Source organism: Cetobacterium sp. (genome assembly GCF_048470075.1).
GTDB lineage: Bacteria > Fusobacteriota > Fusobacteriia > Fusobacteriales > Fusobacteriaceae > Cetobacterium_A.
Genome location: NZ_DBGBQB010000359.1, coordinates 1 through 53,038 on the forward strand (window position 1 = coordinate 1; position 53,038 = coordinate 53,038).

The window sequence follows — 53,038 nt, forward strand, 5'->3', positions numbered from 1 at the left end:
AAATGTGATGAATGTAACTCAGAGATAGATAGAGACCTAAACGCCAGTATAAATATTCGTGAGGTTGGTAGAGAGCTACTAGCTTACTAAAACATATATCAGGGTAGGAACTACCCGTAGAGCGTGATTAACATATCTGAAATGAGTCAGATACTTCCCACGAAGCCCCGCCCTCTATTTGGGCGGTGGTAGTTCACAAACACATATTACATCAATACGTATTTAAAATCAAGAATTTTTTATTTTGTTTTTTTAGTTTTTTTAAGAATAATTTATTCTATATGGAATAAAAAAAGTGGAGACTAGTATCTCCACTAAAGATTTATTTTATTTTTTTTATAGTATCTACAACAGTTCCATCTCTATATTCAACAACTGCAACTATATCCTCTTCAAATTCAATATCATTTTCTTGTCCTGTCATGCTTTTAGCAATCTCTCTTAACTCCTCTATTGTTTTTATTGGAAGTTTTGAGTTTTTAAATCTTTCTAAAAGATCTTTTCTTAATGGGTTTATAGCTATTCCTCTCTCTGTTACAAGAATATCTACTGTCTCTCCCGGTGTTGTTAAAGTTGTAACTTTATCCTTTACAACTGATATTCTAGAGTTTACTAATTGTGATACTATTATACATAATTTTGATCCAGCAGCTGTGTCAGAGTGACCACCTGATCCACCCATTATAACTCCATTAGACCCTGTTGTAACATTTACGTTAAAGTTTGTATCTATCTCTGTCGCTCCTAAAATTACAACATCCAATTTATTTACAACTGCTCCTTTGTTGTTTGCATTGGCATACATTGATGCTGACATTGTTATGTGTGCAGGGTTTTCCTTAGCTGACTTTATAGCCTCTAAATCAAAACACTGTACATCAAATAGAGCTTTAAACAATCCCTCTTTATACATATCAACAATGTATCCTGTTATTCCACCTGAAGCAAAACTTCCACATATCTCTTTTTGCTTCATTATATTTTTCAATTGAGCTGCCACAGCCAATGAGATTCCACCTGCTCCAGTTTGGAAGCTCATTCCATTTTTTAAATACCCAGATTCCTCAATAAATTTTGCTGTTAAATCTGCAACCTTTAATCCAATTGGATTTTTAGTTATCTGAGTTGTTCCTGATACAATACCTTTTGGGTCTCCTATTGCATCTACAACTAAAACGTAGTCCACTAAAGTTTGATTTATTTCAATAGTTGTATTTGGATATTCCACTAGATTATCAGTTATTGCCACAACAATATTTGCTAACTCCGCATCTGTATGAGCATATCCTAAAGCTCCACATGCTGATTTCCCATCTACTCCATTTATATTTCCATACTCATCACTTGTAGGAGCTGCCATAAATGCAATATCTATAGTTCTCTCTCCAGATTCAAATATTCTAGCTCTTCCACCATGAGTATGCATAACAGCTGGTTTTTTTAATTTTCCCTGTGATATAGCTTCTGCTACAGGACCAGATATATATGCTGCATATATTTGAGTTACAACTCCATCTTCAATCATTTTTACTAATCCCTTATGACATGGGAAAATAGAACTTGCAGCGATAGTTATATCTTTATAACCTCTTTTTGCTATCTCTTCCATCACCATATTTAAAACGAAATCTCCATTTCTTAGGTGGTGATGAAAAGAAACTACCATACCATCTTTTAAAGGTAATTTATTCATTAATTCATTTAAATCTGTGTGTAGCTTAGAATCTTGAGCTGTTACAGTTTTAAATTTAAAATCTTTTTTTATTACTCCATCTGTATTTGAAAGGTATCCATTGTATTGTTTTACCTCTCCATATCCCTCTATAAATTCAGGAATCTCTCTTCCTAAAATATTTTTCATTAGAACACCTCGCCTTAAATTAATCTAATAATCCAATCATTTCAGCAATCTCTAAAGTTTGAATAGCTCTATTTATAATTGGAAGGTCTACCATTTTTCCATCTAAAGAGAACACTCCTAACCCCTCTTTTTCAGCTTCCTCTTTTGCTGCCATAACTCTTAAAGCATGATTTATCTCCTGCTTTGTTGGAGAATAAACTTCATGAATTGTATCTATCTGTCTTGGATTTATAGCTAACTTTCCTGAGAATCCTAGCATTTTAGCTTTTCTCGAATCTGCCGCTAATCCTTCATAGTCATTTGTATCTGTAAAAGGTGTATCTATTGCATCAACTTTTAATGCCTTACACGCATTTACAACCTTTGTTCTAGCGTAGAATAGCTCGTCTGATTCCTTTGTTCTCTTAACTGCTAAATCTGCTGCTAAATCCTCTCCACCTAATAAAACGGCTTGAATTCTAGCCGAGGATTTAATAGTTTCATAGACAGTTTCTACTCCATAAGCTGTTTCCACTAAGGCATGAACCTTTATTGTCCCTATCTCGAACCCTTCTTCTTTCTCTATTCTCTCCAACTCTTTCTCCAAAATTGCCATATCTTCTGGAGTTGCCTTTGGAAGTAAAATAGCATCTGGCTTTAATCTAGCCATTTTATCTATATCTGTCATAGCAAATGGTGAAGACAGTGGGTTTATTCTTATTACAACCTCTGTATCCCCATAACTCATTGTTTTCATAGCTTCTGTTACCAATATTCTTGCGGCATCCTTCTCTGTTAACGCAACCGCATCCTCTAAATCAAATATTACTGAATCTGCTCCAAATGTATCTGCTGTTTGTAGCATCCCTGGATTATTTCCAGGCATAAATAGCATTGTTCTTCTTAATTTCACACTAACACCTCACCTTAAAAGGAATATTTAACGACCTCTTTTAACAGCTCCCTCAATTCTAGCTCTTATTGTATAATCTAAAGCTCCTTTATCCTGAGCTTTTACCAAAACGGATGTAATTCCCATCTCTTTTAATTTCTCTTCAATAACTTTTTTTATATGATTTCCAAATTGCTTCTCTACAACACTTTCTAACTCAATAACTATTCCATTCTCACTTGGAGTTAACATAATAAATATATCATTAGACTCTAATGTTCCACATTTAGTGGGTTTATTTATTGTCATTCTATTCACCTCTTAGAATTTTCTATAAAATTAAAGGAAAAGGTAGGAGACCCCCACCTTTTCCCAGAATTAAAAGTCTATTACTTTCTTCTGTTTACTAAAGCTTCTACTCTGCTCATTTCGTTGAATACGATCATGTATCCTTCGTCAACACCCATTCCTGGTTTTGCTAAAACTTGAAGAGCTCCACATGCCATAGCTATGTTAGTAGTAACCTCAGCTGATCTGTTAGTCTCGTTACAAGTTCCTCCACAGTAAGAACCAATTCCCACTTTGTTACAGTAAAGAATTGCATCTGCTATGTTATTTACTCCTCCTAAATCTGGAGTTTTTATTTGAACTACGTGTCCAGCCTTAGCATCAGCGAAAGCTGCGATATCTTCATAAGTATTACACCACTCATCAGCAACTAACTCTATTCCCATGTTTCTTCTATCAACTTCAGCTGTTAATGCTGCTAAAGCTTCGATTTGCTTATCTCTATCCTCTACGTCCATAGGACCTTCTATTCTTAACTTAAATGGTTTTGCTGCATCCACTAATGTTTGTAAGTAATCTGCCATTTTTGTTGTATCACAGTCAAATGCTGCTCCGATTGTTCCATATACATCTATGTGTAAAATTGGAGTATAGTCTTCTGAGTCTCTTAAGTGGATAATTCTATCTCTTAACCATCCAACATACTCAAGTAATAACTCTCCATTTTTACCTAATTTTGTTTCTACATGATTTATTAAAGCATGTGGTAAAACATCAGCAGATTTTATAATCATCTTGTCTGCATTCTCGTATCTGTTATCTCCTGATTGAGTAAATATAGGTCTTTTTGTAATTTCTAAACCTGTATTATAGTCTTTTTGGATAACTTCAGCCATAGTTACTTTTCTAGCTTTTGCTACAGCATCTAATAAAGCTTGAGTGATTCCATATCTTATAGCAGTATGTAATCTTTTTCCATCTAATAACATTCCATCGAACTCTTCAGCTAATGATTTGAAGTTATCTAACTCTTTTCCAATTAGTTTTGGAGCGATCTCTTTCTCAATTACTGGAATAAAATCTTTAGCTAGGAATAATGGATCTCTTCCTCCCGCACCAGAATATTGTACTGCTGCACAATCTCCAAATGCTACTTGACCATCTTCTAAAATTAACTGTACAGAGATTGCTTCTCCAGCTTGTCTGATTGAAGTGAACCCTTCTGTTACTGGCTCTCCAACATAAGCGAAACCATCATGCCCTGCTCCTTTTTTTATAGCTCTTTGGTCATCAAAGTAGAAACCTGTTTTTCCTGCTGAACATACTACATCAACTATTCTCATTTTAATTCCTCCTGATTTTTATAAGGGAGATTTCTCTCCCTAACTTTTATAATAAATCAAACTTTAATAATCTTTTTATTTTATAGAAACTATTTTACTTCTGGTCTTCCAATTAATGTTCCTTTTCCAACAGCAAATATATCGTCTACTGTCATTTGGAAGCTTATTGGTCTTCCTTCAAAGTCTGCTCTCTCTTGTAACTTAGCAGTGTGGAAAGCTTTTATATCGTCAGATAATGGTAGGTTTCCAGCGTTTAAGTATCTGATCATTCCATTGTTATCTCTTGCTGGTAACATTTTTCCTGCATTGTATTTAGATGGTGCAAATGGAATATCTAAAACTCCTTGCTCAAATGCCTTAACAGTTCCAACTGCTAAATCTCCATTTCCTAACTCTAATACTTTATCTATAATTTGCTTAACTTCTCTTTTTATCATATCTTTTTCAAATTGAACTTCCTCAGAGTTTGGTAATCTTTGTCCTCTTAGTAAGTTTAATACCATTTTTGTAGCTCTAATTCCCATTGCATTAGCCTCTTTTGTTGGTACTCCAATAGCTTCGTGAGGTGTTTTTACGATAACTTTTGTAGCTCCTGCTAATGCTGCTGCTGAAGCTCCATTTGAAATAACTCCAAACGCTTTAGCCTCATCTTCTGGGAATCCTCCCATCCATTGGTGGAATACAGATGTCAATTGCATATTTTCATAACCGAACTCTTTACAATACTCCTCTGCTTGCTCCATCATTGCTCTTACTGCCGCAACGTCTTGTACTAAGTTTCCACATTGTCCATATCCTAAAGTGATATTTTTAACTCCTTGCTCAGCAGCTAATAAACACTCAATAATTTGAACAGCATTTGAAATTGATGGAGGAACTAATGTTCCTGTTAATGGTCCAAATGGTTCTCTATTTAGAGAAACTCCTTGCTCTTCATACCATCCAACTAATCTATCACAATATTGCCAATCTCTTATTGTTTGCTCTAAGCTTACTGATTTTGCATAAGGGATGTTATAAGATATTCCTCCACCCTCGTTTGATGTATATCCAGCAGCTAACATAATCTCTGCTAATAATCTAGCATCTGGAGTTCCATGTCTCATCTGTAATGGTAAGTTTACTGCTTCTACAACCTCTCTACAACCTTTAACTCCATGGTTTACACCTGGGAATCCATTTAATAGTGATCTTCCAGCTTTTTTAGACTCCTCAATACCTTTTTCACAGTTCTCATATTTATTTTGTCTTGTGTAAGAATCTATTGTAGATGGTAATAAATCTGCTCCTCCCTCTTTATCTAGGAAGTTTAATAACTCAATGTGTTGCTCTATTAAAGCAACTCCTGCTCTTGGTTGAGCTAAAGTTATATTTTTTGCTTTTGCATCCATTAATTTTTTAGCAAAGTTCTTATGCTCAGGTAAAGCTTTATGATAAGCCACAGCTTCCTCTAAATCTACGTCTGCTCCAGTTGGCCACTGCTTTAAAACCTCTTCTCTTACTTTAAAGAACTCTTCATCAGTCCATTTTTTAAATTTTAAATTCATTGATCAGATTCCTCCTCAAAACTTATACTTCAATCAGATATTTTTTCATTATTTTTATCGCTAAGTCAGGCTCTTTTTGAGCTAACAATCCCATAGATGATAGGATATATGTTTTATCTACCATAAACTTTGGGTTTTCTGGTTTTAAATATATCGGTTCTTCTGGTTTAAATTTTCCAGCCTCTAAAATCCCTCTCGGATCTTCACTATGAACGATTACTCCCCCAGTTCCTATTATATATGGTGCATTTAAAAGATCTTTCCCACTTTGGTTAAACATAGTTCCCATAGGAGTGTATATACACTCTAAAACTCCACAGTGTCTCGTCATAGAAAGCTCAGTGGCTACTTTAGCCATCGCTTCATCAAATAAAATCTCCTCTTCTGTTTGAGGAACCATTTTTATATGATTGTGTCTATAATTACAATGACCTTTTACATCCCATTTTTTATCTACATCATTTAAATAATTTCTTATTTTTCTAGTTCCAGCTGCTTCCAATAAAGAGATTGCTGAATATCTCATTCCTAAATCTCCCTCAACAGTTCTCTTAGCAACAGGATCTTCCAATCCTTTTAACAGAACTCCTGGTTTTGTTGGATCCCCTTTTCCAATAGAGTGTATATCAGTAGTAGCTCCACCAATATCAACTATTATTAGGTCTCCTATACCATCCTCTTCATCTGTTCCTTCCGATAGTACCTCTGCTGCCTTTAGTACCGCTGCTGGAGTAGGCATCAATATTCCACTTATAAAACTTTCAGCCTTTTTCATTCCTTTTGCTTCTATTATTTTATTCATAAATACTTTTCTAATTTCTTCACGAGCAGGTTCAACATTAAGCTTATTTATTTTTGGCATAACATTGTCTGCCATATAATAGTCCATTTTTGCTTCAGAAAATATTTTTTCTATTTCATCTGATGCCGCTTTATTTCCTGCTACAACAATTGGTTTTCTAATATCATGCTCAACTATCAATCTAGCATTGTGTATGATACAATCTTTGTTTCCACCATCAGTTCCACCAGCTAAAAGAACTATATCCACAGGAGAGTTTTTTATCTCCTCCATCTCACGAGAGTTTAATTCATATGAGTATGTTTTCATAACTCTTGCCCCTGCACCTAAAGCCGCTTTTTTTGCCGCTTCAGCTGTTAGTTCTGGAACCAATCCGATTGCAACCATTTTCAATCCACCAGCTGCTGATGAACATGCTATTTTATCAACAAATTCAACTTGTGATATTGGAATCTCTTTTTCAATCTCTTTAACAAGTTTTGCGTAAGCTTTGTCAAAACCAATCATTATATCATCTTCTACTGTCGTTATATCTTTAGCAGTTGCCAGAATTCTTTCTCCTACTAAATCTATCGCTGTTAACTTTGTATATGTACTACCAAAGTCAATAGTTAGATAACATTTCATAGAAACCATCTCTTTTCTTTATTTTTTTAGATTTAGCTTATTAGATTCCTAAATCTGCTTTTAAATCCTCAGTTGTAAGTTCAATTGGAGTTCCTGGTCTGTACACTCTATTGAATCCCATAGCCTTGAATCTAGCTTCTACATCAGACCACTCTTGTTTTCCAACAACAATGTTTCCTCCTACATAAAGTAGTATGTCTTTTAATCCAGCTTCTTCACACTTCTCTCTCATACCCTGACAGTCCAATTCTCCATGTCCGTATAAAGATGAAACGATAATTGCATCTGCCTTTGTTTCTACTGCAGCATTAATGAAATCAATTTGCGGCGATAAAACTCCTATATTGATTACTTCAAATCCGTTGCTCTCTAATACATGGTGAATAATTTTATTTCCTACTGCATGACAGTCAGAACCAATTACACCAATTACTACTTTCTTTCCATTTTTCATTGAAAATAACACCTCACTATTTTTTTTCCTATAAAAAACAAACTTTTATAATATATTTTATACACTACGTTTTGAAAAAACACAACAGAAATAATAAATTTATATCATTGATTTTTTAACTATTTATAAAATATATTCTTATCATTCATAACTGAAGATATTTTTTAAACTTTTTTCTACATTAATATATCTATCTATACTGAATCACATGATTTCATTGATTTTTTTTTATAACTATGCTATACTCTATTTGGATAATTTATACTAGAGCTGACAAGAGTGGGGAAATCCCACTCTTTCTTTATAGTTTTTATTTGGAAAGAGGTGAAATTTATGATAAGACTTGATAAAAGAGAGATGGAAGAAACTCTTTTAAAAATAGAAAAGATTGTAGCTCCTGCTATCGAAAAAAGAGGAGTGGACTTAGTTGATCTGGAGTATATGCAAGAGGGTGGATACCTTTATGTGCGTATCTTTATTGAAAAACCTGATGGAGATATCACTCTTGAAGATTGTGGTTCTCTTAGTAATGAGATTGATGAAGCTGTTGATGCTTTAATCCCACACAAATTCTTCTTAGAGGTTTCCTCTCCTGGAGTTGAAAGACCTTTAAAAAAAGAGGCTGACTTTATAAGATTCAACGGTGAAAAAATTAAAGTAAGTTTAAAACATAAACTTAACGACAATAAAAATTTCGAGGGTATTATAGAGGATTTTAAAGAGGATACACTTTATTTAAAAGTTAAAAATGAAACTTTAGAGATACCTTTTAAAGAGATAAAAAAAGCTAATATTGTCTTTGATTTTAGTGATATTTAATTAATATTATTTAGTTATAGTTAGGAGGAAAACCCATTATGAAAAGTAAGGATGGAAAAATCTTTTTAGAAGCTCTTGAGCAGCTTGAAAAAGAAAAAGGAATAAACAAAGAGAGTCTTCTTGAAGCAGTGGAGCAAGCTATGCTAGCAGCATATAAAAAGCACTATGGAGAAGAGGAGAATGTTGAGGTTGAAATCAATAGATCCACTGGTGAAGTAAAGGTTTTTGAAATAAAAACTGTTGTTACTGCTGAAGATTTATACGATGCTGCTTTAGAGGTTTCTGTTGAAGATGCTGCTGAGGCTGGTCACAAGAGAGTTAAAGTTGGAGACGTTATTAAACTTGAAGTTAACTGTGAAGAGTTTAGAAGAAATGCAATCCAAAATGGTAAACAAATCGTTATACAAAAAGTTAGAGAAGCTGAGAGACAAAATATCTTTGACAAGTTCAAAGTAAAAGAGCATGATATCATCACTGGTATTATTAGAAGAATTGATGAAAAGAGAAATATTTTTATCGAGTTTGATGGATGCGAAGCTATTTTAACAACTGCGGAGCAATCACCAGCAGACGTTTACAGAGTTGGTGAAAGAATTAAAGTTTATGTAGCTGAAGTTGAAAAAACAAATAAGTTCCCTAAAATAGTTATTTCTAGAAAAAATGAAGGGCTATTAAAAAAGTTATTTGAATTAGAGATTCCAGAGATTGCTGAAGGAGTTATTGAGATTAAATCAGTTGCTAGAGAAGCTGGTTCTAGAGCTAAAGTTGCTGTTTATTCAGCAGATGAGAATATCGATACTGTTGGAGCATGTATTGGACAAAAAGGTCTAAGAATTAGAAACATTGTAAATGAATTAAATGGAGAAAAAATAGATATCGTTGTTTGGAAAGAGGATGTAGAAGAGTTTGTTTCTGCAGTTCTTAGCCCAGCTAAAGTTATCAGTGTTGAGGTTCTTGAAGAGGGAGCTACCGCTAGGGTTTTAGTTGAGAATTCACAACTTTCTTTAGCTATTGGTAAAAATGGACAAAATGCTAGACTTGCTGCTAAATTAACTGGTATGAGAGTTGACATTAAAACAGTTGATTCTTTTAAAGCTGAAACAGAAAACAATACTGCTGTTTTAGATGAGGAAGAAAATGCTTAGTCATACTCCAGAAAGAACTTGTGTAGTTTGTAGAGAAAAAAAGGATAAAAGCGATCTTTTTAGAATCGCTAAAATAAATGATAACAACTATTCATTTGATGAAAAGCAAAAACTCCAAGCTAGAGCTATCTATGTTTGTAAAACTCATGAATGTATTAAACGTATTTCAAAAAATAAAAAATATAGCCTAAAAATGGAAGATCTACTTTCTATGGTAAATCTTTTAAAGAAACAATCAAAAGATTACTTAAATATTTTAAAGGCAATGAAAAACTCTGAACATCTAACTTTTGGTATCAATATGGTTATGGAAGATATAGAACATATTCATTTTCTAATAATCGCCGAAGATATCAGTGAGAAAAATGACAAAAAATTAATTGCAAAAGCTAAGGAATTCAACATTCCTTATGTTCATTTTGGAGATAAAACACAACTTGGTGAGATATTTAACAAAGATGAGGTCAATGTTATTGCCATAAAAAATAAAAAAGTTGCAAGGGGTTTGATAGATTAGGCTATTTGGAGGTGTCTGGATTTTATGAAAATAAGAGTACACGAATTAGCTAAAAAATATGGTTTTGAGAATAAAGAGTTTTTAGATATTTTAAACAATATTGGAATTGATGTACACTCACATCTAGCTGGATTAACTGCTGAGCAAGAAAAAATTGCCACGGCGTATTTTGCTAAAAAAAATGATAATGTTGTTTCTAACAATGTTTTTATAGAGGAGGAAACAATGAAAAAGAATATGGATTTTAATGATGTAGATGATTTTGTAGAGGAGAATCATACTGCAAAGAAGAGTAAAAATAAAAACAAAAATAAAAGTGGTGATGAGAACTCTAAAGAAGAGGGAAAATCAAAAAAAAGAAAAAAAGGAAGAAGAGCTGATTTCGTAGTAAAGAAAGCTGAGCAAGGACCTGAAATTATCGAAGAGGATGGAATGAAAATCATCAAAATCAGAGGGGAGATCACTCTTGGTGACTTCGCTGATAGACTTGGGGTTGGAAGTTCTGAACTTATTAAAAAGCTTTTCTTAAAGGGTCAGATGTTAACAATCAACAGCCCTATATCTTTTGAACTAGCAGAGGAGTTAGCTATGGACTATGACGCTCTAGTTGAGGAAGAGGAAGAGATTGAATTAGATTTCGGAGATAAGTTTGCTCTTGAAATTATTGATAAACCTGAGGATCTTGTTGAAAGAGCTCCAGTTATAACAATCATGGGACACGTTGACCATGGAAAGACATCTTTACTTGACGCTATAAGAACAACATCTGTAGCTTCTGGAGAGGCTGGAGGAATCACACAAAAGATTGGAGCTTACCAAATTAATAAAGCTGGTAGAAAAATAACTTTCGTTGACACTCCTGGTCACGAGGCATTTACTGATATGAGAGCTAGAGGAGCTCAAGTTACTGATATTGCAATTCTTGTTGTTGCTGCTGATGATGGAGTTATGCCTCAAACAATTGAAGCTTTATCTCACGCTAAGGCTGCAAATGTACCTATTATAGTTGCTATTAACAAAATCGATAAACCTGAAGCTAACCCTATGAGAGTTAAGCAAGAGTTAATGGAGCATGGACTTGTTTCTGTTGAATGGGGAGGGGATACTGAGTTTGTTGAAGTTTCTGCTAAAGCTAAATTAAACTTAGATACTCTTTTAGATACAATTCTAATTACTTCAGAAATTTTAGAATTAAAAGCTAACCCTAAGAAAAGAGCAAAAGGTATTGTTTTAGAATCAAGACTAGACCCTAAAGTTGGTCCTATAGCTGACGTTCTAATTCAAGAGGGAACATTAAAAATAGGAGAGGTTATCGTTGCTGGAGAGTCTATGGGAAAAGTTAGAGCTCTAGTTAATGATTTAGGAGCTAAAGTACAGGTTGCAACTGTTTCTCAACCAATTGAAATTATTGGATTTAATGATGTTCCATCTGCAGGAGATACATTCTATGTTATCCAAAATGAGCAACACGCTAAGAGAATTGTTGAAGAGATGGCTAAAGAAAGAAAGATTGCTGAAGTTAGTAGAAAATCTATCTCTCTTGAGACACTTTCTCAACAGATGGATAATGCAAACGTTAAAGAACTTAATCTTATCCTAAGAGCTGATTCTAGAGGATCTGTTGAAGCTTTAAGAGACTCTCTATTAAAACTTTCTCACGAAGAGGTTATTGTTAACATAATTCAAGCTGCATCTGGAGCTATTACAGAGAGTGACGTTAAACTTGCTGAAGCTTCAAACGCTATCATAATCGGATTTAATGTTAGACCTACAACTAACGCTTTAAAAGAAGCTGACTCTAATGGTGTAGAGATCAGAACTTCTAATATCATCTACCATATCACTGAGGATATTGAGAAAGCATTAACTGGTATGCTTGATCCTGAATTCAAAGAGATGTATTCTGGAAGAATTGAGATTAAAAAAGTGTTTAAAGTATCTAAGGTTGGAAATGTTGCTGGTTGTGTTGTAGTTGACGGTAAGGTTAGAAAAGAGTCAAACATCAGAATATTAAGAAATGGTGTTATTGTTTACGAAGGAAAACTTAATACTCTTAAGAGATATAAGGATGACGCTAAAGAGGTTGTTGCAGGTCAAGAGTGTGGTTTAGGTATAGAAAACTTCAACGATATTAAAGAGGGAGATATCGTAGAAGCATTTGATATTATTGAAGTAAAAAGAACTTTAAAGTAAAAAGTAGGTGATTTATTATGAATAAAAAAAGATTAGCTGCAATAGAAAAAGAGGTTTCAAGAGTTGTTTCTAAATGTCTATTTGAAGAGATTAAGAACCCAAAACTAAAAAAAGCTATGGTTTCTGTTACTAATGTTAGAGTTACTGAAGATTTAAAATTTGCTGACCTATACTTTAGTATTATGCCAATAGCTGGTGGAACAGTTAATAAAAATGAAGTTTTAGAAGGATTGAATGAAATTAAAGGTTTTCTTAGAAAAAGAGTATCTGAAGAACTAGCCTTAAGATATACTCCTGATATTAGAATAAAACTGGATGATACTATAGAACATGCTATTAAAATCTCCCAGTTACTTGATAGCTTAAAAGGATAATTTTATGCACTGGGAATATAAGACAGTATCTGAAAATCTTATTGAAACTAAGGCTAGTCAATGGAATGTTTCTAAATTTTTAGCTACTTTACTTTTAAAAAAGGGCTTTTTAGAAAAAGAGGATGTGGATAACTTTCTTAATCCATCTATAAGCAAGTTTCGGAATCCTTTTGATTTTGAAATGATGGATAAAGTTGTAGATAAAATAGTTTCAGCGAAAAATAACGGTGATAAGTTATTTATCTATGGAGATTATGACGTGGATGGAATAACTGCCGCTATCTTCCTTGTATTAGCTTTTAGAGAGATTGGAATTGATATTGATTACTATATTCCTAATAGAATGGATGAAGGATATGGACTTGATAAAAAAACTGTTGATTTTATCCATAAAAATTCTGGAAAACTAGTAATTACTGTTGATACAGGAGTTAATTCCTATGAAGATGTGGAATATGCTAGAAGTCTTGGAATTGAAGTCATTGTTACTGACCATCATAAAAGTGTTAAAGATGAGGAGGAGGATAATATCCTCTTCATCAACCCTAAGTTAAGTGACAATTATAAATTCAAATTTCTAGCTGGAGCTGGAGTTGCTTTAAAAGTTGCTCAGGGAGTTTACTCATATCTAAATGAAGATTTCTCTAAATTATATCAATTTATGGATGTTATTATGATAGGAACTGTCGCTGACGTAGTTCCTATGTTTGATGAAAATAGAATTATTATAAGTAGAGGATTGGAAACTCTTAAGAACACAAAGATTAAGGGACTGATCTATCTTATGAAATATTTAAAACTTTATAATAAAGATATCAGTACAACAGATATTAGTTATTTTGTTTCTCCTTTAATTAACTCTTTAGGAAGACTTGGAAATTCAAAATTAGGCGCTGACTTTTTTATGAAGACAGATGATTTTGAAATATACAACATCATTGAAGAGATGAAAAAAGCCAATAAGCAAAGAAGAGAACTTGAAAGAATGATATTTGATGAAGCAAACAAAATGATACAACAGAAAATTAATAAAGATAATTTAAAATATATTTTTGTTGCATCTGAAAGATGGCATCCTGGTGTTATAGGGGTAGTCGCTTCTAGATTAAGTGTAAAATATAATCTACCAGTAGCTATGATTTCATTGAAAGATGGAATTGCTAAAGCTTCATGTAGAAGTATTCCTGGTGTAAATATTTTCAATATTTTAAAACTTATTGAAAATAAACTAATACGTTTTGGTGGTCATGATTTAGCTGCAGGCTTTATTGCTGAGGAAAAAAATCTCCCTGAAATTGAACTTCTATTTCAGCAGGAGATTCAAGTTCATGAACACAATATCAATCAACCTAAATTCTTAGAGATCGATTTAGAGTTAGCTATTGATAAGATAAATAAAAATACTATTAGTGATATTAAAAAACTAGGTCCCTTTGGCCTTGAAAATAAACATCCCTATTTTTTAGATAGAGGAGTTAAAATTATAGATACAAAATTTTTTGGCATTGAAAATAGACACTTTAATGGTTTCCTATTAAAAAATGGCAAGTCCTATCCTCTTGTAGCATTTGATTTAAGTTCAAAGTTACATAAAAATAGTAAAGATATGCTCTATGACATTGTTTACTATCCTGAAAAAATTGTTAACAGAGGAGAGGAATATTATCAATTTCGTTTAAAAGATCTTAAGTCTCATAAGATTTAAGACATTAATACATAAATACTTTAAGGAGGAAATGATGAAACACGAATTAAAAAAAATCGAACACTCAGCAGTTGAGATTAAAGTTACTTTAACAGCTGAAGAGTTATCACCAATTAAATCAGAGGTTGTAAAAACTTTAGCTACTAAAGTAGAGGTACCTGGATTTAGAAAAGGACATGCTCCATTAAATAAAGTTGAAGCTGCTTTCGCAGATGCTATAAAAGAAGAGGTTGTTGAATCTGTTCTTAAAGCAAACTTTGAGAAAATCGTTGCTGAAGAAAAAATCGCTCCAGTAAGTTTCATTTACGATCTTGTTGCTGATATGAAAGATACACTTGAATTAACATTTAAAGTTGATGTTTACCCTGAAGTAACTTTAGGAGAGTACAAAGGTTTAGAGGTTGAAAAAGAGTCTTTCCAAATGACAGATGACCTTTTAAACAAAGAGATTGAAAATATGTTAAATGCAAAATCTAAATTAGAGGATGCTCCAGAAGGACACAAAGCTGAGATGGGTAATACTGTTGACCTTGCTTTTGAAGGATTTGTTGATGGTGTTCCATTCGAAGGTGGAAAAGCTGATTCTCACCAATTAAAATTAGGATCAAAAATGTTTATCGATACATTTGAGGATCAATTAGTTGGATACACTGTAGGACAAGAGGGAGAAGTTAACGTAACATTCCCTGCTGAGTACCACGCTGAAGCTTTAGCTGGAAAACCTGCAACATTCAAAGTAAAAATAAACTCTATCAAAACTTTAGCAAAGCCAGAGTTAACTGAAGAGTTCGCTAAAGAAGCTGGATTTGAATCTGTAGAGGATTTAAAAGCTAAGAAAACTGCTGAGATTACTGCTAGAGAGGAAGCTAGAATTCAAAACAACTTTGTTGGAAAATTAATCCAAAAAGTAGTTGCTAATTCAAAAGTTGATGTTCCTAAATCTATGGTAGTTAGAGAAGTAGAGAACAGAATGGCTGAGATGAACCAACAATTAGCTATGCAAGGAATGGACCTTGACCAATACTTAAAAATGACTGGAATGACTAAAGAGCAAGCTTTCAACCAAATTGCTCCAATGGCTCATAACAAAGTTCAAGTTGACCTTGTTTTAGAAGCTATCGCTAAAGCTGAGAACTTAGAGGTTACTGCTGAAGAGTTAAACGCTAAAGTTGAAGAGATTGCTAAAATGTATGGAATGACTAAAGAGCAATTAGAGGCTGAATTAAACAAAAACTCTAATTTAGATGAGTTCAACCATAGCTTAAAAACAGAGAGCTTAGCTCAAAAAGCTGTAGAAGTTATCGTTAACAACGCAAAGTAATAAAAATTTGTATTGAGTAGAGTTTTATCTCTACTCAATACTACTTTAATTAAAAATTAGTGTTAAATACCTAAATATTTTAAGTATTTAACTTTAAATTTTTAAACCGAGTTTTTAAAGGAGGGAAAAAAATGTACAGTCCAACAGTTATTGAAAACACAGGAAAAGGTGAAAGAGCCTATGACATCTATTCAAGACTTCTTAAAGATAGAATTATATTTTTAGGTAGCGAAATTGATGATCAAATAGCTAACGCAATTGTTGCTCAACTCCTATTTTTAGAAGCTGAAGATCCCAATAAAGATATAATTATGTATATAAATAGTCCTGGAGGAGTTATAACTTCTGGTATGGCAATCTATGATACTATGAATTACATTAAACCTGATGTACAGACAGTTTGTATTGGTCAGGCTGCGAGTATGGGGGCTTTATTACTTTCAGCAGGTGCTAAAGGAAAGAGATATTCTCTTGAAAATTCTAGAATTATGATCCATCAACCTCTTGGAGGAGCTAAAGGTCAAGCTACTGATATTGAAATTCAAGCTAAAGAAATCTTAAGAATGAAGGATTTAACTTCTAAAATTTTAAGCAAAAATACAAATAAAACAGTTGAAGATATTATGACTGCAACTGAAAGAGATAACTTTATGAGTGCTGAAGAGGCTAAAGAGTTTGGTTTAATAGACCATGTTTTTATTAGATAAGGAGGGAAAAGATGAACAAAAAAGAACATTGCTCTTTTTGTGGAAGAGGACAAGATGAAGTTTCAAAACTTTTCTCTGGTATCGATGGAGCGTTTATTTGCGACGAGTGTATCGAAACATGTTTTGATATGCTAGGTTATGAAAATGATATATACTACGGAGAAAAGCATTCACCTGAATCTTCAAACCACTCTTTAACTGGAATAGAGCTTCCAACACCTAAAGAGATTAAAGAAAAACTAGATGAATATGTTATTGGACAGGATGAAAGTAAAAAAGTTTTAGCTGTTTCTGTCTATAATCACTATAAAAGAATTATGCACAAAGATCAAGGTAGTAAAGATGTTGAATTACAAAAATCAAATGTACTTCTAATTGGACCTACTGGTTCAGGAAAAACACTTTTAGCACAAACTCTTGCTAGAACACTACACGTTCCTTTTGCAATTGCTGACGCTACAACACTGACTGAAGCAGGGTATGTGGGAGATGACGTTGAAAATGTTCTAGTTAGACTTCTTCAAGCTGCTGACTACAATGTTGAGGCCGCTGAAAGAGGTATTATTTATATAGATGAGATTGATAAAATTGCAAGAAAATCTGAAAACGTTTCTATCACTAGAGATGTTTCAGGAGAAGGGGTTCAACAGGCTCTTTTAAAAATTATTGAAGGTACAAAATCTCAGGTTCCACCACAAGGTGGAAGAAAACATCCTAATCAAGAGCTTATAGAGATTGATACTACAAATATTTTATTTATAGTTGGTGGAGCTTTTGAAGGTATGGAAAAAATTATTAAATCTAGAACTAATAAAAAAGTTCTTGGTTTTGGTGCTTCTCAAGATGCTATTGAAACTGAAAAAGAGATAGAACTTTTAGGTAAAGTTCTACCAGAGGATTTAGTTAAACAGGGAATCATTCCAGAGTTAGTAGGAAGACTTCCTGTTATTTCTACACTATCTCCTCTAGATGAAACTGCTCTTATTAAAATCTTATCAGAACCTAAAAATTCTATTGTAAAACAGTATCAAAAATTCTTTGAGATGGAAAATGTTAACCTTGAATTTGAAGATGAAGCGCTTAAAAAAATTGCAGCTTTAGCTTTAGAAAGAAAAATCGGAGCAAGAGGTCTTAGATCGATTATAGAGAATATAATGACTAACCTTATGTTTGAGATTCCTTCTGATAAAACTATAAAAAAGGTTACAATTACCGCTGATTCAATTCAAGATTCTACAAAAGTTAAAATTGAACATTAAGGAGTGATTACGAATGAGTAGATTACCTTTTTTACCTACTAGGGAGATGGTTCTTTTTCCTGGTACTGCTTCTCCTCTTTATGTTGGAAGAGAAAGAAGTTTATTAACTATGAATTTTGCAATGAAAACAAAAAATAAATTAGTTCTTAGCTTACAAAAAAACTCTTTAGAAGAGAATCCTGTCCTTCCTGAAGGGATACATAAAATAGGGGTTTTGGCTAATATAGTTCAATCTATCCCTTTACCTAATAAAAGTATAAAGGTTCTTATTGAAGTTGATAAAAGAGTTCTTATAGAGAATGTTGAGGAAGAGGATGGAGTACTATTCGCTGATTATAGCGTAATTTCATCAACAGAGGAGGCTTCTCCTGAATTAACAGCTCTTAAAAGAAAAGTTATAAGTCTATTTGAAGAGTATGCTACACTGACTAATCAAGTTAGTGCAGAACTTATGGTTCAATTAAAAGGTCTTAGAAAAGCTGGTAAAATTTTTGACTCAATTGCTTTTAATCTTGAAATTGAAGAAAATTTAAAGGTTGAACTTTTAGAGCTTTTAGATGTTAAAGTTAGAGGATATAGATTACTTGAAATTTTAAACAATGAGATTGAAATTGCTTCGATAGAGCAAAAAGTAGACCAAAAAGTTAAAGAGAAAATCAACGAAAGTCAAAAGAGTTACTTTATAAGAGAAAAAATCAATACTCTTAGAGAGGAACTTGGAAAAACTGGTGGAGATGAGGAAACTGATGAGTTATATGACAAAGTTAGAAACTCTTCATTACCTCAGGAAGCTAAAGACAAACTTGAATCTGAGCTAAAAAAGCTTGGAAAAATGGCTCCTTACTCTGCTGAAGCTACTGTTTCAAGAGCATATATAGAAGCTGTTTTAGAGTTACCTTGGAATGTTGTTACTCCTGAAACACTGGATTTAAAACTTGCTCATAACATTTTAGAGAGAGATCACTATGGTTTAAAAGATGTTAAGGACAGAATTTTAGACTACTTAGCTGTTAAAAAATTAAATCCAAATATGAAGGGAACAATCCTATGTTTAGCTGGACCTCCTGGAGTTGGAAAAACATCTTTAGCTAAATCTGTTGCAGACTCTTTAGGAAGAAACTTTGTTAGAGTTTCTTTAGGTGGAGTTAGAGATGAGGCTGAGATTAGAGGACATAGAAGAACTTATATAGGTTCTATGCCTGGTAGAATAATAAAAGCTATAAAAAATGCTGGAAGTGTTAATCCTGTTATACTTCTTGATGAGATTGACAAGATGTCTAGCGACTTTAAAGGGGATCCTGCTTCTGCTATGTTAGAAGTTTTAGACCCAGAGCAAAACAAGCACTTTGAAGATCACTATTTAGATATGCCATTTGACCTATCTAAAGTATTCTTTATCGCTACAGCTAACGATTTAAGAAATATACCTGGTCCTCTAAGAGACAGAATGGAGATTATCAATCTTTCATCATATACTGAGTTTGAAAAACTTCATATAGCTAATAACTACTTAGTAAAACAGGCTCAAGATGAAAATGGATTAAGTAATGTTAAAATCAATATTACAGATAAAGCTGTATTAAAAATAATAGATGAGTATACAAAAGAAGCTGGTGTTAGAAATCTAAAAAGAGAGATCTCTTCACTATTTAGAAAAGTAGCTAGAAAAGTTATTGATACCGAAGCTAAATCTATCAGTATCAATGTTAAAAATCTTGAATCTTATCTAGGACACCCTAAGTTTAGACCTGAAAAGATGAAAAAAGCTATTTCTAAGGTTGGAGTTGTTAATGGGTTAGCTTGGACATCTGTTGGTGGTATGACTCTTGAAGTTCAAGGGGTTCAGATTCCAGGAAAAGGAAATCTTTCTTTAACAGGAACTCTTGGTAATGTTATGAAAGAATCTGCTATGGTTGCGTTCACTTATTTAAAAGCAAACTTAGAGAGATTCCAAATAGATTCAACTGTTTTAGAGAAAAAAGATATACATCTTCACTTCCCTGAGGGAGCTACACCTAAAGATGGACCATCAGCTGGTATTGCAATAACTACAACTATTCTATCTGTTTTAACTGGTAGAAAAGTAAAGCAAACTTTTGCAATGACTGGTGAAATTACAATTACAGGTGAAGTTTTACCTGTAGGTGGAATTAAAGAGAAAGTTATTGGAGCTCATAGAGCTGGAATTAAAAATATAATCCTACCAGAGGATAATAAAGTTGATGTTGAAGAGATTCCAGAGGAAGTTATGAAGGATATTAAAATATACTTTGCTTCTACATATGATGATGTTGAAAAACTTGCTCTTGAAAAATAATGAAAAGAGGTAACATGATGATTATAAAACAAGCAGATTTTACAAAGTCAGCTGTATTTGAAAAAGATTATCCTGAGGAGTTGAATCATATTGAATTTGCCTTTGTTGGGAGATCTAACGTTGGAAAATCATCTCTTATAAATAGTATTACTGGAAGAAATAAGCTAGCTAAGACTAGTAAAACTCCAGGTAGAACACAGTTAATTAACTATTTCTTAATCAACAAAGAGTTTTTCTTTGTTGATTTACCTGGATATGGTTTTGCTAAGGTTCCTAAAGAGATGAAAAAAGAGTGGGGCCTAACTATGGAAAGATATCTTGCTAGTCCTAGAAAAAAACTTGTTTTTGTTTTACTGGACATAAGAAGAATTCCTAGTGGTGAAGATTTAGAAATGCTTAATTGGTTGGATCACTTTGGAACTCCATTTAAAATTATTTTTACAAAAATGGATAAAGTATCTAATAATGAAAAATTTAAAGCACTAAAAGATATAAGAACAAAAATTGATTTCCATAACGATGATGTTTTCTTCCACTCATCATTAAATAATAATGGAAAAGAACAAATTTTAAATTATATTGAAAGTTGTTTAAAGGGAGAAATTGAATAGGAGGATTTTAAATGAATGAATTAGCTACTACTTATTCCCCTAATGAAATAGAGGGAAAATGGTATAAATATTGGGAGGAATCGAAGTTTTTTGCTGCTACTTTAGATGATAGCAAACCAAATTACTCTATTGTTATCCCACCTCCAAATGTAACTGGTATATTACATATGGGGCATATTCTTAATAATAGTATTCAAGATGTACTGGTTAGATATAAGAGAATGAGTGGTTACAACACTCTTTGGATGCCTGGAACAGACCATGCTGGAATTGCAACTCAAAATAAAGTTGAAAGAAAATTAGCTGATGAGGGTCTAACTAAAGAGGATTTAGGTAGAGATGAGTTTATCAGACAGGTTTGGGAGTGGAAAGAGCAATATGGTAGTGTTATCACTACTCAGCTTAGAAAAATCGGTGCTTCATTAGATTGGGATAGAGAAAGATTTACTATGGATGAAGGGCTTTCTGAAGCGGTTAAAGATATCTTTATTAAACTGTTTAATGATGGACTTATATATCAAGGGGAGTACATGGTTAACTGGTGTCCAAGATGTGGAACTGCCCTTGCTGACGACGAAGTTGAGCATGAGGAAAAAGCTGGTTCTCTATGGAATATCAAATACCCAGTAAAGGATTCTGAGGAGTTCTTAATCATAGCTACAACAAGACCTGAAACAATGCTTGCTGACGTTGCTATAGCTGTAAATCCTAATGATGAAAGATACTCTCATCTAGTTGGAAAGAATGTTATCTTACCTCTTGTTGGTAGAGAGATTCCAGTTATTGCTGATGAGTATGTTGATATGGAATTTGGAACTGGAGCATTAAAAATAACTCCAGCTCATGACCCTAATGACTTCGCTTTAGGACAAAAATTTAACTTACCTATCATCAATATGATGACTCCTGATGGAAAGGTTGTTAATGATTACCCTAAATATGCAGGTATGGATAGATTTGATGCTAGAAAAGAGATTGTTGCTGATCTTGAAAAAGATGGATTCCTTGTTAAAATTGAATCTCACTCTCACAATGTTGGAGGATGCTACAGATGTAATACAGTTGTAGAGCCTAGAGTTTCAAAACAATGGTTCGTTAAAATGGAGCCTCTTGCAAAAAGAGCTCTAGAGGTTGTTAGAAATGGAAAAGTTAAACTTATGCCTAAGAGATGGGAAAAAGTTTACTATAACTGGTTAGAGAACATCAGAGATTGGTGTATCTCTAGACAGATCTGGTGGGGACATAGAATACCTGCTTGGTATGGTCCTGATATGCACATATTTGTCGCTAAAACAGAGGATGAGGCCTACGCTCAAGCTAAAGCACACTATGGAAAAGACGTTGAGCTAACTCAAGAAACTGATGTTCTTGACACTTGGTTCTCATCTGCTCTATGGCCATTCTCAACTTTAGGTTGGCCTGATAAAACAGTTGAATTAGAGAAATTCTATCCAACTTCTACACTGGTTACTGGTGCCGATATTCTATTCTTCTGGGTTGCTAGAATGGTAATGTTTGGTATGTACACTATGGATGACATCCCTTTTGAAAATGTTTATTTACACGGAATCGTTAGAGATGAAATCGGTAGAAAGATGTCTAAATCATTGGGTAACTCACCTGATCCACTAAATTTAATCAGTGAATATGGAGCTGACGCAATTAGATTTACTATGTTATATAATACATCACAGGGACAAGATGTTCATTTCTCTGAAAAATTAATAGAGATGGGTAGAAACTTTGCTAATAAAATATGGAATGTTTCAAGATTTGTTTTAATGAATCTTGAGGATTTCGATATAAAAGCATTTGATAAAACAGATGTTCAACTTGAATTAGTTGATGAGTGGATCTTCTCTAAATTAAATAAAACTTCTAAGGATGTTGCTGATAAATTGGAGAAATTCCAATTGGATGAAGCTGCTAAGTCAATCTATGAATTCTTAAGAGGGGATTTCTGTGACTGGTATGTTGAATTGGCTAAGGTTAGATTGTACAATAAAGAGGAGTCTGGAGTTCAATCTAGACAAACTGCCCAGTATGTTTTATGGACAGTTTTAGAGGCTGGTTTAAAACTTCTACATCCATTTATGCCATTTATCACTGAGGAGATTTGGCAAAAAATAAAAGTGGATGGAGAGACTATAATGTTAGCTAACTATCCTACTTGTAACGAAGCTCTTGTTAGTGATGAGAAAGAAAAAGCTTTTGAGTATATTCAAGGATTAATTTCATCTTTAAGAAATATCAGAGCTGAAAGAGGTATATCTCCAGCTAAAGAAGCAAAAGTTGTTATAAGAACAACTAACCCTACAGAGTTGGAAACATTAAAAGCAAATGAGTTATTTATAACTAAACTTGCTAAAATTGAGGAATTAACTGTGGGAGCTGACCTACCTACTCCGGAGCAAAGTGGATTTAGAGTTAACGGAAACTCTGAGGTATTCATGATATTAACTGGTCTTTTAGATGTTGAAGCGGAGATCAAAAAAATTAATGAGCAACTTGAAAAAGTTAAAAAAGATTTAGATAAGGTTAATGCTAAACTTTCTGATGAAAGATTTACATCTAAAGCTCCTGCTCATATCTTAGATAGAGAAAAAAGAATTCAAGAAGAGTTCCAAGACAAGTATGATAAACTAATGGAAAACCTAAAAAACTTCCAATAATAGTATCACTTTAAAGCTTTCTAAGTAGTAGGAATTTACTTCCTACTACTTTTTTTAAATAAATTGTATTCATTATGTTAAAATTATGCTAAAATAGAATGGTAACTATACATAATAATAATAGTTGGGAGTGATACAATTGGATTTACATTATTTAAGAATATTTTATGAAGTAGCTAAAGAAAAAAGTTTTACTAAAGCAGCTAATAAATTATACATAAATCAATCAGCGGTTTCAATACAAGTAAAAAAATTCGAAGAGATTTTAAATTCTAAACTTTTTGATAGAAGTTCTAAGAAAATAAAATTGACTTATACTGGGGAAGCACTTTTTAAAATGGCAGAGGAGATTTTTGAAAAAGTTAAAAGAGCTGAAAAAGAGATGGAAAGAATTATCAATTTAGATAAGGCTAAGATCTCTATTGGGGCTACATCTGTTATTGGAGAACCTCTATTACCTCTTTTAATGAAAGACTTTATATCTTTACATGATGAAATTGAATATGATATTACTATTTCTACTAAAGCGTGGCTTTTAAAATTATTAAAAGAGGGGGAACTAGATATTCTTTTAATAGATGAGGAACATATTACTGACCCTAATTTAGAAGTTATCACTGTTGGTTCTGTTCCATACATACTTGTTGGAATAAAAAATACTCAAAAATTAGAGGCTATTTCTAAAGAGCCTTTAATCTCTAGAAAAAATATCTATAATAATGACAAAGCTATCAGTCATTTAGAGGATAAAAACCATATCTGCTTCAATACAAAAATTCCAGTAGTTGGAAATTTAGGTGTTATTAAAGGGATGGTTAAAGAGGGTATTGGTAATGTTATTTTGCCTTACTATGCTGTTTATAAGGAGATACAAAGTGATGAATTTAAAGTTATCAGAACTATTGATGAAGTTACAGACTCTTATCAAATTGTTATAACAAAAGATAAGAAAAACTTAGCTCACATAATTAAATTTATCAACTTCGTTAAGAATTTTAAACTTTAATTTTATAATTTAGGAGGCTAATATGAACTTATTAGATTCATATAAAATAACAGCATCTCTTTTAGAGAGTTTCATAAAAGAGGAAGCTGAAAAAAAAGAAACTGAAAAGGTGGCTAAAGATTTAGCTGCTATATTTGAAAATGGTAATAAAGTTTTAATCTGTGGAAATGGTGGAAGTAATTGTGATGCTCTACATTTCGCTGAAGAGTTTACAGGAAGATTTAGAAAAGATAGAAGAGCTTTACCAGCTATCTCTTTATCTGACTCATCTCATATAACTTGCGTTGGTAATGACTATGGTTTTGATTATATATTTTCTAGAGGCGTTGAAGCCTATGGTAAAGAGGGAGATATGTTTATAGGCATCTCCACAAGTGGAAATTCAACAAATGTTATAAAAGCTGTTGAAGCCGCAAAAAAAATGGGACTAAAAACTGTTGTTCTTCTTGGAAAAGATGGAGGAAAACTTAAAGGGATGTGTGATTATGAGTTTATCATTCCTGGAAATACTTCTGATAGAATCCAAGAGATACATATGATGATACTACACATTATTATCGAAGGTGTCGAAAAGATAATGTTCCCTGAAAATTATTAAGAATACCCTTTTTAGGGTATTTTTTTTAAGGAGATTTATATGACTATTAAAAATATATTTATATTATTGATTTTTATTTTTACACTCTCTTTTTCAAATGAAAAGGAAAATAAAGCCTATATAGGATCATTTAATACCTTACGATTAGGAAAGGGCGAAAAGAATTTTGAACATCTAGCAAAATCTATAGAGCCTTTTGACATTGTTGGTCTAGTTGAAGTTATGAATAAAAAAGGGATTTATAAACTTATCTCTGAAGTGGAAAAAATCAGTGATTCAAAGTGGGGCTATGAAATATCTCCATACCCTGTTGGCACAGATGAATATAAGGAATACTATGCCTATCTCTATAAAAAAGATCGAGTTACCTTCATTAAAAGCGAAGGGTTTTATCCCGATACAGATAATGACTTTATTCGTGAGCCCTATGGAGCAACCTTTAAAATAGGAAATTTTGATTTTACCTATGTTTTAATACACTCTATATATGGTAAAAAAATATCTCAAAGACAGTTTGAAGCTAGAAAATTTATAGATATCTATAACTATTTTCAGAATTTAGACCCTCTTGAAAATGATATTTTAATTGGAGGGGATTTTAATCTTCCTGCCAATGACTCAGCTTTTGAACCTCTTTTAACACACAGGGATGAGATTATCTACTCTTTAGATCCAACTATTAAAACCACTATTGGAACTAAGGGATTTGCTAACTCATATGATAATCTTTTTCTTTCTAAAAAATACACACGGGAGTTTAAAGGAGAAAGTGGTGCTTTAGATATCACTAATAATGAGTTTATAAAAACAAGAAAGGAGGTCTCTGATCACCTACCTATTTTTATTGTGGTTGATACAGAGTTTGATGATGACTAACGCTTTTATATTTTTAAATGGACAGTTCCCCAGCTGTAAAAATTTTTACGATAATTTAAATATCGATTCCAACCATCTTTTTTGTGCAGATGGAGGAGCTAAAAAAGCTCTTGAATTAAACTATATTCCAAAAGAGGTATGGGGAGACTTTGATTCTTTAGATAGCAACTCTTTAGATATGCTAAAGTCCAATAATGTTATCATAAAAACATTTAACAGAGATAAGGATTTTACAGATGGTGAGCTTTTAATCTCCTATGTCTCTTCACTAAACTATGATAAAATCTATGTAGTTGGTGGATTTGGTGGTCGAATAGATCACACTTTAACAAATATAAATCTTATTTTTAAATATAGTAACCTTATTTTTTTAGATCAACTAGAGAAACTTTTTCTGGTTACTCCTAATTTTATTATCAATAAAAATAAAAATAAACGTATATCTTTTATCTGTTTCTCTGACATGGTTAAAAATCTTACTTTAGATGGTTTTTTATATCCTCTTAAAAATCACACACTACATAGAGGTGATTCAACATGTTTAAGTAACATTATTACTGAAGATACTGCATCTATAAATTTTACTGAAGGAAAACTAATTGGAGTGTTAAGTTTAGATTGACAATAGTCTTAAAATGATGTAGGCTATTTAATAGTAAAAATTTTTATGGAGGCGTTTAATAATGACTAATTTATCTACAAAAAGTAAACTTTTACTTGGAATCCAACACGTACTAGCTATGTTTGGAGCTACTGTATTAGTTCCATTTTTAACTGGTTTAAATCCATCTATCGCTTTACTTTCTGCAGGAGTAGGAACACTTCTTTTCCACCTTTGCACAAAGGGAATTGTTCCTGTTTTTTTAGGTTCATCATTTGCTTTTATTGGGGCTCTAGCTCTTGTTTTAAAAGAGGAGGGAATTGCTGCTATTAAAGGTGGAGTTATCTCTGCTGGATTCGTTTATATCTTTATGTCTTGGATGATTAGAATATTTGGTGTAGAAAAGATCAAATCATTTTTCCCACCTGTTGTTGTAGGACCTATTATTATGGTTATTGGACTTAGACTTAGTCCTGTGGCACTTTCTATGGCTGGATATTCAAATGGGCATTTTGATTTAAAAAGCCTTATTGTTGCTCTTATAGTGGTAATTTCTATGATAACTATCTCAATTTTAGAAAAATCATTCTTTAGATTAGTTCCTATTCTTATATCTGTTATTCTTGGATATGTGGTATCTATCTTCTTAGGTCTGATTGATTTTGCACCTATCGCTGCCGCTAATTGGATTGGTTTCTCAAAAGATGCTCTAGGTAATCTATTGACTTTACCTAAATTCTCAGCTACAGCTATATTGGCGATTGCACCAATAGCTCTTGTTGTATTCATTGAGCATATTGGAGATATCACAACAAATGGAGCTGTTGTTGGAAAGGATTTCTTTAAAAATCCTGGTATTTCAAGAACTTTATTAGGTGATGGAGTGGCTACTGTAGCTGCTGGATTTTTAGGAGGGCCTGCGAATACAACATATGGTGAGAATACTGGTGTACTTGCAGTCACTAAAGTTTATGATCCTTCGATTTTAAGAATTGCAGCTTGTTATGCCATTGTTTTAAGTTTTATTGGAAAATTTGGAGTTATTTTACAAACTATTCCAACACCAGTTATGGGTGGAGTTTCTATAATTCTTTTTGGTATGATTGCTTCAGTTGGAGTTAGAACTGTTATTGATGCAGAGATTGATTTTTCTCATTCAAGAAATCTTTTAATCGCGTCTCTTATATTTGTTTTAGGTATTGCCATTGATAATATTATTATTTGGAAAACTGTTTCACTTTCTGGATTAGCTATTGCAGCCTTAATCGGAGTTACATTAAATAAAATATTACCTAAGGATCAACTGGACAAATAAAAATATCTTAATTAAAATAGGAAGAAGTTTTAAGCTTTTCTTCCTATTTTTTATTTTTTGTTGTAATATATAAAATATAATAAAGGAATAAAGGGGGATTAGATGAAAAAATTTATAGTTCTTATTATTATTATTGCAAACTTAGCATTTGTTGGGAAATATTTTTATGAAAAAAAATCATCACACTCTCAAACTACTTTAAAAAAATCTACGCAAGAAATTAAAAAGGAGGACTCTTCTATGTTAAAAAACAGAGATGAAATTGCGCAACAATACAAATGGAACTTAAATGATATCTATCCAAATTGGGAGGATTGGGAAAAAGATTTAGCCACTCTTAAAGAACTTATGTCTGAGATTCCTAAATATCATGGAAAAATATCTGAAAACTCTAACACATTTGTTGAATTTATAAATCTTGATGAGAAGATATCTAGACTTTTAGATAAAGTTTATCTTTATCCATATCTACAAAGAGATTTGGACTCAACAAATGAAAACGCATCAGTAAAACTTCAAGAGGTTGAAGGGATTTATGCTAACTATTCAATTGCATCATCTTGGATTACTCCTGAAATTCTGACTATTCCAAAGGAAACTATGATTACATGGATTGATGAAAACCCAGTTTTAGAAGCTAATAGATTCCCCTTAATGGAGATTTACAGATTACAAGAACACGTTTTATCCGCCGATAAAGAGAAGTTACTCTCATATTTTGGTCAATATCTAGGAATACCTTCTGATATATACAGTGAGCTTTCCACTTCTGATATAAAATGGAATGAGATTGAACTAGCTGATGGAAGCAAGACTTTTGTTACAAATGGAGTATACTCTAAAATTATTTCAACAGATAGAGATCAAGAGGATAGAAAAAAAGCTTTTGAAGCTCTTTATAACTCCTTTAATGTCAACAAAAACACATATGCTTCAATATATAAAAGTATACTACAAAGAGATTTTTCAACAGCACAATCTAGAAACTATAAATCAAGCTTAGAAAAAGCTTTAAATCCTAACGATATTCCTGTGGAGGTTTATACATCTCTAATTGAGTCTACTAGAGAGAATACAGCACCTTTAAAAAGATACATTAGTTTAAGAAAAAAGGCGTTGGATTTAAAAGAGTATCACTACTATGATAACTCTATAAATATTGTTGATTACAATAGAGAGTTTTCCTATGAAGAGGCTAAAGATACTGTATTAGAATCTGTTAAACCTCTAGGAACAGATTACTATCAAGACCTAAATACTGCCTTGAGTGAAGGGTGGTTAGATGTCTATGAAACACCTAATAAAAGAAGTGGAGCATACTCTTTAAATATCTATGATGTCCATCCATATATGCTACTTAACTACAACGGAACTATGGATTCTGTATTTACTTTAGCACATGAGTTAGGGCATACTATGCACTCTATGTTATCCACTAGAAATCAACCTTACTCTATCAGTAGCTACACAATTTTTGTTGCTGAAGTCGCTTCGACGTTCAATGAGAGATTACTTTTAGATAATATGTTAAAAAATACCACTGATCCTAAAGAGAGAATTGCACTTATTGAACAAGCTATCGGTGGCATTGTTGGGACTTACTATATCCAGACACTATTTGCCGACTATGAGTATCAAGCCCACCAAATTGTTGAAAATGGAGGAGCTATAACTTCCGATGTTTTAAGCAATATTATGAGCACTCTATTTACAGAATACTTTGGTAATGAGTTAACTATGGATGAGTTACAAAAGATTATTTGGGCTAGAATCCCTCATTTTTATAACTCCCCATACTATGTTTATCAATATGCTACTAGCTTTGCATCATCAGCAAACCTATACGATAGAATCACAAATCCAAAATACTCTTTAGAAGAGAGAGAGGCTGCTAAAAAAGATTATTTAACTCTTTTAAAATCAGGTGGAAATGATCATCCTATGAACCAGTTAAAAAAAGCTGGGGTAGACCTAAGTAAAAAAGATGCTTTTTATGCTGTTGCTACAGAGTTTAACAGATTGCTAGACCTTTTAGAAGAGGAACTAAAGAAAGAGAAAGGAGATATCTAATATATGTTCTTAATTAGTTGGATACTGAGTTTTTTTAAATTTGTTATTAGAGAGATCTCCTCTATGATAATAAAATTTGCTTTTTTAATATTCTTAATAATTCTTGCTTTTAGCTATTTTGATAAAAATAAAAAAACTCCGATAGCTAAAAAGTCATACTTAAAAATAGACTTATCTAAAGAGTACAATGAAACTTTAGTTCAAAGTCCATTTAATTTTAACTCTAAAAATATAAATTTTTATCAGCTTTTAAACAATATAGCTATCTCTAAAAATGATAGTAATGTTGAAGGTCTTATTATATTTTTAGATGATAACTCTTTAAGTAGAACTCAAATCAGTGAGCTAGGAGAGGTTTTAAATGAATTTAAAACCTCTCATAAACCAATCTACTCCTACAGTGCTATGTTAGATAATAACTCTCTACTTTTAAGTAGTTATTCCAATGAGGTTATAATGCCTCCAGCTGCATCTACAGCTGTTAATATCACTGGATATAACAAAGATATCCCATATTTTAAAAACTTGACTGAAAAACTGGGAATAGATGTTACAGTTGTCCATGTTGGTGATTTTAAAACATATGGCGAAAACTATACTCGAGACCAGATGTCTGAAGAGAACAGGGCAGATTTAAAAAGAGTCTTAGATAAAAGTTACTCTTTTTTTGTAGATGATTTAGCTAAAAATTTATCTTTAGATCAAAATACTCTTAACTCTTTGGTTCTTTCAGGAGACCTAATGGGAGAATCTTCCTCTACTCTAAAAAATAATAAATTAATTTCCTCTCTTAAATACTGGGAAGACTTCAAAAAAGAGAGAGAGATTGAAAATATCACTGAGATTGAGAACTACACTCCATCTATTAAAGAGAGCGTATCCAATCAAAAAATTGCAATTATCTACGCTGATGGAGAGATTAGTTATACTGCCTCAAAAAATCCTACATCTAGTGTAATAACTCCTGATAAATTTATATCAGCTTTAGATAAGGCTTCTAAGGATGATAGCATTAAAGGGATTGTTATCAGAGTTAACTCTCCTGGGGGTTCTGCTCTAGCCTCAGATGTCATCTGTAACTCCATTAAAAATGTGGAAAAACCTGTCTATGTCTCTATTGGAAGTGTTGCAGCTTCTGGAGGTTACTATATTTCCACAGCAGCTAAGAAAATTTTTGCAGATAAAAATAGTATAACTGGTTCCATTGGAGTAGTTAGTCTTATTCCTAACTTTAAGGAGTTAACTGACAAGGTTGGAGTCAATGTAAATGATATTTCCCTTGGAAAATTTTCTGACCTATACTCTTTAACAGCTCCTATGACTCCAGAAAGACGTGAGAAAATATATAGCTCAAACCTTAAAGTTTACAACGAGTTTTTAAATAAAGTTGCCTATGGTAGAAATTTACCTTTGAAAGATGTTGAAAATATTGCTCAAGGAAAAATCTGGCTAGGTGAGGAAGCTATTAATAATGGACTTATTGATTCAATAGGTGGAATAAATAAAACTATCAAAACTTTAGCTACAGATTTGAGTATCAATGATAACTACTCTGTTGTTGAAATACCATATGAAGAGGATTTAAAATCTATGTTTGAATCCACTCTATTACCGATTCAAACTCTTTTTTCATTAAAATCTTTAACTGATAGTAAAAATATTAAGGCACTTATTGAAAATGAGGATATGTTCTTCAAACCAATTTTATATCTAAGCTTTTAAATCTCTAGTTGAAAAGTTACTCTCTCTTATGATATAATCATAGCGATTACACAATAATTTCTAGGAGGGATTAAATTGGTTAGAAAAATAAAAGGACAAAAAACTGGAGGAAACTCTCAATCTGATATTTTAAGACAAGCTCAAGCTATGCAACAACAAATGCTTGCTGTTCAAGACTCATTAAAAGAGAAAGAAGTTGAAGCTTCTGTTGGTGGAGGAGCTGTTGTAGTTAAAGCTAATGGACAAAAAGATATCGTTTCTATTAAAATATCTGAAGAGACTATTAAAGATGCTGTTGAAGATAAAGAGATGTTAGAGGACCTTGTTCTTTCTGCTGTTACTGAAGCTATGAGACAAGCTGATGAGTTAGCTGAGAAAGAGATGTCTGCTGTTACTGGTGGAATCAATATCCCAGGACTATTCTAGTTTAAATTTTAAGCACCAATACAATGAGTATTGGTGCTTTTTTTTACTTTAAATTTATGTTATAATTATTTGAAAATACTTTGATTATGGGTGGTTTTTTAATGGAAAATAATAAATATAAAAGATATGGTTTAATGCTTTACTACCTACTTAAAATTATTTCTAAAACTATGAAAATAGAGATTATAAGAAGCCCTAAACTTATAGACGGAGAAAGCTATGTTTGTGGTTTTTGGCACAATAAACTTGTGGGTGCTTCCCTGGGATTGATAAATCTTTCAGAGAAAAAAGCCGTTTTAGCGAGTCCTTCAAAGGATGGCGAATTGATTTCTATACCTTTAGAAAAGATGGGATTTACCATGGTTAGAGGTTCTTCTGGAAAAGATTCCATAAAATCAGTTTTAAAATTAATTAAATTAGTTAAAGGGGGACACAGTGCTGGAACTCCACTAGATGGGCCTAAAGGACCTATTTATGAAGTTAAGCCTGGAATGCTATACCTCGCTCAAAAATCGGGTAAAGCATTAGTTCCTGTTGGAGTTGCCTTTAGCAATAAATGGATTTTTGAAAAAGCTTGGGACAAGTTCCAAATGCCTAAACCTTTTTCTAAAATGGTTTGTCTGATTGGAGATCCCATTTTAATTCCTACAGATGCCAACCTAGATGACTATTTAGAATTAGTAAAAGATGCTCTGTTTCAAATAGATAAAGAAGCGGAAAAAATATTGAATGAAAAAAATAATAATTTGAAGGGAGATAGATAGAATGAGTAAAAATTTTTATGTAACAACACCAATATACTATGTTAATGGGGATCCTCATGTTGGTAGTGCATATACTACTATTGCGGCTGACGTTTTAGCTAGATATAAAAAATCAAAAGGTTTTGATGTTTTCTTTTTAACAGGTACTGACGAACATGGACAAAAAGTTGAGGAAGCAGCTAAAATGAGAGACTTAACTCCTCAAGCTTGGACAGATTCTATGGCTCCTAGATTTATTGATATGTGGAAAGCTCTAGATATAAACTATACAGATTTCATAAGAACTACTGAGCCAAGACATAAAGATGCTGTAAAAAAGATATTAAAAACTGTTTATGAAAAAGGGGATATCTATAAGGGAGAATATGAAGGAAAATACTGTGTTTCATGTGAAACATTTGTTCCTGAGAACCAAATCGTAAATGGAAACCACTGTCCTGACTGTGGTAAAGAGTTAAGAATGGTTAAAGAGGAGTCTTACTTCTTTAAAATGTCTAAATATCAAGATGCTTTACTTGAGCATATTGAAAATCACCCAGATTTTATCCTACCACACTCTAGAAAAAATGAGGTTGTATCTTTTATAAAACAGGGGCTTCAAGATCTATCTATTTCTAGAAATACTTTTGAATGGGGAATCCCAATTGAGTTTGCTCCTGGACATATCACTTATGTTTGGTTTGACGCTCTAACAAACTATCTAACAGCAGTTGGATATGAAAATAATCCTGAATTATTTAATAAGTTTTGGAACAATGGAGAAGTTGTTCACCTTTTAGGAAAGGATATTCTTAGATTCCATGCTATCATATGGCCTTGTATGTTATTATCTGCTGGAATTAAACTTCCTGATAAAATTGTAGCTCATGGTTGGTGGACTTCTGAAGGTGAAAAAATGTCTAAATCTAAAGGAAATGTTGTTGCACCATTGGATGAAATTGCTAAGTATGGTGTAGATGCTTTTAGATATTGTTTAATGAGAGAGGTTAATTTTGGAAATGATGGAGACTACTCAACACCATCAATAATTACAAGAATTAACTCGGATTTAGCAAATGACTTAGGAAACCTTTTAAATAGAACACTTGGAATGTATGGAAAATACTTCAGTGGTGTAATCACAAAAGGAGAAGCTTTTGAGGAGATTGACGAAACTGTTAAATCACTTTGGAGTGAAACTATAGCTTCTGTTGACTACCATATGAACAGAGTTGAATTTTCAAGAGCTTTAGAAGCAATTTGGAAGTTTATATCTAGAATGAATAAATATGTTGATGAAACTGCTCCTTGGCTTCTTATAAAGGATGAAACTAAAACTGAAAGACTGGCTACTGTTATGAATTTCTTAGTTCAATCTCTATATAAAGTAGCTGTTTTAACAGCACCATATATGCCTACAGCATCACAAAAAATCTGGAATCAATTAGGATTCTCTAGCAACATTTTAGAGGCTAAATTAGAGGATATGAATGATTGGAACCTACTGACTGAGGGACATAAATTAGGAACTGCTGAACCTATATTCCCAAGACTTGAAGTTGAAAAAAAAGAAGCTAAAAAAGACCCACTTGCTATAAATGAAGATTTAAAAATTGAAAATCCAATAGAGATAGCTGATTTTGATAAAATAGATATCCAAGTTGTTGAAATACTTGAAGCAAGTAGTATTGAAGGAGCAGATAAACTTCTTAAATTTAAAGTAAAAACTGCAAATGAGATAAGACAGATTGTTTCTGGAATTGCAAAATACTATCCAACACCTTCAGAACTTGTTGGTAAAAAGGTTTTAGCTATTTTAAATCTACCACCAGTTACTTTAAGAGGAGTTCTTTCACAAGGAATGTTATTAAGCTCTACTGAAAAGAAGAGATTAAAACTTGTTGAAGTGGATTCTAGTGTTAAAATAGGAGCTAAGATAAAATAGTTTTAGGGGGAATTTTCAATGAAAAAAGTTACAAAGGCTGTTATACCAGCTGCTGGATTAGGGACTAGAGTTTTACCTGCAACAAAAGCTCAACCAAAGGAGATGCTTGTCATTGTTGACAAGCCTTCTCTACAATATATTGTGGAGGAACTTGTAGAATCTGGAATAACTGATATCGTTATTGTTACTGGAAGAAATAAAAACTCTATTGAGGATCACTTTGATTTTTCATATGAACTGGAAAATACTCTTGAAAGAGATGGTAAATTTGAACTTTTAAAAAAGATTGATGATATCTCAAGTATGGCAAATATTTACTACGTTAGACAAAATCATCCTTTAGGACTGGGACATGCCATTTTAAAAGCCAAATCTTTTATTGGTGATGATCCATTTGTTATAGCCTTAGGTGATGATATTGTTTACAACCCCGATGTTCCTGTAGCTAAACAACTTATAGATGTCTATGAAAAATATGGAAGCAGTGTTATTGGAGTTCAAGAGGTAGAAAATAGAGATGTATCTAAATATGGTATTGTTAAACCTGCCGCAATCTTAGATAAAAACACTGTGGAAATGATTGACTTTATAGAGAAACCAACTTTGGAGGAAGCTCCTTCTAACTTGGCATGTCTTGGAAGATATCTTTTATCTGGAGAGATTTTTAAATATTTAGAAACCACTGAACCTGGTAAAGGTGGAGAGATTCAACTTACTGATGCAATCTTAAAGATGATAAATGACAATCAGAAAGTAGTAGCTTATAACTTCCAAGGTAAAAGGTATGACATTGGAAATAAAATTGGACTTTTAAAAGCTAATATAGAGTTTGGTCTTAGAAATGAAGAGACTAAAGATGATCTGATCAAATATTTAAAAGAGGAGATTAAATTTTAACGGAGGTTTTTTCTATGGCTAAAATCATCAAATTTAATAGTGATGCTAGAAAAAAATTGGAAAATGGTGTTAATATTTTAGCTGATGCAGTTAAAATTACTTTAGGTCCTAGAGGAAGAAATGTTGTTTTGGAAAAAGCATATGGAGCGCCTTTAATAACTAATGATGGAGTTTCCATTGCCAAAGAGATTGAGTTAGATGATCCCTTTGAAAATATGGGCGCTCAACTTATCAAAGAGGTTGCCACTAAATCCAATGATGTAGCTGGAGATGGTACAACCACTGCCACAATTTTAGCTCAAGCAATCGTTAAAGAGGGACTTAAAATGGTTTCTGCTGGAGCTAACCCTATCTTTTTAAAAAAAGGGATAGAAAAAGCTACAAAGGTAGCGATTGAACTTCTTTTACAAAAGTCAAAAAAAGTGCAATCCAATAGTGAAATTTCCCAAGTTGCTTCGATTTCTGCTGGTGATATAGAGATTGGAGAGCTTATAGCTACAGCTATGGAAAAAGTTGGGGAAAGTGGTGTTATCAGTGTTGAAGAGGCACGTTCTTTAGATACAACTTTAGAGGTTGTTGAGGGAATGGAGTTTGAAAAGGGATATCTATCTCCATATATGGTAACAAACTCAGAAAGAATGGAAGCTATTCTTGAAAATCCATATATTTTGATAACAGACAAAAAAATATCTACTATGAAGGAGTTGCTTCCACTTTTAGAAAAAACAGTTCAAACATCAAAACCACTTCTAATTATAGCAGAAGACTTAGATGGAGAAGCTTTGGCAACTCTCGTTCTAAATAAAATAAGGGGAACTTTAAATGTTACTGGAGTTAAAGCTCCAGCCTTTGGAGATAGAAGAAAAGCTATGCTGGAAGATATCGCTGTTTTAACAGGCGGACAAGTGATCTCTGAAGAGAAAGGCATGAAGATAGAGGACACTGATATCACTCATTTGGGAAGAGCTAGAAAAGTTAAAGTTACAAAAGACTCCACTGTTATTATAGATGGATATAGTGACTATGACATTTTAAACAGTAGAATTGCACAAATTAAAAATCAAATCTCTACTACTGATTCTGATTATGATAAGGAAAAATTACAAGAGAGACTTGCAAAACTTTCTGGTGGAGTTGCAATTATAAAAGTTGGAGCTGCTACAGAAGTGGAGATGAAAGAGAAAAAGTTGAGAATAGAGGATGCTTTAAATGCTACTAGAGCCGCTATTGAAGAGGGAGTAGTCCCTGGAGGTGGAGTTGCATTAAATGAAATTGCCAATGAAATGGACAGTTTCACTTTAGATGGTGAAGAGGGGATTGGAGCTAATATTTTAAAAAAATCTCTTAGTTCACCTATTAAACAGATAGCTATTAATGCTGGATTAGACGGTGGGGTTATTGTGGAGAAAATTAAGAACTTACCTGAGGGATTTGGACTAAACGCAGCTACAGAAGAGTATGTTCATATGATTGAGAATGGAATAATCGATCCTACAAAGGTAACTCGTTCAGCTTTACAAAATGCAGCATCTATTGCAGCTTTAATTTTAACAACAGAGGTTATTATTGCAAATAAAAAAGAACCTATAAATGAGAGTTCAAACTCTAATATGGGGGATATTATTTAAGGGGAGGATTTGAAAAATGGATAAATTTACAGCAGAAAATTATAACACATGGTTGGTATCAGACTATATTGACCTAGCTGATAGAGCTGAATTAGAGAGTATCAAAGGTAATGAGAAAGAGATTGAGGATAGATTCTACACAAACCTTTCTTTTGGAACTGGTGGAATGAGAGGGGTTAGAGGAGTTGGAATAAATAGAATCAATAAATATACTATTAGAAAAGCTACTCAGGGTCTTGCCAACTATATCTTGGAAACTACAAGGGAAGCAGGAAAAGAGATGGGGGTTGCAATAGCTTATGACTGTAGAATTGGTTCTGAAGAGTATGCCTTAAATGCCGCTTTAGTTTTAGCAGGAAATGGGATAAAAGCATATCTTTTTAAATCTCTTAGATCGACACCTGAGCTATCATTTGCTGTAAGAGAGTTAAAATGTATTGCAGGTATAGTTGTTACAGCTTCTCACAATCCACAGGAATACAATGGATATAAAGTTTATTGGAATGATGGATGTCAGATAATAGAGCCACAAGCTAGTGGTGTGGTTAATAATGTTAATAAAATCAACTCATTTGATGAGATTAAGTTAGCCACTAAAGAGGAAGCTGTCGAAAATGGACTTTTACAATATATCTCTGAAGATATGGATACTAAATTTATAGAGGCTGTTAAAAAGCAGATTATTCATAGTGATATTCCAGGTAAGGAAAACTTTAAAATAGTTTACTCACCACTTCATGGTACTGGAGGAAGACCTGTTAAAAGAGTGTTTGAAGAAACAGGGTTTAAATCAATCTATGTAGTTGCAGAACAGGAGCAACCTGATGGGCACTTCCCAACATGTTCATACGCTAACCCAGAGGATCCAGCAGTATTTAAACTAAGTATTGAGTTAGCTAATAAGGTTGGAGCTACTCTTTGTATGGCAAATGATCCTGATGCTGATAGAATAGGTGTTGCAGTAAAAGATGAAAATGGAGATTGGATCTATCCTAATGGAAACCAGATTGGTCTTCTGTTGATGAACTATATCTTAGAGAATAAAAAAGATATCCCTAAAAATGCAGCTGTTGTATCAACTGTTGTATCTACTCCAATGCTGGATGTTGTAGCTAAAGAGAAGGGAGTTAAGATATTCAGAACTCTAACTGGATTTAAGTTTATTGGTGAAAAGATTAGAGAGTTTGAAGAGGGTATATATGATGCTACATTCTTAATGGGATTTGAAGAATCATATGGATACCTTGTAGGAACACATGCAAGAGATAAAGACGCTGTTGTATCGACTCTATTGATAGCTGAGATGGCAGCTTACTATAACAGTATAGGTTCATCTATTCCAAAGGAATTAAAGAAACTATATGATAAATTTGGTTACTATAGAGAGGGAATAATTGCTATTACAAAAAAAGGAAAAGATGGAGTTGAAGCTATAGGAAAAATAATGGCAAACCTAAGAGCTAATGTAACAGACTCTTTACTTGGAAAAAAAGTGGTATCAAAGAGAGATTTCAGCTTAGGTTATGAAGGGTTACCAAAGTCTGATGTTATTCAATTTGTATTGGAGGATAATACATATATAACAGCTAGACCCTCTGGAACAGAACCAAAAATAAAATACTACTTCTGTGTTGTAGGAAAAACAGAGGTTGATGCTAATGAAAAATTAATGAAAACTATGGAGGATTTCCAAGCTTTTGTTGATTAAATCTTGGAGGTGCTTATGTTAAGCGGAATGTATATTCATATCCCTTTTTGCTTAAATAAATGCAATTACTGTGATTTTTTATCTTTTAAATCCACAGATGAGGAAAGAGAGAAATATGTGACTGCACTTATAAAAGAGATTAATATGTATCCAAAATTCCCACTAGAAACTGTCTATTTTGGAGGTGGAACTCCCTCTTTATTAACCCCTGAACAAGTTAATAGAGTTTTAGCCAACTTAGATATCAAAGAAAATTCCGAAGTTACTCTTGAAGTTAATCCTAAAACTGTAACTTTGGAAAAATTTAAACTTTTTAAAAAAGCTGGCATAAATAGAGTGAGTATTGGGATACAAAGTTTCAATGATAAAATGCTTAAAGTTTTAGGTAGACTTCACTCCTCCAATGAGGGGAGTGAGGCATTCTATCTCGCTCGTAAAGCTGGTTTTGATAATATAAGTTTAGATTTAATGTTCTCTTTACCAAATCAAACTTTAGATGATTTAAAAGCTGATTTAAATCATCTTTTTGCATTAAAACCTGAACATTTTTCTATTTACTCTTTAATTTGGGAGGAGGGAACAGATTTTTTTGCAAAACTTGAAGCCGGTATCTATAAAGAGACTGATAACGATTTAGAAGCTTCTATGTATGAGTTAATTATTGAGGAAGCTAAAAAAAATGGTTATATACACTATGAGATTTCAAATTTTTGCCTCCCTGGAAAAAGAGCCATCCATAACACTAAATATTGGCAAAATGAGGAGTATTTAGGCATTGGTATTGGGGCATCTGGCTATTATAATAATATTAGATATAAAAATGTCTTAAAAATTCCTGAATATTATGCTAAAATATCTGATAACATAAAACCTATTTTAGAAGAGGAGTTTATTGATTCTCATGAAAAAGAGATCTATGAGTATATCTTAGGTTTAAGAGTTATTCCTGATGGCATAGTTCCAAAAGGAAAATATATAGATCTTTGTAATAAGTTAGTTGATGATGGCTTTTTAATAAGAGACAATTTGCGGTATACTTTATCCTCAAAAGGTGTTCTTATGGCCAATGATGTTTTTGATAAATTTATTTAATTATTTAGGAGGAAATCGTGGGAATTTCAGAAAATATTAATGAAATCTTATTGGATATAAAAAAACTCTCTCCATACCCTGAAAAAGTAAACCTTGTAGCTGTTACAAAATATGTTGATGTTGAAACTGTAAAAGAGGTACTTAAAAGTGGTGCTCATATTTTGGGAGAGAATAAAGTTCAAGTGTTAACTAAAAAACATGATGAACTTTGGGATTACTCTGTTAACCATAAATGGCATTTTATTGGAAATCTTCAGAAAAATAAGGTTAAATACATAGCGCAATTTATAGATATGGTTCACTCTATAAATAAACTTTCCCTAGCTCAAGAGATCGATAAAAGAGCTCAAGAACATAACAGAGTTATTGATGTTTTAATAGAAATAAATCTATTTCAAGAGGATAGTAAAGAGGGATATGACTATCAAGATTTTTTAAACGATATTCCAGCTCTTTTAACTTTAAAAAATATCAAAATTAAAGGGCTTATGACAATGGCTCCATATACTGATAATGAAGATTTACTTAGAAATGGATTCAAAAAATTAAGAGATTTAAAAGATGAGCTTAATACTCTATATTTTAATGACTCTTTAACTGAACTTTCTATGGGAATGAGTAATGACTATAAGATTGCCCTTGAAGAGGGTGCAACTCTTATTAGAGTAGGTAGTAAAATATTTGAATAAACTGTGGAGGTATCAATGAAAATTACTAAATTTAAAAACGCTTTTAAAGATTTTACTGATAGTGTTGGACTTACCTTTGATCCTGATGAAGAAAATTATGATGGAGAGGATGAAGCTATTGATGAATTAGCTCCAACTTCTAAATTTGGATTAAACAACAATAGAGAGGAGATTGCTCCTTTCCCTAATTCCACTCCCAAAACTGAGGTTAAGGCACCTGTTAACAATACTACTCAAGAGGATTGCCAAACAATTTTTGTCAATCCAAAAAGTTTTGCAGAGTGTAGAAAAATTGCAGATTATATAAAAAATGATAAGGTGGTTACACTAAATCTAGAAAATGTAAATGGAAAAGATGCACAAAGAATTCTTGACTTTTTAAGTGGTGCAATAAATATAAAAGAAGCTAAATGGATTCCTATTAGTAGAAATGTATTTACTTCTGTTCCTAAGAATATCAACTTCCTATATGATGGAAAAAATGATTTAAAACAAAATACTTTTTTAGATATTGACCACGAATAATTAATTTATGGAGGTTAATAATGAAAGCATTAGCGCTTTTTTCTGGAGGACTTGATAGTGCTCTAGCAATTAAAATTATAAAAGATCAGGGTATAGAGGTTATTGCTCTTAACTTTGTTTCTCACTTTTTTGGTGGGAAAAATGAAAAGGCTGAAAATATGGCTAAACAACTTGGAGTTCAATTGGAGTATGTTAACTTTAGTAGTGTTCATACTGAAATTCTAAAAGACCCTGTACATGGACGTGGAAAAAATATGAATCCATGTATTGATTGTCATGCCTTAATGTTTAAAACTGCTGGTGATCTTTTAAAAAAATATGGAGCTTCTTTTATTATCTCTGGAGAGGTTCTTGGACAAAGACCTATGTCACAAAATTATCAAGCTTTAGAAAAAGTTAAAGCTTTATCTCCTGGTCTTGAAAATCTTATTGTAAGACCTTTATCAGCTAAACTTTTACCAGAGAGTGAGCCTGAAAAGTTAGGATGGATTGATAGAGATAAACTTTTAGATATTCAAGGAAGAAGCAGAAAGATTCAGATGGAGTTGATGGATAAATTTGGTATCGTTGATTATCCTACTCCTGGAGGAGGGTGTCTTCTTACTGATCCAGCTTATTCAAAAAGATTGAGAATTTTAGAGGAGGATGGATTATTAGAGGATAAAAATTCAAACCTATTCCACCTTCTTAAAATTGGAAGATTCTTTAGATTTGAAAAAGGAAAGTATCTAATCGTTGGAAGAGAGCAAGAGGATAATCTAAAAATAAATGAGTTTAAAGATTATGGTTCTCTATTCATCAGAGGTAAAGAGGTTCCTGGTCCTCATATGGTTGGATTTGGAGATCTTTCTCAAGATGAGATAGATTTTGCTTTAAATCTATTCTCTAGATATTCTAAAGTTAAGGGAAATAGCGAGATAACTCTTCTACTAAATGGAAAAGATATAACTATCCCTGCAGTGGATCTTGAAAAATTAAATGAAAAAATTAAAGAGTATCAAATTACTATGTAACTTATTGACAGCTAAGATATTTTCTTAGCTGTTTTTTTTTCAATTTTTATTTTAATTTATTCAAAAAAGTTATATAATTATTTTGTGTTCACATATACTAAATAATGTTAAGGAGGGGACAAATTATGAAGTTGTCCAGTTATCTTTCAGAAGATAAGATTATTTCTAATCTAAAAGGGGAAACCTTTGAAGAGCTTATTACAAATCTACTTAAGGAACTTGCTAAAACTAATAAACAAGTTAAAGTAGAACAAGAATTTATGAAAAAAGCCATTTTAAAAAGGGAAAGTGAAGCTTCCACATATATTGGAAATGGTGTTGCTATCCCCCATGCTAGATTGGAATATTTTGATGATATTATTGTTTCAATAGCTTTTCCTGAGAAGAACGTAAAAATGAAAACTCTAACGGGAAAAGAGGAAAGTGTTGATTTTATTGTTTTAATTGTTGCAGATGTTTTAAAGAACAAAAATATTTTAAAGATTATGTCTGGAATTTCTAGACTGTGTCTAAAAAATAAGGAGGTATTTAAAGAGATTCTAAAATATAAATCTCCAGAAAAGACTCTTGAAATTTTAAATAAAATGAAAATTGAAATAGATCACAATATTACCGCTGAAGACTTATTTACCACTTCTATACACCCTGCTAAAGAGAATAATACTCTAGAAGATATTGCTAAAAGAATTATTATGGATCGAATCTCTGGAATCCCTGTAGTTGATAATCACAATAACTTCTTAGGAGAGATTACTGAACGAGAACTTATCGCTTTTGGTATGCCAAAACATACCACTATTCTAAATGATTTAAGTTTTCTTACTGTGGGTGAACCCTTCGAAAATTATTTAGTAAATGAAAAAATAACCACAATAAAAGACCTCTATAGAACAGAGGGAATTATTACAATTGATAAAGGAGCATCCCTTATGGAAATTTCATATATCTTTATGAATAAAGGAGTCACAAGAATATATGTTCTTGAAAATAACAAATATCTTGGTCTTATCTTTAGATCAGATATAATTAAGAAAATTTTACATATATAAGGAGAGTTTTATTATGTATTCAATTAAAGAGGTTTCTGAAATAGTTGGACTTTCCTCTTATACAATCAGATATTATGATAAATGTGGTTTAATGCCATATATCGCTCGAAATAAAAATGGGATTCGTTCTTTTTCTCAAGATGATATATTTTGGATTGAAATTATTAAATGCCTTAAAAATACTGGTATGAAAATTGAGGATATCCGTTCCATTGTCGATTTAAGCTTAAAAGGCGACCATACTAAAGAGGAGAGAAAAACTATTCTTTTAGCCCATAGAAAAAAAATACTTGAACAGATTGAAGAGTTAAATAATAATTTAAAAAAGTTAGATTTAAAAATTGCTTGGTATGAAGATAATTCTATATCTTGTAAATAAACTCTTGACTTAGAGTTTACTCTAAGGTTTATAATTTCCATAACTTATTATTAGGAGGTTGATTTCATGTTAAATTTTAATTTTTATAATCCAACTCACATAGTTTTTGGAAAAGATACTCTGGATCAATTAAACAGTTTAGTTCCTTTAGATGCTAAAGTGTTAATCACTTATGGTGGTGGTTCTGTTAAAAAGTTTGGAACGTTAGATAAAGTTATTAAAAATCTTTCTGGAAGAGAGGTCTTTGAATTTGGCGGAATTGAACCAAATCCTCAATATGATACTCTTATGAAAGCAGTTGAAATAGTAAAAAAAGAAAATATAGACTTTCTTCTAGCCGTAGGTGGAGGATCTGTTATGGATGGAACTAAATTTATAGCCCTTGCCTCTAAATATAGTGGAGATTGCCTAGATCTATTGACTCCTGATTTTGATTTAGCTCCAGTTGATAGCGCAATCCCTTTAGGAACTGTTGTTACTCTACCCGCTACTGGATCTGAGATGAATAATGGTGCTGTTATAAGCCATAAAAATCTAAAAGTTCCTGTTTTTAGTATGTTTACATTCCCTAAATTTTCTATACTTGATCCTACATTGACTTTTACACTCCCAAAGACTCAAGTTGCCAATGGTATTATAGATACATTTATCCACACTGTTGAACAATATGTTACATATCCTGTAGACGCTAGATTTCAGGATAGAACAGCTGAAGGTATCTTGAAAACTCTTATTGAAATCGGTAAAACTACACTGGATGAACCTACTGACTATGATGCCCGTGCTAATCTTGTATGGTGCGCTACTATGGCTTTAAATGGTTTAATTGGTGCTGGTGTACCACAAGATTGGACCACTCATATGATTGGTCATGAGATCACAGCTATGTTTGGAGTTGACCATGCCAAAACTCTTGCAATTCTACAACCTGCTATTTGGGAGGTAAGAAAAGATAAGAAAAGAGCAAAATTGATTCAATACGCTGAACGTGTTTGGAATATTGAAGAGGTTAATGATGATTTAAAAATTAAACAAGCTATAGATAAAACTCGTTCATTCTTTGAGGAGCTTGGAGTTAAAACTCATCTTTCTGATTACGGTATTACTGAAGACAATATCCCTAATTTAATTTTAGCTTTAGAGGCAAATCATAGAACTGCTCTGTCTGAAACTGAGGATTTAACTTTAGAAATAAGTAGAGAAATTCTTAAAAAAGCATTATAATATTTAAAGAGGCTGAGAAGTTTTTCTCAGCCATTTTTTTGAAGAGGTGATTATTTTGAAAATTGATTTACTACAAGAAGCTAACCGTTGCTTAAATTGCAAAAAACCACTTTGTAAAATACACTGTCCAATATCAACAGATATACCTAATATTATAAATTTGTTTAAAGAGAATAAAATATCTGAAGCTGGTGAAATCTTATTTTACAATAACCCATTATCTATATTTTGTTCCATAATATGTCCTCATGAAGAGCAGTGTAAGGGACATTGTATCAAGGGAATCAAAGAAACTCCAGTTGAGTTTCCTCTTATTGAGAAGGAGATTTCTACAAAATACCTTACAACTCTCCCTTTAGATAAAAAAGAAAATCAAGGGATTGATATCGCAATTATTGGTGGAGGACCAGCTGGTATCACTTCAGCTATTCTTCTGGCAAAAGAGGGATTTAATGTCACTATATTTGAGGCTTTTTCTAAATTAGGTGGCGTTTTAAGATATGGAATACCAGAGTTTAGACTACCTAGAGATTTGATGGATACCTTTGAAAAATATCTTTTAAATCTGGGTGTTAAAATAAAGTATAACACTTTAGTTGGACCAACTCACACTATTCAAAACTTAAAGAATGATGATTTTAAATATATCATTATTACAACTGGAGTTTGGAATCCCAAACCTATGGATATAAAAGGAGAGACTAAAGGAAATGTTCACTATGCTATCAACTATCTTGTGTCTCCTGACTCATATAATCTTGGACCTAATGTTTTGATTATTGGTGGAGGGAATGTGGCTATGGATGCTGCAAGAGTTGCTAGGAGAGCAGGTAGTTCTGTAACAGTTATGTATAGACGTGGAGAGGAGGATATGCCTGCCACTAAGGTTGAAATTGCTGAAGCCAAAGAGGATGGCGTTAATTTTAAGTTCTACTATGCTCCGAAGGAGATTTTAGATGATACAATGATTTTCCTAAGAACTGAGTCTCACACTGATGAAAGTGGTAGAAAAAAACTGATAACTTTAGAAGATAGCGATATTGCAATACCTTACAGTTCAATTATTGTTGCTGTTAGTCAGGGACCTAAAAAAAATATTGTGTCTTCTGAAGATAGAATTAGTCTTGAAAAATGGGGAACTGTAATTGTTAACGATAACTTTGAAACAACTTTAGAAAATGTGTTTTCGTGTGGTGATGTTGTAACTGGTCCTAAGACTGTTGTTGCTGCTGTTAATGATGCTAAAAAAGTAGTTTCAAATATTTTAAAAAAAGAGGAGTTGATCTAATCAACTCCTTTTTTCTATCCCACTATTTTATTGTACTCCTCCAACGCTCTTCTCAAGATTATCATTGAGTTTTCAATATCGTCTACACTTGTACAGAATGAGAATCTAACCTCATTCTCTCCCTTTCCCTCACTTTGATAAAATCCAGGACCTGGTGCTAATAAAAGAGTTTGATTTTCATATGAGTAATCAGTTAATAACCATTTAGCAAATTTCTCCGCATTATCTATTGGAAGTTTTGCAAAAGCGTAAAATGCTCCATGTGGTTTATAACATACTACCCCTGGTATTCTATTTAGATATGAAAATAATAGATCTCTTCTATTTTGATACTTTATTCTTACATCCTCTAAATAGTTATCCATTGTATTGATTAGGTTAGATGCTGCATGTTGCTCAATTGTTGAAACACAAAGCCTAGCTTGGCTAAACTTCATTATACAGCTCATCAACTCCCTATTTTTACTAGCTATCAGTCCTATTCTTGCTCCACATGCACTGTAATGCTTAGATATACTATCCACCAGTATAACTCTATCCTTTACATCCTCTAATTGCATAAAAGATGTATATGGAATATCATCATATACAAACTGTCTGTAAACCTCATCTGCAATTATGTATATATCTTTCTCTTTAGCAATCTCCGCTATCATCTCTATCTCATCTTTAGTGTACACAGTTCCTGTTGGATTAACTGGATTCGATAGCATTATAGCTCTTGTTTTATCTGTTATTAAAGCCTCTATTTTATCTTTTGATGGTAAATGGAAGCTTGTTTCTATAGTTGTTTCAATAGGGATTACCTCTGCCCCTGCAAATTGGCAAAAACTTGTATAGTTTGAATAAAAAGGCTCAGGTATTAATACATTATCTCCTTCATTACAAATAGCCATCAAGACAAACATGATAGCCTCGCTTCCCCCTTGAGTTATCAGTAGGTCTTCCTCTTTTATATCAATTCCCATCTTTTGATAACTTTTAGCAAAGCTTTCCAATAGTTGAGGTATTCCTTGAGAGTGTGAGTATTTAACTATTTTCTCTTTATAGTTATGTAATCCTTCAAAAAATGAGTCTGGTGTAACTACATTTGGTTGTCCTATATTTAATTTGTAAACTTTTATTCCTTTTGCTTCTGCTGCATCGGCCAGAGGAATCAACTTTCTTATTGGTGAAAAATTCATTTCTAATGCTCTTTTTGATAATTTCATTTTATTCCTCCTAGCTTATATTTATATATTGTTAAAAAATTCTAATTTTCTAAATATGATACGATATTTTATTAATAAAGTCAACTATTCGTTTAGAAAAAAAGGAACAGAATTAATCTGCTCCCTCATCTACCTCTATCTATTATCTTCCCCAAGTATCTGGAGTTTTATTCCATTTTAAAGCTATCTCTGCCTCTTCCTCATTTAAGTAGTTCTCCTCTGTTGCAACATTGATTAATGATGCAAAGTTTGAAAGTGTTGTCCATGGAATATGATCTTGCTCAAAGTTCTTATATGCTTTTTCAAACTCATATGAGAATATTGCCAATACTTCAACGTCTGTAGCTCCGGCTTCTCTTGCAGCTGCTACAGCTTTTATTGAGCTTCCTCCTGTAGATATTAAATCCTCTATTATTATTACTTTTTTCCCTTCAAAGTCAGCTCCTTCAATCTGTCTTCCTGCACCATGAGCTTTCTTCTCTCCTCTGATATAAGCCATTGGAACTTCCATCTCTTGAGCTATAAAAGCTGCCCATGGAATTCCTGCTGTTGCTGTTCCAGCCACGATATCAAACTCTTTCTCTTTTAAAACTTCTATAAACGCATCTACTACTACCTGTCTCTCTTTAGGAAACCCTATCATCTTTCTATTGTCACAATAGATTGGACTTTTTATTCCTGAAACAAAAGTAAATGGATCCTTTACACTTAATCTAACTGCCTCTGTTCCTAATAATGATTTTGCTATATTTTTTTCTCTAGACATTTTTATATCTCACTCCTTCTCCAATTTTTTCAATAAAGTTTTTACCATCATAAACTAGATGACCTCTCACTATAGTTAATAATACTCTTCCCCCTCCTATTATTCCACTATAAGGTGTCCATCCGCATTTTGAAACTACATCTTCATTTTTTATAGTCTCTCTAGCATTTAAGTCTACTACAACTAAATCTGCATCATATCCAACCTCAATCTTTCCTTTCCCCTCTATTCCAAATATTTTAGCTGGATTTTCTGACATAACTTTCTGTAGAGTCTTCATATCTATCTTTTTATTTAACTCTTTTAGCATCATCTCTAAAGAGTTTTCAACCCCAGGTATTCCATATGTTGTCTTTGATTTTTTCTCATCTAAAGTATGAGGTGCATGATCCGTTCCTATCGTATCGATAGTTCCATCTTTTAGCCCCTCCCAAAGAGCTTTATTATCCTCTTTACTCTTTAATTCAGGTTTCATTATAAGCAGTGAATCTGCCATACTAGAATCTAAAAATAAGTGATGTGGTGCTACTTCCCCATATATTTTTAACCCCTCTTTTTTCGCTACCCTTAGCTTTTCAACTTCACTTTTCTTTGAAAGATGGCATAAATATAGAGGCTTTTTAAATTTTCTAGCGAGATCTATAGCTCTATCAACCATCTCTTCCTCTGCATGTACAGAAACTATCTTAGACTCTCTAAAAAGGTTCTCTAAAACTTTATCCTCTTCAACTAACATATCACCTGTTGACATATTCAGAAATATTTTAGTTGATGCCACTCTATCTCTAACTTTTTTTATCTCTTCACTATTATCTAATCTACTTCCCCCGAAGTGAAATCCATAATCTACATAACTTCTATTTTTAGAATGGCTCTCTTTAGCCTCTAAAATCTCTTTTGTTGTTGTATTTGGTACTGTATTAGGCATATCTATAAATGTTGTTACTCCACCTTTAGCACAAGCTTTGCTTCCAGTTTCAAAATCCTCTTTGTGAGATAATCCTGGATCTCTCATATGAGTATGCACATCTATTATTCCAGGTAAAACCCAATTTCCATCCATATCTATAATCTCATCTATATCTAACTCTTCAACTTCTGAACATCTATATATTTTAGCAATCTTTCCCTCTTCCACTAAAATATCCTTTATATCCTCTTCCCCTTGATATAAAACTTTACAGTTCTTTAGCAACATAGATTTCCCTCTTTTACTCCTTCCTCTATTTCAGCTAAAACTTTTTTTGCTGCTTCTACAGGATTTTCATTTTTTGTGATTGGTCTTCCTACAACTAAGTAGTCACATCCATTTAATATGGCATCTTTTGGAGTCATTATTCTCTCTTGATCATCAGCTACTGACCATTTAGGTCTCACTCCTGGGCATACAGTTTTAAAGTTTTCTCCACATAACTCCTTTATTGCTTTTGCTTCCCATGGAGAACATACAATTCCATCCATTCCAGCTTCTTTAGTTAGTTTAGCTAAGTTTAATGCTAACTCCTTTAATGTTAACTCACTTCTAAAAGTTTCTTTTAATCCCTCTTCTGAAAAACTTGTTAAAATAGTTACTGCAATTGAAAGTATCTCTGGATTCATCTCTTTCACTTTTTTTGCAACCGATTCCATCATCACTCTTCCACCACTTGCATGTACATTGAACATAAATACATCCTGTCTTGCTGCAAATAATGATGCCATCGTAGTTGTATTTGGTATATCATGGAACTTTAAATCCAAAAATACTTTTTTCCCTTTCTTTGTAAGGTACTCTACCATCTCTCCCTTTGAGTTTAGAAATAGTTCTAATCCAACCTTATAAAAAGATACTGTTTCCCCTAAAGTTTCAACTATATTTTTAGCATCCTCCATATTTGAATAATCTAACGCTATTATTAATCTATCTTTTATCTTCATTTCTCCTCCAAAATTTTTATCTATTAGTTATGTGCTGCTCCTACTATCTCTTGTATATTTTCTAATCCATTCTCTTCACAGAATCTTTCTAAGCCCTCTTTTATCTCCACTGGTAAAATTGGGTTTGAAAACAATCCTGTTCCTAAAGATACCATTGTTGCTCCAGCCATCATAAACTCGATTGCATCTTCAGTTGAAGAGATTCCTCCCATTCCAACTATTGGGATATTTACACTCTTATATACCTGATACACCATTCTTAAAGCCACTGGTTTTACTGCTGGCCCTGAAAATCCACCAAATGTATTCCCTAAAACTGGTTTTCTCTTTTTAATATCTATTGCCATTCCAAGTAGAGTGTTTATAAGAGAAACTGCATCTGCTCCATTCTCCTCTACAACCTTTGCTATATGAACTATATCTGTAACATTTGGTGATAGCTTTACGATTAAAGGTTTTGTTGTCACTGCTCTAACAGCCTTTGTAACTGCTCCAGCTACCTCTGGTTTAGCTCCAAAAGCCATTCCACCATCCTTTACGTTTGGACAAGATATATTTAACTCTATCATATCAACTTCTGGAATATTTTCAACTCTTTTTGCTATCTCCACATACTCCTCAATAACTTTACCATTTATATTCACTATTATTGGAGATTCAATTCCAGATTTTTTTATATTTTTTACAATTACATTTTCAAAATAATCGATTCCTGGATTTTCAAGTCCTACACAGTTTAGCATTCCACCTGGAGTTTCAGCTATTCTAGTTCCATAGTTTCCATCTCTTGGTTCCATTGTTATTCCCTTTACTACAATTCCCCCTAAAACATTTGGGTCAAAGTAATCTCTATATTCTAGCCCAAAACCAAAACATCCTGATGATGTTACCATTGGATTTTTAAACTCTCTTCCTAAAAAATTTGTTTTTAATCTATTCATTCTCTTCACTCCCTTAGTTTCCACAGCTACAGCCTGTATTTTCTTTAGGATTTACATCCACTATTATTTTTGAGTCAAACACTGGTCCATCATGACAAACTTTTTTCATTCCATCCAATGTTTTTATTGAGCATCCAACACATGCTTTCACTCCACATGCCATTCTCTCCTCTAGCGATACCTCACAGAACACATTGGCTTTTAATGCCATTTCTGCCACTGCTTCCATCATCTTATGAGGTCCACAAGTTTGAACCATATCTATCTTTTCATCTGCTAAAACTCTATTTAAAACTGCTATTACATTTCCCTTTTCTCCTAAAGTTCCATCATCAGTTGTTATATAAGTTTTTACACCATCTAAGTTTAAGTTTTCCAATATATTTAAAGCCTCTTTTCCTCTTCCACCAGCTATAAATATAACTTCATTCTCTTTTTTTAGCTCATCTATCAGCAGTTTAGTTGGAGCAATTCCCATTCCTCCCCCTACAACAACACATTTTTTTCCTTTTAAATCTGTTGTAAATCCTGTTCCCAAAGGTCCTTGTATATTCAAAGTATCTCCAGCTTCAAGTGTTGCAAACTCCTTTGTTCCTCCACCTTTTATCTCATAGTAAAACTCTAAAATATTTTTCTCTCTATCCACATAGTGAAGACTTATTGGTCTTCTTAAAACTCTTATCTCATTTTTTAATTTTAACATAAAAAACTGTCCAGCTTTTGAGTGTTGAGAAGCCTTCTCAGATTCAATTTTCATCAAGTAATAGCTTTCTCCAACTTTATAATTTTCTAATACTTTACAATCCTCTAAAAACATTTTTTCCTCCCAAATCTATCTTATAAATATTTTATTTTTTTATATCTCTGTTACAGTAGTAACAATACTCATGCTCTTTATCCACAACGTATTTGTTCTCAGTCTCTTCAAACTTTGTTATGCACTTTTCATTCCCACAGATAACACTCTTTGATCTCTTAATATCTTTTTCTGTTTTTTCACTTTTCGATATGTCTACCATTCCCAATGCTATTGAGAAAATCGCCTCTCTTGTTGGAACCCCATTAGCTGCTTGCTCAAAGTATTTAGCATGTTTTGTGTCATCTAAATCTATTTTTATCTCATCCACTCTAGGTAATGGATGTAAAATTATCATGTTTTCTTTACATTTTCCAAGAATACTCTCTTTATCTATTATATAAATCCCTGCAACTTTTTCATAATCCTCTGGATTATCAAATCTTTCTTTTTGGATTCTTGTCATATATAAAACATCTATCTCTTTTAAAACTTCTTTATAGTCATTTAATATGTGATACTTTATCCCCTTTTTTTCCAGCTCTCTCACAATATATTCTGGTATCTGAATCTCCTCTGGTGCTATGAAATAAAACTCACAGTTGAACATCTCCAGTGCCTTTGTCAAAGAGTGAACTGTTCTTCCATATTTTAAATCCCCTACAAAAGCTACTTTTTTACCATCTATATTTCCAAACTCTTTTTCAATTGTATATAGATCTAAAAGGGTTTGGCTCGGATGTTCATTTGCTCCGTCCCCCGCATTTATAACTGGAACTTTTGCTATATCCGCTGCAAAACGAGCAGCTCCATCCCTATTGTGTCTCATAACAATTATATCTGAATATGCCTCAGTCATCTTTATCGTATCTCTTAAAGATTCCCCTTTTTTTAGTGACGTTGCGTCAGGTGAGTCAAAACCTAAAACTTTTGCTCCCAATCTATATGCTGCTGATGTAAATGACAATCTTGTTCTTGTTGAAGGTTCGAAAAATAAGCTTCCAACTATTTTATTTTTCAAAAGTTCTTCATTTTTTTTCTCTAACTCTTTTGCTACTCTTAAAACCTCTAAAATATCACCTTTTGTAAAATCTTTCATTGAAATAAAATCTCTCATTTTTCCTCCTTAATATTTTTAGTTAAAAAAAAAGGAATAGAAATTACAAATGAATGTAACTTC

General features: G+C 32.6%; 47 protein-coding genes. 33 read left to right on the forward strand and 14 right to left on the reverse strand.

The window, feature by feature from the left end; translation table 11 throughout:
- Positions 1 to 322: 322 nt before the first annotated feature.
- From citF to glmS, 7 genes are all read right to left on the reverse strand, one after another.
- Positions 323 to 1,861: a citrate lyase subunit alpha gene (gene citF, locus ACMOUI_RS12425; protein ID WP_418966010.1), complete on the reverse strand. Its 1,539-nt coding sequence runs from the start codon at positions 1,859 to 1,861 to the stop codon at positions 323 to 325.
- A gap of 19 nt (positions 1,862 to 1,880) precedes the next feature.
- Positions 1,881 to 2,753 (reverse strand): HpcH/HpaI aldolase/citrate lyase family protein, encoded by an 873-nt coding sequence (locus ACMOUI_RS12430; protein WP_418966011.1) that lies wholly within the window; start codon positions 2,751 to 2,753, stop codon positions 1,881 to 1,883.
- Positions 2,754 to 2,780: 27 nt separating this feature from the next.
- Positions 2,781 to 3,041 carry a citrate lyase acyl carrier protein gene (citD, locus tag ACMOUI_RS12435; protein ID WP_418966012.1) on the reverse strand — a complete coding sequence of 87 codons (261 nt, stop codon included), beginning with the start codon at positions 3,039 to 3,041 and terminating at the stop codon, positions 2,781 to 2,783.
- 80 nt (positions 3,042 to 3,121) lie between these two features.
- Complete coding sequence (locus tag ACMOUI_RS12440) at positions 3,122 to 4,363, reverse strand: methylaspartate ammonia-lyase (RefSeq protein ID WP_418966013.1); 1,242 nt, start codon at positions 4,361 to 4,363, stop codon at positions 3,122 to 3,124.
- 89 nt (positions 4,364 to 4,452) lie between these two features.
- Positions 4,453 to 5,910 carry a methylaspartate mutase subunit E gene (locus tag ACMOUI_RS12445; RefSeq protein WP_418966014.1) on the reverse strand — a complete coding sequence of 486 codons (1,458 nt, stop codon included), beginning with the start codon at positions 5,908 to 5,910 and terminating at the stop codon, positions 4,453 to 4,455.
- A 22-nt stretch (positions 5,911 to 5,932) separates the two neighbouring features.
- Positions 5,933 to 7,339, reverse strand: coding sequence for a methylaspartate mutase accessory protein GlmL (gene glmL, locus ACMOUI_RS12450; RefSeq protein WP_418966015.1), 1,407 nt, complete (start codon positions 7,337 to 7,339; stop codon positions 5,933 to 5,935).
- A 40-nt stretch (positions 7,340 to 7,379) separates the two neighbouring features.
- Entirely contained in the window at positions 7,380 to 7,793 is a 414-nt protein-coding gene (gene glmS, locus ACMOUI_RS12455) for a methylaspartate mutase subunit S (protein WP_418966016.1), read from the reverse strand.
- Between the two features lie 357 nt (positions 7,794 to 8,150).
- Here glmS and rimP point away from each other — a divergent pair, with 357 nt between their 5' ends.
- From rimP to ACMOUI_RS12620, 33 genes are all read left to right on the forward strand, one after another.
- A complete protein-coding gene (gene rimP / locus ACMOUI_RS12460) occupies positions 8,151 to 8,612 on the forward strand; it encodes a ribosome maturation factor RimP (protein ID WP_418966054.1) in 462 nt (153 codons plus the stop codon).
- Positions 8,613 to 8,650: 38 nt separating this feature from the next.
- Positions 8,651 to 9,757: a transcription termination factor NusA gene (gene nusA, locus ACMOUI_RS12465; RefSeq protein ID WP_418966017.1), complete on the forward strand. Its 1,107-nt coding sequence runs from the start codon at positions 8,651 to 8,653 to the stop codon at positions 9,755 to 9,757.
- On the forward strand, positions 9,750 to 10,274 hold the full coding sequence (locus ACMOUI_RS12470; RefSeq protein WP_418966018.1) for a DUF448 domain-containing protein: 525 nt from the start codon (positions 9,750 to 9,752) through the stop codon (positions 10,272 to 10,274). Before nusA ends, ACMOUI_RS12470 begins: the two co-directional genes overlap by 8 nt.
- Positions 10,275 to 10,298: 24 nt before the next feature.
- Complete coding sequence (infB, locus tag ACMOUI_RS12475) at positions 10,299 to 12,467, forward strand: translation initiation factor IF-2 (protein ID WP_418966019.1); 2,169 nt, start codon at positions 10,299 to 10,301, stop codon at positions 12,465 to 12,467.
- Between the two features lie 17 nt (positions 12,468 to 12,484).
- Complete coding sequence (gene rbfA / locus ACMOUI_RS12480) at positions 12,485 to 12,841, forward strand: 30S ribosome-binding factor RbfA (protein WP_418966020.1); 357 nt, start codon at positions 12,485 to 12,487, stop codon at positions 12,839 to 12,841.
- 4 nt (positions 12,842 to 12,845) lie between these two features.
- Positions 12,846 to 14,546 (forward strand): single-stranded-DNA-specific exonuclease RecJ, encoded by a 1,701-nt coding sequence (gene recJ / locus ACMOUI_RS12485; protein WP_418966021.1) that lies wholly within the window; start codon positions 12,846 to 12,848, stop codon positions 14,544 to 14,546.
- Positions 14,547 to 14,580: 34 nt separating this feature from the next.
- Positions 14,581 to 15,867 (forward strand): trigger factor, encoded by a 1,287-nt coding sequence (tig, locus tag ACMOUI_RS12490; RefSeq protein WP_418966022.1) that lies wholly within the window; start codon positions 14,581 to 14,583, stop codon positions 15,865 to 15,867.
- 131 nt (positions 15,868 to 15,998) lie between these two features.
- Positions 15,999 to 16,574 carry an ATP-dependent Clp endopeptidase proteolytic subunit ClpP gene (gene clpP, locus ACMOUI_RS12495; RefSeq protein ID WP_418966023.1) on the forward strand — a complete coding sequence of 192 codons (576 nt, stop codon included), beginning with the start codon at positions 15,999 to 16,001 and terminating at the stop codon, positions 16,572 to 16,574.
- A gap of 11 nt (positions 16,575 to 16,585) precedes the next feature.
- Positions 16,586 to 17,833: an ATP-dependent Clp protease ATP-binding subunit ClpX gene (gene clpX / locus ACMOUI_RS12500; protein ID WP_418966024.1), complete on the forward strand. Its 1,248-nt coding sequence runs from the start codon at positions 16,586 to 16,588 to the stop codon at positions 17,831 to 17,833.
- A 13-nt stretch (positions 17,834 to 17,846) separates the two neighbouring features.
- Positions 17,847 to 20,150 carry an endopeptidase La gene (gene lon / locus ACMOUI_RS12505; RefSeq protein ID WP_418966025.1) on the forward strand — a complete coding sequence of 768 codons (2,304 nt, stop codon included), beginning with the start codon at positions 17,847 to 17,849 and terminating at the stop codon, positions 20,148 to 20,150.
- A 17-nt stretch (positions 20,151 to 20,167) separates the two neighbouring features.
- Positions 20,168 to 20,761, forward strand: coding sequence for a ribosome biogenesis GTP-binding protein YihA/YsxC (gene yihA, locus ACMOUI_RS12510; protein ID WP_418966055.1), 594 nt, complete (start codon positions 20,168 to 20,170; stop codon positions 20,759 to 20,761).
- 11 nt (positions 20,762 to 20,772) lie between these two features.
- Positions 20,773 to 23,433, forward strand: coding sequence for a valine--tRNA ligase (locus ACMOUI_RS12515; RefSeq protein WP_418966026.1), 2,661 nt, complete (start codon positions 20,773 to 20,775; stop codon positions 23,431 to 23,433).
- A 139-nt stretch (positions 23,434 to 23,572) separates the two neighbouring features.
- Positions 23,573 to 24,439 carry a LysR family transcriptional regulator gene (locus tag ACMOUI_RS12520; RefSeq protein ID WP_418966027.1) on the forward strand — a complete coding sequence of 289 codons (867 nt, stop codon included), beginning with the start codon at positions 23,573 to 23,575 and terminating at the stop codon, positions 24,437 to 24,439.
- Between the two features lie 22 nt (positions 24,440 to 24,461).
- Positions 24,462 to 25,037, forward strand: a complete 576-nt coding sequence (gene gmhA / locus ACMOUI_RS12525; protein WP_418966028.1) for a D-sedoheptulose 7-phosphate isomerase — start codon at positions 24,462 to 24,464, stop codon at positions 25,035 to 25,037.
- 39 nt (positions 25,038 to 25,076) lie between these two features.
- A complete protein-coding gene (locus tag ACMOUI_RS12530) occupies positions 25,077 to 25,913 on the forward strand; it encodes an endonuclease/exonuclease/phosphatase family protein (protein WP_418966029.1) in 837 nt (278 codons plus the stop codon).
- A complete protein-coding gene (locus ACMOUI_RS12535; RefSeq protein WP_418966030.1) occupies positions 25,888 to 26,535 on the forward strand; it encodes a thiamine diphosphokinase in 648 nt (215 codons plus the stop codon). Before ACMOUI_RS12530 ends, ACMOUI_RS12535 begins: the two co-directional genes overlap by 26 nt.
- A gap of 61 nt (positions 26,536 to 26,596) precedes the next feature.
- Entirely contained in the window at positions 26,597 to 27,829 is a 1,233-nt protein-coding gene (locus ACMOUI_RS12540) for a uracil-xanthine permease family protein (RefSeq protein ID WP_418966031.1), read from the forward strand.
- Between the two features lie 240 nt (positions 27,830 to 28,069).
- Positions 28,070 to 29,899 carry an oligoendopeptidase F gene (gene pepF, locus ACMOUI_RS12545; protein ID WP_418966056.1) on the forward strand — a complete coding sequence of 610 codons (1,830 nt, stop codon included), beginning with the start codon at positions 28,070 to 28,072 and terminating at the stop codon, positions 29,897 to 29,899.
- A gap of 3 nt (positions 29,900 to 29,902) precedes the next feature.
- Entirely contained in the window at positions 29,903 to 31,621 is a 1,719-nt protein-coding gene (gene sppA / locus ACMOUI_RS12550) for a signal peptide peptidase SppA (RefSeq protein ID WP_418966032.1), read from the forward strand.
- Positions 31,622 to 31,696: 75 nt separating this feature from the next.
- On the forward strand, positions 31,697 to 32,047 hold the full coding sequence (locus ACMOUI_RS12555) for a YbaB/EbfC family nucleoid-associated protein (protein ID WP_418966033.1): 351 nt from the start codon (positions 31,697 to 31,699) through the stop codon (positions 32,045 to 32,047).
- A gap of 101 nt (positions 32,048 to 32,148) precedes the next feature.
- Positions 32,149 to 32,811, forward strand: a complete 663-nt coding sequence (locus ACMOUI_RS12560; RefSeq protein WP_418966034.1) for a lysophospholipid acyltransferase family protein — start codon at positions 32,149 to 32,151, stop codon at positions 32,809 to 32,811.
- Between the two features lies 1 nt (position 32,812).
- On the forward strand, positions 32,813 to 34,735 hold the full coding sequence (metG, locus tag ACMOUI_RS12565; RefSeq protein ID WP_418966035.1) for a methionine--tRNA ligase: 1,923 nt from the start codon (positions 32,813 to 32,815) through the stop codon (positions 34,733 to 34,735).
- A gap of 18 nt (positions 34,736 to 34,753) precedes the next feature.
- The gene (gene galU, locus ACMOUI_RS12570; protein ID WP_418966036.1) at positions 34,754 to 35,632 is read left to right on the forward strand and encodes a UTP--glucose-1-phosphate uridylyltransferase GalU; all 879 of its coding nucleotides are present in this window, start codon (positions 34,754 to 34,756) and stop codon (positions 35,630 to 35,632) included.
- Between the two features lie 14 nt (positions 35,633 to 35,646).
- Complete coding sequence (groL, locus tag ACMOUI_RS12575; protein WP_418966037.1) at positions 35,647 to 37,260, forward strand: chaperonin GroEL; 1,614 nt, start codon at positions 35,647 to 35,649, stop codon at positions 37,258 to 37,260.
- A gap of 16 nt (positions 37,261 to 37,276) precedes the next feature.
- Complete coding sequence (locus ACMOUI_RS12580; RefSeq protein WP_418966038.1) at positions 37,277 to 38,968, forward strand: phospho-sugar mutase; 1,692 nt, start codon at positions 37,277 to 37,279, stop codon at positions 38,966 to 38,968.
- A gap of 9 nt (positions 38,969 to 38,977) precedes the next feature.
- On the forward strand, positions 38,978 to 40,060 hold the full coding sequence (gene hemW, locus ACMOUI_RS12585; protein ID WP_418966039.1) for a radical SAM family heme chaperone HemW: 1,083 nt from the start codon (positions 38,978 to 38,980) through the stop codon (positions 40,058 to 40,060).
- 17 nt (positions 40,061 to 40,077) lie between these two features.
- A complete protein-coding gene (locus ACMOUI_RS12590) occupies positions 40,078 to 40,749 on the forward strand; it encodes a YggS family pyridoxal phosphate-dependent enzyme (RefSeq protein WP_418966040.1) in 672 nt (223 codons plus the stop codon).
- Between the two features lie 15 nt (positions 40,750 to 40,764).
- Complete coding sequence (locus tag ACMOUI_RS12595) at positions 40,765 to 41,274, forward strand: cell division protein SepF (protein ID WP_418966041.1); 510 nt, start codon at positions 40,765 to 40,767, stop codon at positions 41,272 to 41,274.
- Positions 41,275 to 41,294: 20 nt separating this feature from the next.
- Positions 41,295 to 42,287: a 7-cyano-7-deazaguanine synthase gene (locus tag ACMOUI_RS12600; RefSeq protein WP_418966042.1), complete on the forward strand. Its 993-nt coding sequence runs from the start codon at positions 41,295 to 41,297 to the stop codon at positions 42,285 to 42,287.
- A 125-nt stretch (positions 42,288 to 42,412) separates the two neighbouring features.
- A complete protein-coding gene (locus ACMOUI_RS12605) occupies positions 42,413 to 43,336 on the forward strand; it encodes a PTS sugar transporter subunit IIA (protein WP_418966043.1) in 924 nt (307 codons plus the stop codon).
- Positions 43,337 to 43,349: 13 nt separating this feature from the next.
- Positions 43,350 to 43,715, forward strand: coding sequence for a MerR family transcriptional regulator (locus ACMOUI_RS12610; RefSeq protein ID WP_418966044.1), 366 nt, complete (start codon positions 43,350 to 43,352; stop codon positions 43,713 to 43,715).
- A gap of 66 nt (positions 43,716 to 43,781) precedes the next feature.
- A complete protein-coding gene (locus tag ACMOUI_RS12615; RefSeq protein WP_418966045.1) occupies positions 43,782 to 44,939 on the forward strand; it encodes an iron-containing alcohol dehydrogenase in 1,158 nt (385 codons plus the stop codon).
- A gap of 55 nt (positions 44,940 to 44,994) precedes the next feature.
- Positions 44,995 to 46,227: an FAD-dependent oxidoreductase gene (locus ACMOUI_RS12620; RefSeq protein WP_418966046.1), complete on the forward strand. Its 1,233-nt coding sequence runs from the start codon at positions 44,995 to 44,997 to the stop codon at positions 46,225 to 46,227.
- A gap of 14 nt (positions 46,228 to 46,241) precedes the next feature.
- Here ACMOUI_RS12620 and ACMOUI_RS12625 read toward each other — a convergent pair whose 3' ends face one another.
- From ACMOUI_RS12625 to pyrB, 7 genes are all read right to left on the reverse strand, one after another.
- Complete coding sequence (locus tag ACMOUI_RS12625; protein ID WP_418966047.1) at positions 46,242 to 47,438, reverse strand: pyridoxal phosphate-dependent aminotransferase; 1,197 nt, start codon at positions 47,436 to 47,438, stop codon at positions 46,242 to 46,244.
- A gap of 142 nt (positions 47,439 to 47,580) precedes the next feature.
- Positions 47,581 to 48,204, reverse strand: coding sequence for an orotate phosphoribosyltransferase (gene pyrE / locus ACMOUI_RS12630; RefSeq protein ID WP_418966048.1), 624 nt, complete (start codon positions 48,202 to 48,204; stop codon positions 47,581 to 47,583).
- Positions 48,197 to 49,402 (reverse strand): dihydroorotase, encoded by a 1,206-nt coding sequence (locus tag ACMOUI_RS12635; RefSeq protein ID WP_418966049.1) that lies wholly within the window; start codon positions 49,400 to 49,402, stop codon positions 48,197 to 48,199. The genes pyrE and ACMOUI_RS12635 overlap by 8 nt, the downstream gene beginning before the upstream one ends.
- The gene (gene pyrF, locus ACMOUI_RS12640; RefSeq protein ID WP_418966050.1) at positions 49,393 to 50,121 is read right to left on the reverse strand and encodes an orotidine-5'-phosphate decarboxylase; all 729 of its coding nucleotides are present in this window, start codon (positions 50,119 to 50,121) and stop codon (positions 49,393 to 49,395) included. The genes ACMOUI_RS12635 and pyrF overlap by 10 nt, the downstream gene beginning before the upstream one ends.
- Positions 50,122 to 50,144: 23 nt before the next feature.
- Positions 50,145 to 51,062 carry a dihydroorotate dehydrogenase gene (locus tag ACMOUI_RS12645; RefSeq protein ID WP_418966051.1) on the reverse strand — a complete coding sequence of 306 codons (918 nt, stop codon included), beginning with the start codon at positions 51,060 to 51,062 and terminating at the stop codon, positions 50,145 to 50,147.
- A gap of 13 nt (positions 51,063 to 51,075) precedes the next feature.
- On the reverse strand, positions 51,076 to 51,879 hold the full coding sequence (locus tag ACMOUI_RS12650) for a dihydroorotate dehydrogenase electron transfer subunit (protein WP_418966052.1): 804 nt from the start codon (positions 51,877 to 51,879) through the stop codon (positions 51,076 to 51,078).
- A gap of 31 nt (positions 51,880 to 51,910) precedes the next feature.
- Positions 51,911 to 52,975: an aspartate carbamoyltransferase gene (gene pyrB / locus ACMOUI_RS12655; RefSeq protein ID WP_418966053.1), complete on the reverse strand. Its 1,065-nt coding sequence runs from the start codon at positions 52,973 to 52,975 to the stop codon at positions 51,911 to 51,913.
- Between the last annotated feature and the right edge of the window lie 63 nt (positions 52,976 to 53,038).

Bases quoted from the DNA above. Each gene is read 5' to 3' on its own strand.
- ACMOUI_RS12650 (WP_418966052.1), bottom strand. From the start codon at position 51,879: ATGTTTTTAGAGGATTGTAAAGTATTAGAAAATTATAAAGTTGGAGAA.
- metG (WP_418966035.1), top strand. From the start codon at position 32,813: ATGAGTAAAAATTTTTATGTAACAACACCAATATACTATGTTAATGGG.
- pyrE (WP_418966048.1), bottom strand. From the start codon at position 48,204: ATGTCTAGAGAAAAAAATATAGCAAAATCATTATTAGGAACAGAGGCA.
- glmS (WP_418966016.1), bottom strand. From the start codon at position 7,793: ATGAAAAATGGAAAGAAAGTAGTAATTGGTGTAATTGGTTCTGACTGT.
- ACMOUI_RS12515 (WP_418966026.1), top strand. From the start codon at position 20,773: ATGAATGAATTAGCTACTACTTATTCCCCTAATGAAATAGAGGGAAAA.
- glmL (WP_418966015.1), bottom strand. From the start codon at position 7,339: ATGAAATGTTATCTAACTATTGACTTTGGTAGTACATATACAAAGTTA.
- citF (WP_418966010.1), bottom strand. From the start codon at position 1,861: ATGAAAAATATTTTAGGAAGAGAGATTCCTGAATTTATAGAGGGATAT.
- ACMOUI_RS12615 (WP_418966045.1), top strand. From the start codon at position 43,782: ATGTTAAATTTTAATTTTTATAATCCAACTCACATAGTTTTTGGAAAA.
- groL (WP_418966037.1), top strand. From the start codon at position 35,647: ATGGCTAAAATCATCAAATTTAATAGTGATGCTAGAAAAAAATTGGAA.
- recJ (WP_418966021.1), top strand. From the start codon at position 12,846: ATGCACTGGGAATATAAGACAGTATCTGAAAATCTTATTGAAACTAAG.
- ACMOUI_RS12440 (WP_418966013.1), bottom strand. From the start codon at position 4,363: ATGAGAATAGTTGATGTAGTATGTTCAGCAGGAAAAACAGGTTTCTAC.
- ACMOUI_RS12530 (WP_418966029.1), top strand. From the start codon at position 25,077: ATGACTATTAAAAATATATTTATATTATTGATTTTTATTTTTACACTC.
- clpX (WP_418966024.1), top strand. From the start codon at position 16,586: ATGAACAAAAAAGAACATTGCTCTTTTTGTGGAAGAGGACAAGATGAA.
- pepF (WP_418966056.1), top strand. From the start codon at position 28,070: ATGTTAAAAAACAGAGATGAAATTGCGCAACAATACAAATGGAACTTA.
- ACMOUI_RS12610 (WP_418966044.1), top strand. From the start codon at position 43,350: ATGTATTCAATTAAAGAGGTTTCTGAAATAGTTGGACTTTCCTCTTAT.
- rimP (WP_418966054.1), top strand. From the start codon at position 8,151: ATGGAAGAAACTCTTTTAAAAATAGAAAAGATTGTAGCTCCTGCTATC.
- ACMOUI_RS12560 (WP_418966034.1), top strand. From the start codon at position 32,149: ATGGAAAATAATAAATATAAAAGATATGGTTTAATGCTTTACTACCTA.
- ACMOUI_RS12595 (WP_418966041.1), top strand. From the start codon at position 40,765: ATGAAAATTACTAAATTTAAAAACGCTTTTAAAGATTTTACTGATAGT.
- pyrB (WP_418966053.1), bottom strand. From the start codon at position 52,975: ATGAGAGATTTTATTTCAATGAAAGATTTTACAAAAGGTGATATTTTA.
- clpP (WP_418966023.1), top strand. From the start codon at position 15,999: ATGTACAGTCCAACAGTTATTGAAAACACAGGAAAAGGTGAAAGAGCC.
- ACMOUI_RS12635 (WP_418966049.1), bottom strand. From the start codon at position 49,402: ATGTTGCTAAAGAACTGTAAAGTTTTATATCAAGGGGAAGAGGATATA.
- tig (WP_418966022.1), top strand. From the start codon at position 14,581: ATGAAACACGAATTAAAAAAAATCGAACACTCAGCAGTTGAGATTAAA.
- gmhA (WP_418966028.1), top strand. From the start codon at position 24,462: ATGAACTTATTAGATTCATATAAAATAACAGCATCTCTTTTAGAGAGT.
- ACMOUI_RS12625 (WP_418966047.1), bottom strand. From the start codon at position 47,438: ATGAAATTATCAAAAAGAGCATTAGAAATGAATTTTTCACCAATAAGA.
- ACMOUI_RS12600 (WP_418966042.1), top strand. From the start codon at position 41,295: ATGAAAGCATTAGCGCTTTTTTCTGGAGGACTTGATAGTGCTCTAGCA.
- ACMOUI_RS12605 (WP_418966043.1), top strand. From the start codon at position 42,413: ATGAAGTTGTCCAGTTATCTTTCAGAAGATAAGATTATTTCTAATCTA.
- ACMOUI_RS12540 (WP_418966031.1), top strand. From the start codon at position 26,597: ATGACTAATTTATCTACAAAAAGTAAACTTTTACTTGGAATCCAACAC.
- nusA (WP_418966017.1), top strand. From the start codon at position 8,651: ATGAAAAGTAAGGATGGAAAAATCTTTTTAGAAGCTCTTGAGCAGCTT.
- ACMOUI_RS12445 (WP_418966014.1), bottom strand. From the start codon at position 5,910: ATGAATTTAAAATTTAAAAAATGGACTGATGAAGAGTTCTTTAAAGTA.
- rbfA (WP_418966020.1), top strand. From the start codon at position 12,485: ATGAATAAAAAAAGATTAGCTGCAATAGAAAAAGAGGTTTCAAGAGTT.
- yihA (WP_418966055.1), top strand. From the start codon at position 20,168: ATGATTATAAAACAAGCAGATTTTACAAAGTCAGCTGTATTTGAAAAA.
- sppA (WP_418966032.1), top strand. From the start codon at position 29,903: ATGTTCTTAATTAGTTGGATACTGAGTTTTTTTAAATTTGTTATTAGA.
- ACMOUI_RS12645 (WP_418966051.1), bottom strand. From the start codon at position 51,062: ATGAATAGATTAAAAACAAATTTTTTAGGAAGAGAGTTTAAAAATCCA.
- ACMOUI_RS12580 (WP_418966038.1), top strand. From the start codon at position 37,277: ATGGATAAATTTACAGCAGAAAATTATAACACATGGTTGGTATCAGAC.
- citD (WP_418966012.1), bottom strand. From the start codon at position 3,041: ATGACAATAAATAAACCCACTAAATGTGGAACATTAGAGTCTAATGAT.
- lon (WP_418966025.1), top strand. From the start codon at position 17,847: ATGAGTAGATTACCTTTTTTACCTACTAGGGAGATGGTTCTTTTTCCT.
- infB (WP_418966019.1), top strand. From the start codon at position 10,299: ATGAAAATAAGAGTACACGAATTAGCTAAAAAATATGGTTTTGAGAAT.
- pyrF (WP_418966050.1), bottom strand. From the start codon at position 50,121: ATGAAGATAAAAGATAGATTAATAATAGCGTTAGATTATTCAAATATG.
- galU (WP_418966036.1), top strand. From the start codon at position 34,754: ATGAAAAAAGTTACAAAGGCTGTTATACCAGCTGCTGGATTAGGGACT.
- ACMOUI_RS12470 (WP_418966018.1), top strand. From the start codon at position 9,750: ATGCTTAGTCATACTCCAGAAAGAACTTGTGTAGTTTGTAGAGAAAAA.